We start from the raw sequence: 56,307 nt of genomic DNA, 5'->3' as shown, positions 1-56,307 counted from the left end.
CGACGAATGGCATGGCGGGCCTCCGGGTCGTAGCAGGGGTCGTGGCCGAAGGGGCCCGGCCGGTGCTCCGGCCGGGCCCCCTCGGGGTCAGCGTGCGGCGCGGCGGCGCAGCAGCTGCATCAGGGCGGCGGACGTCAGGCAGAAGGCCACCAGCGGGATCAGGGCCATGTCGAAGGCGTGCGGGTAGTCGCCGGGCAGGGCCGCGCCGAGCGCGGGGAAGAAGACGGTGCCCGCGATCGAGACGCCGATGGCCGCGCCGCCCTCCTGCGCCGTGTTGAGCGCTCCGGAGGCCGAGGCCGCGTGCTCGGGGTCGATGCCCGAGAGCACGGTGTTGGTGAGCGGACCGGTGGTCATTCCCATGCCGGCGCCGGCGATGATCAGCGAGGGGACGAGCCAGAGCACGGAGGTGCTCTCACCCGACTCCGCGACCGTCACCCCCACCAGCACATAGCCGACGGCCAGCGTCAGTGTGCCCACGGCCGGCAGCTGCTGCCCGACCCGGGCGCCGATCTTGGGCGACATCAGCGAGGAGCCGAAGAAGCCCGCGCCGAGCGCGAAGAACAGCAGGCCCGACTCCAGCGGCGTGAGCCCCCGGCCCTGTTGCAGGTAGAGCGCGAGCAGGTAGAAGAACGAGCCCATGGCCAGGAAGTACGACAACGTGGCGGACAGGCCGACCGAGAAGCTGCGCACCCGGAACAGCGTGAGGTCGATCAGCGGGCTGCGGCCCTGGGCGCCCCGCCGGCGGAAGTGGGCCACGGCCGCGGCGAACAGCACCACGCCGCCGCCCAGGCACGCCCAGCTCCAGGCCGGCCAGTCCTCCTCGCGGCCCTGCACCAGCGCGTACACCACGAGCACGAGCGCCGCCGTCGTCAGCAGCGCGCCGAGGCCGTCCAGGCGCGCCCCGTCCGCGCCCCGGGACTCGGGGATGACCCGGGTGGCGCAGGCCAGGGCCACCACGCCGATCGGCACGTTGATCAGGAAGATGGACCGCCAGTCCAGGCCCGCCACGTCGGCGGTGATCAGCACGCCGCCGATCACCTGGCCGAACACGGCCGCCTGGCCGACCACCAGGCCGTAGACGGTGAACGCCTTGCCGCGGCTGGGCCCGTCGTAGACCGAGCCGATGATGCCCAGCACCTGCGGGACCATCAGCGCGGCGGCGGCGCCCTGGGCGACCCGCAGGCCGATGAGGACCTCGGCGGACGGGGCGAGCCCGCAGCCGGCCGAGGCCAGGGTGAACAGCGCCAGGCCCAGTACGAACATCCGGCGGCGGCCGTAGAGGTCGCCGATCTTGCCGCCGGTGATCATCCCGGCGGTGAAGGCCACGCCGTAGCCGACGATCATCATCTGGCCCTGTGCCGAGCTGGCCCCCAGGTCCTTCTGGATGGAGGGCACGGCGACGTTGGAGATGAAGTAGTCGAGGACGGTGATGAAGGTTCCCACCATCACCACCGCGAGCGCCCCCCAGGAGGGGCTCTTGGCCGCCGTCGTGGATTCCTCCACGACCGTCTCGGCGGGGTGTGTGTACGTGTCAGCGCTCATCCGCTGTTACTCCTGCTGGGTTCGACCGGGGGTTTCGTCGGTCCCGTGGCGCGCCGTAAGGGCCCGGGCCGCGGGGAGGTCTGGAAGGCGCCGGGGGTCACCAGGTGACGGGCAGGCGGCTGACTCCGTGGAAGACCGTGCCGATGCGGAACAGGCTGTTGGGGTCGTCGGTGGCCAGGCGCAGGTCGGGGAAGCGCCCGAAGAGGCCGCGCAGGGCGAGCTCCATCTCCAGGCGTGCCAGCGGGGCGCCCTGGCAGAAGTGCGGCCCGTTGCCCCACTGCATGTGCTTGCTGGTGTCGCGGTCGACGTCGAGAAGACCGGGGTCGGGGAAGACCGAAGGGTCGTGGTTGGCCGCCGGGATCGAGATGACCACCGCGTCGCCCGCGCGCATGGTGACGCCGCCGAGCTCGAACTCCTCGACGGCCAGCCGGACGATGGCGTCCTGGGAGATCGACCAGTAGCGCATCGACTCCTCGATGAAGCGAGGGATGCGCGCGCCGTCGTCGGCCAGGACCTTCGCCCGCAGCTCGTCGTCCCGCAGCAGGCTGAGGATGTTCAGGGCGATCTGGTTGGTGGTGGTCTCGTGGCCGGCGACCAGGACGAGTCGGGCGATGCCCACGAGCTCGTCGAGGTCGATGGCGCCCGTCGCCAGGTGCCGGGTGGCCAGCCGGCTCATCAGGTCGTCCTGCGGCTCGGTCAGCTTCCGGGTGGCCAGCTCGCCCAGGTAGCGTGTCATGTCCTGGTAGGCGGCGTACGAACGCTCCGGGTCGCCCTGAGAGATGGTGACCTGGGTCTTCTCGATGAAGTAGGGGGAGTCCTCGTCCGGCACCCCCAGCAGGCGGGCGATGACCAGCGTCGGCAGCTTCCGGGAGAAGGCGTCGTGCAGGTCGGTCGGCTGCGGCCGGCCGGCCAGGTCGTCCAGGAGGTCGTCGATCAGCCGCTGCACCGCGGGGGCCAGCCCCTTCACCCGGCGGGCGGTGAACTCGGTGGCGATCATCCCTCTGAGTCTGGAGTGCTCGGGATCGTCCATCCGCAGGAAGGAACTCGGCCGCTGTCCCGGGGGCACCTGGATGCGCACCGGGGCGTCGGGCAGCAGCTCGTCGGCGCTCAGCCGTGGATCCTTGAGCGCCTGCTGGACGTCGGCGTGCTTGGTGACGAGCCAGGCGCGTCGTGATTCCGCCGTGCCGGCCGGGAGTCGTACCGCGCACGGCGGACCCTCACGCAGCTCGGCGAGCACCGAAGCCGGGCAGCCCGAGGCCGTCCGGGGGAACGGCCAGTCCAGCACGGTCTGTTCGGCTGCGAGCATCACATGTCTCCCTCATGAGAAAAACGTTGTGACGCCGACTATGGGCAAGTGTGCTGACATGCTGCTGACGACCGGCTTACAAGGGGCCGGACGGCCCTGGCGGGTGGCCGACGGGTCAGCGGGGCAGTCCGACGAACTCGCCCATCGACGCGGCCGCGTGCTCGAAGAAGGCGGCGGGAGCCGCCGCGACGCCCGCGATGTGGCCGTACACCTCGAATCCGACCATACCGTGAAGCTGGGTCCAAATGACAAGCATGCGGGCGATGGTGGAGTGGGGCAACCCTTCCAGCAGCCCGGCGGCGAGGTTCTCCGTGGTGCGGAGCATGCCCTCGGACAGCGGCGGGCCGTCCGCGTGCTCCACCAGCCGGTCCTCCTTCCGCGCGTCCCGGAGGATCGCGACGAGGGCCAGCACCGTGCGCGCGCCGGCGGCCATCGTCTCCGGGGGAGCGCTGTAGCCGGGCACCGGCTGCCCCCAGATCAGGGCGTACTCGTCGGGGTGGGCGAGCGCCCAGCTCCGTACGCCCGCGCAGACCGCGACCCACCGCTCCAGCAGGCCGGCGCCCGCGGCCCCGGCCCGGGCCGCCCCGGCCTCGGCGCTGTCGCTCATCGCGTTGTAGGCGTCGAGGATCAGCGCGGTCAGCAGCGCCTCCTCGTCGGGGAAGTACTCGCGCAGCCGGACGGGTTCGACGCCCAAGGCGTCGGCCACGGCCCCGAGGTCGAGATCGACGTTCCGTCGCCCGGCCAGCCGCAGGACCGCCTCTTCCTTCGCGCGGCGGACGAGGGCATCCTGACCACCGGCACCGTCGGCGCGTACATTCCGCTGTGTCATACAAGCACTCTCTCAGGCCGGATGCGATTCGTCGATCATCTTCAGGAACAAAGGTGGCGGCGGGCGTCGTTGACGGCGTAGCGAACGGCCCGGCAGGGCGACGTCAGGAGGACACGTGACCAGCGGACACGTCAGCGCGGTCGAGCACCGCTTCGTCGAGGTGAACGGCGTCAGACTGCACATCGCCGAACAGGGGCGCGGGCCGCTGGTCCTGCTCCTGCACGGCTTCCCCGAATGCTGGTACTCCTGGCGGCACCAGTTCGGCCCGCTGGCCGAGGCGGGCTACCGCGTCGTCGCCCCCGACCAGCGCGGCTACGCCCGCAGTGAGCAGCCGGAGGACGTCGACGCCTACAGCCTGCTGCACCTGACGGGCGATGTGATCGGCCTGATCCACGCGCTGGGCGAGGAGAGCGCCGTCGTCGTCGGCCACGACTGGGGCGCACCCGTCGCCTGGACGACGGCCCTGCTGCGCCCCGACGTCGTACGCGGCGTCGCCGGGCTGAGCGTCCCGCACGTCCCGCGCGGCCCGGTGCCGCCGCTGGTGGCGCTGCGCAAGGTGCTGGGCGACGGGTTCTACCAGAACTACTTCCAGGAACCGGGACTGGCCGACGGCGAGTTGGCGCAGGACCCGACGGGGACGTTCCGCCGCATCCTGTTCAGCGCCTCGGGCGACAGCCCGGCGACCGCCCCGCCCCGCCCGTGGGTGATCCCCGAGGGCGCCAGCGTGCTGGACACCATGGCGGAGCCGGACCGGCTGCCCTCCTGGCTGGCCGAGGACGACATCCACGCCTTCGTCCGCGAGTTCGACGAGCACGGCGAGCGCGCCTTCACCGGCGGCCTGAACTGGTACCGCAACATCGACCGGAACTGGGAGCTCCTCGCCCCCTTCGACGGCCGCGTCATCGACGTCCCCGCGCTGTTCGTGGCGGGCGACCGCGACCTGGTGCGGGCCTTCCCCGGCATCGCGGAGCTGCTGGACTCGCTGAAGGTCACGACCCCCAAGCTGCACCGCAGCATCACCCTTCCCGGCTGCGGCCACTGGACCCAGCAGGAGCGTCCCGAGGAGGTCAACGCCGCGCTGCTGGACTTCCTGGCCCACCTGCCCGCGCAGGTCTGATCTCCCCGCCCGGGGACGGACGGTGAGACGGTCCGCGCGGACGGGGTCCGGTCAGGAGTCCCGTCCGCGCGCGGCCGCGAGCAGCCCGTCCCAGTCGGGGATCTTCACCGTCCCCCGGCCCAGCCGCTCGCCGAGCGCCGCCTCGGCCGCCTCGATGCCCAGCCAGCCCGGCCACTCCACCGGCTCCACGCCCGCCGCCCGCAGCGCCCGCGCCGGGTCGTCCGCCGGCCGGCGGGCCATGAGCGCCTCGGCGTCCGTGAGCAGCGAGGCCACCGTCTCCTTGGCGCACGGGCGGTTGGTGCCGATCACACCCGTCGGCCCGCGCTTGATCCAGCCCGCGACGTACTCGCCCGGCGACGGCGTTCCTTCCCGGAGCACCCGGCCCCGGTCGTGCGGGACCGTCCCGCGCTCGGCGTCGAAGGGCAGCCCGGGGATCGGTACGCCGCGGTAGCCCACTGACCGCAGCACCAACTGCGCCTCGATCTCCTCGAACCGGCCCGTCCCCACCAGCGCGCCCCGCTCGTCGACGGCCGTCCGCTCGAAGCGCACCGCGCGCACGGCGTCGTCGCCCAGCAACGCCACCGGCCGCAGGAAGAACCGCATCCGGATCCGCCGCCCGCTGCCCGCGGGCGGGGCCGTGGACCACTCCCGCAGCACCTCCACGTTGCGCCGCACGGCCGCCGGCAGCGCCGAGGGATCGGCCCACGCCGGGTCGAGGGCCGCCTCGCCGGGCGTCACGAGTGTCCGGGCGCCCGGCAGCGTGCCCAGCTCACGCAGCTCCTTGGTGGTGAACTTCGCCTGCGCCGGGCCGCGCCGGCCCACCATGTGGACGTCCGTCACCCGGCTGTCGGCGAGCGCCGCCAGCGCCGCGTCCGGCACGTCCGTGTGCCGCAGCTCGTCCGCGCCGCGGGCCAGCACCCGCGCCACGTCGACGGCCACGTTGCCGACCCCGATGACCACGGCCGAGCGGGCGGCGAGCACGAACCCGCCCGGCGCGGCGTCCGGATGGGCGCTGTACCAGGAGACGAACTCGGTGGCCGAGAAGCTCCCGGGAAGGTCCTCGCCGGGAATGCCCAGCCGCCGGTCGCTCGCCGCGCCCACGCAGTAGACCACCGCGTGGTAGAGCTCCGGCAGCAGCCTCGGGGACAGCGCACCCGGCCCGTCCCCGACCGGGACGTTGCCCAGGAAGCGCACGCCCGGCCGCTCCAGGGCCGTGCGCAGGTTGCGCTGCAACGACTTGATCTTCTCGTGGTCGGGGGCGACGCCGTAGCGCACCAGCCCGTACGGGCACGGCAGCCGGTCCAGCACGTCCACCGTCACCGCGGGGACGGTCCGCTGCTCCAGCAGGGCCTGGGCGGTGTAGACGCCGCTCGGTCCCGATCCGACGACTGCGACACGAAGCACGGAGGGCTCCTTCCCGCGCGGTCCCGCGAGTGACTCCAGCATCGCACGGGGAACGGGGGAACGGCAGGTGGGCCGCGGCCACCGGGGGACCGGACGCGGCCGGTCTCAGAAGCCTTCCGCCGGCGGCTCGGCCGAGGGGGGTACGCCGAGCCCCCACGCGAGCCCGTAGCGCTGGAACAGCTCGGCCCGCAGCCGCTCGGCGGGCATCGGCGCCCCCGGCAGCAGGATCGCGACGACCGCGCCCATCAACAGGGCACGCAGCATGCGGTAGTCGGTGTCCGGGTCGGCGGAGCCGTAGCGCGCGACGGTGTCGCGCAGCAGGAACGCCAGGCGCTGCTGCTCCGGGCACTGGATGAAGCCCTCCGCGGTCAGCATCCCCGCCATATGGGTGCGCATCAGGCGGGGCCGGTCCCGCGCGAGCCCGAGGACCGCGTCGATGGCCCGCGCGAGGCGCTCGCGCCCGTCCGCGGCGCACGGCTCCCGCTCCAGACCCGCGGCGAGTTCCCGGTGCATCAGCCGGTGCACGGCCGACTGCAGCAACTGCCGCTTGCCGGGGAAGTAGTAGGAGATCAGTCCGCGTGCCGCTCCGGCCCGGTCGGCGATGTCCGCCAGCGTCGTCGCCTCGTACCCGCGCTCGTCCACCAGCTCGACGGTGGCCTGCAACAGCCGCTCTCGGGACCGGCGGCGCAACTCCTCGTTGACCGCCGCGCTGCGGGGAGACATGCGCTTACTCCTGCGTTGACTGGCTCCGAGCCAATATACTCAGGGGACAGTCGGTTGTCCCGCCCGCTGAGCAGGGCGGACGCCGCTGTGCCGCTGATTCGGGGCGACGCGGGGGATCGTCCCGAATCAGCCTTCCAGGCCGCTTCCGTCGCTTCCGTCGGCGGGGCCGCGTCCGGCCCGGCCACGGCCCCGCCTGCACCAGGCCACCACGACCGCCGCGATGCCGGTGACGGCGATGAAGGCCATGGCCCCCAGGAACGGCACCGAGGTCGGCGACGTGGCGTGACTGCCCGCGATCACATAGGCGGCCGTGGTGGGGACGACGCCCACCCCCGTCGCCAGCAGGAAGGGGAGCCAGCCCATCCGGGAGACGGCGGCACAGTAGTTCGCCGCGGCGAACGGCACTCCGGGGAAGAGCCGGATGGCCAGCATGGACCGGAAGCCGTGCCGGCTCAGCTGCCGGTCGGCGGCCTTCAGCCAGCGCCCCCGCAGCAGCGGCCGCAGCGCCTCCTGCCCCAGCAGCCGCCCCAGGCCGAACGAGACGGCCGAGCCCAGCACCGTCCCCACGACGGCCGCCGCCGTGCCCAGCGGGGCCCCGAACAGCGCGCCCGCCGCGATGCTGAGCACCGGCCGCGGCACGAACGCCGCCGTGCACAGCCCGTAGGCCGCCGCGAACAGCACCAGGGCGGTCCCGCCGGACAGGTGCGTCGGCCAGCCGCCGGTCAGCAGCCGCTCCGGCCGCAGGACCAGCACGCCCGCCACCGCGCCGCCGAGCAGCGCGAGCAGCAGCCCCAGCCGGAACCACGGCGAGCGCAGCGCCCGTACGCAGCGCGCGGCGAGGCCCGGGGAGGGAACGGCGGTGTCGAGCATCGAAGGAGCGTAACCGACACCGGCCGTCGCGCGGGCCGAAACTCACGTGCCCTGGCGCGGGGCCCGGCCTAGGGTTGCTGCCATGGAAGAGCGGAGGGAAGGGGCGTTCGAAAGGGCTGATCAGATGGCGTTGTTCGTGGCGGGCGAACGCCGGGCGCGGCTCGCGCTCAGGCAAGGGCATCTGGAGAAGGTACTGACCGCCCAGCAGCTGAAGATGGTCATCCGCCATATGACCCAGACATGGATGGACGGCTTCCGGCTCGGCCTGGCGCAGCACGCCGCCGACGGAGAGCCCCCCTAGCGGGACGAGGAACGCCCGCGATCCCCGACAATGAACGGGTGGACGCATCGATACCCGTGAGCCGTGACGTGGACTGGGGCACCGCCAAGCTGATGCCCGACGTGGACCGGCAGCGGGCCTGGCTGCTGACCGTGAACGGCGCGCCCCAGTCGTACGTCGACCTCGACGACCCCACCCACCTCGAGTTCGAGTACGCCCGCAGGCTCGCGCACGTCCTCGACACGACCGGCGAGCCGGGCGCCCCGCTGGACCTGCTGCACCTGGGCGGCGGGGCGCTCACCCTGCCCCGCTACGTCGCCGCCACCCGGCCCGGCTCCCGCCAGCGCGTGGTCGAGGCCGACCGCGGCCTGATCGCCCTGGTCGCCGAGCACCTCCCGCTCCCCGCTGGATCGGGCGTCGAGGTGACGGCGGGGGACGCCCGGGCCTCGCTGGAGGCCGCTCCCGACGACTCCGCCGACGTGATCGTCGCGGACGTCTTCGGAGGCTCGCGCGTGCCCGCGCACCTCACCTCGCTCGAGTACGCCCGCACCGCCGCGCGCGTGCTGCGTCCCGGCGGCCGTTATGTGGCCAACCTCGCCGACGGCGCGCCGTTCGACTTCCTGCGGGGCCAGGTGGCCACGTACGCGGCCGTCTTCCCCCACCTGTGCCTGATCGCGGAGGCCCCGATGCTGCGGGGCCGCCGCTTCGGCAACGCCGTGCTCGTGGCGGCGGACACCGAGCTGCCCCTCGCCGTGCTCGCCCGCCGCGCCGCCGCCGACGCCTTCCCGGCCCGCGTCGAGGACGGGCCGGGCCTGGCGCGGTTCGCCGCGGGGGCCGCGCCGGTGGGCGACGCGGACGCGGTCGCCTCGCCGGAGCCGCCGGGCGGCTCGTTCGGCATCGGCTGACGGCGAGGGGCGGCTCGGAAGGACCGCGGCCCTCGGAAGGACCGCGGCCCTCAGAAGGACTGCGGTCCTCAGGAGGACTTCAGCGGCCGCAGTGTGCTCATGATCTTCTTGATGGTCTCCTCGGGTACCTCGTCCTTCTCGGACTTGATGCCCGCGAAGATCCAGGTGTTGAGGTCGCCGGTGTCGTCCTTGTAGGCCACCGCGTACGCCTTGCCGTCGCTGGAGCACTTGTGGCTCTTGGGGACGTCGGTGGCCGTGGTCATCGCGGTGAAGCCGGTGATGCCGTGATCGCTCTTGAAGGCGGAGGGCTTGCCGATGTTGAGGTGGCCCTGCTTCTTCTGGTCGAACATCGCCCAGGCCCAGCTCGCGGCGGCGTTCTCCGCGGCCTCCTCAAGGTTCTTGGCGCCCTGGGCGCCCTTGGCCCCGGTGATGCCGGCCTCGTGGTTCAGCTGGATGCCCTTGTCGTTCGTCCTGACGCACCGGGTCTCCTGGAAGTAGGCGGGGGAGGACATGGCCTCGGCCATGCCGTCCTTGTCCTTGCCGGTGTCGTCCGGAACGATCACGCCGGTCCCTGTGGACGCCACGCTCCACTCGGCGGGCACGTCGAAGACCACGTGCCGCTTGGGGTTCTGGACCGCCTTCCAGCCGCTGATGACCGGCTTGACGTCGCCGCCCGCCCGCGGGTTGTCCTCGCCGCCTCCGCCCGGCGAGGACGAGGCGGGCACGGACGCCGACGGCTTGGCGCTCTCCTTGGCCTCGGTCGTCTTCTTGTCGTCCTTCTCGCCGCCGGTGAGGACGACCGCGCCGGTCACCCCGGCCGCGATCACCACCGCCACGGCCGCCGAGATCGCGATCACCGTGGTGCGCTTGTTGCGGCCGTCGCCCGGCGGCCGCGGCCCGCCGGGCGCGCCCGGCCCGGCCCACTGCCCGGGTGGCGTCACCGGCCCCGCCGGCCCGGGCAGCTGTCCGCCCTGCTGGTAGGGGTTCGGCTGCTGGTGTCCCGGCTGCTGGTAGGGGTTCGGTTGCTGCGGGTAACCGGGCTGCGCGTACGGGTTCCGGTTGGGGTCCTGCGGGTTCTGCTCGCCCCCGGGCGACTGCTGTCCTGGCCACATGGCGGATAACCCTAGAGGGTGCGGCGCCGCTTGTGATCCGTACCCCTTCCCGGGTGTGCTACCGGCTGGTAACTTACCGGCATGTCCGAAACCCTGCCCTCGATCGGCGAGGCCCTCGCGGCCACCGTGCCCATGGTCCGCACGCTCAACCTGACCTTCGGTGAGATCACCGCGGAGCGCGCCGTCATCCACCTGCCCGACCAGCCCGAGTACCACAACCACGTCGGCGGCCCGCACGCCGGAGCGATGTTCACCCTCGCCGAGTCCGCCAGCGGCGCGATCGTCCTGGCCGCCTTCGGCTCCGAGCTCTCCCGCGCCGTCCCGCTGGCCGTGCGCGCCGAGATCGGCTACAAGAAGCTCGCCATGGGCCCGGTCACCGCCACCGCCGTGCTCGGCCGCCCGGCCGGCGAGGTGATCGCCGAGCTGGACGCCGGCGAGCGCCCGGAGTTCCCGGTGCACATCTCCATCACGCGCGAGGACGGCGCCGTGACCGGCGAGATGACCGTCGTGTGGACCCTGCGGCCGAACAACAAGTAGCTGCCGGCCCGGGAAGGCGCTGATCTGCCGCTTCCACGGGGCACAGTGAGGTCACACTGCCGTACGGGGCCGTGGGTCTGTGTTTCACAGACCCACGGCCCCGTTCCCGTTCGTCCTGCCATCCCAACTGCCCTGGCCGTCTTGCCCGGCGAGGGCGCGGGCGGCGCGCAGCAGGCGTTGCCCGCACTGTTCGAGGTGTGAGGCGAGTTCGGGGGTGCCCTCGATGGTGTCGGTGGAGCCGAGGTCGATGCCGAGGAGCTGTTCGGCGATATGGAGGGGGTTGTCGGCGGCGAGGGCGATGGTGCTGGTGTGGTCGTCGACCGGGTGGACGCGGCCGGGAAGGGACCAGGTGCGCGCCCGTACGGTCGTTGCGTCGGCCGGGACCACGGCGTGGAAGGTGTAGCGGGCGGGGGCGGCGGCCAGGCGCGCGGCGACGTAGGCGGCCGCGTCCGCGGCGGGCAGCGCGCGAGGGGCGACGCGGTGGCCGGTGGGGGCGGGGTCGGTGAGGCGGTCGACGCGGAAGAGGCGCCATTCGTCGAGGTCGGTGTCGTAGGCGACGAGGTACCAGACGGGAGTGGCGGCGACCAGGGAGTGCGGCTCGGCCCGGCGTGCTCCGGTCTCGCCGGAGCCGGTGCGGTAGGTGAAGGTGACGGTCTCGTGGTCGCGGCAGGCGGCGGCCAGGGTGGCCAGGACGGTGGGGTCGGCCGTCGGGCCGGTGCTCCAGGGGACGGGGAGCGGGGCGGTGGTGGCCTGGATCGCGGTCACCTGGTGCCGCAGGCGGACGGGCAGGACCTGTTCGAGCTTGGCCAGGGCGCGCACGGCGGTCTCCTCGATGCCGGCGACGCCGCTGGTGGCGGTGCGCAGGGCGACGGCGATGGCCACGGCCTCCTCGTCGTCCAGGAGGAGCGGGGGGAGGGCGGCCCCGGCGGCCAGGCGGTAGCCGCCGGCGGTGCCGGTGGTGCCCTCGACGGGGTAGCCGAGACCGCGGAGCCGGTCGATGTCGCGGCGGATGGTGCGGAGGGTGACGCCGAGCCGTTCGGCGAGCTCGGTGCCGGACCAGGTGCGGCGTGTCTGAAGCAGGGAGAGCAGGCGCAACATGCGGGCGGGCAGGTCCTGGGTCATGTTTTCCAGGCTGCCAGGCATTGGTGACGCGAGGTGTCCTAAAGGGCCTCTAGCGTGGGAAACGTCCGGATGTTCCGCGCAGATGGGAAAGATCATGATTACTGGGGTGAACACGGCCACCGTCTGGGTGCTCGACCAGGACTCGGCCAAGGCGTTCTTCACCGACAAGCTCGGCCTGGAGGCGCGCATGGACGTGCCGTTCGGGGAGAGCATGCGCTGGGTCACCGCGGGTGCCAAGGGCCAGCCCGAGGTCCAGATCACCCTGATGGTCCCGGGTCCGCCGATGATGGACCCCGAGTCCGCCCAGCAGCTCACTTCGCTGCTCGAAAAGGGTGTCCTGATCGGCTGCACCTTCACCGTCGAGGACTGCCACGCGGCCTTCACCGACCTGTCCGCACGGGGCGTGACCTTCCTCCAGGAGCCGCAGCCCAGGCCGTGGGGCATCTCCGCGACCCTGCGCGACGACTCCGGAACCGTGCACGAGATCCTCCAGCCCCACCACCAGGGCGAGGAAGCGGCCGGTCAGAGCTCCTGACCGCGGCCGGCACGGCAGCGTACGGCTCCGGCTGCCGGGAGGGCGATCCCGTCCTTCCGGCACCCGGCGGGTGGCCGCACCGGCGGCCGGCGGAAACGATGACCACAGCGGGCCCTCCCGGGCTGCCCGACGACAGGGTGGAGTCATGGCTTACGACGAAGTACTCGCGGAACGCGTGAGGGAACGGCTGGAGCCGGAGGGGGTGGTCGCGAAGAAGATGTTCAGCGGTCTGACCTTCCTTCTCCAGGGAAACGCGCTGGCCAACCTCTACGACGAGGGCCTGATGGTGCGCGTCGGCAAGGAACGGACCGACGAGGCCCTGGAGCATCCCGGGGCCAGGCCGCTGGTGATGCGGGGCAAGGAACAGCGGGGGTGGGTCGTGCTGGCGGAGGAGACCCTCGACGACGACGTTCTGGACGGCTGGCTGCAATGGGCCATGGACGTCACCGCAGAGCTCCCGCCCAAGTGATCGCGTAGCTCGGAACAGCCGCCGCCGGTGCCTGCCGGGAGGCGCCGTTGTCGCGTCAGAGGCGGCTGTCGTGCTGGGGGGCGGGGGGCAAGGGGGTGAGGAGACGGCGCAGGCAGGTCTCGATGTCGGTGCGGGTGGGGGTCTGAGTGCCGGCGAGGCCGCGCAGGGTGAGGCCGGTGATGGCGACGGCGGCCGTGGTGGCGGTGACGGGGTCCGTGTAGTGGGCGAGGGCGTCGATGGTGAGCTGGATGTACTGATCGGCGATGGGGCGCAGGGCCGGCCGGCGCAGGGCGGCGAGGTAGAGCTCGAATTCCAGGACCTGCTGGTCGCGCTGGGGGCCGAAGCAGTCCAGGAGGACATCGGTGAGCAGGACGGTCAGCTGGTCGGCGGTGAGGCCGGGGCGGCGGGCGGCCCAGTCGGTGAGATAGGCGGCGTAGCGGTCGACGGCGCGCTGGAGGGCCGCGGTGATCAGGTCGTCCTTGGTGGCGAAGTGGTAGGTGGTCGCTCCCAAGGGGACGCCGGCCTGCTCGGCGACGGCGCGGTGGGTGAGGCCCTCGATGCCGCGCTCGGCGATGACTTGCTCGGTGGCCGCCGTGATCTCCTCGATCCGCTTCTGAGGGTCACGTCGGCGGCGGGCGGGCTGATCGGCGGGCATGTCCGGTCCTCTCCATTTGAGACGCTTCAACATTACAGTACATGTGTACTTCTTCGCCCGCCGCGCCCCTCCCCACCACAGGCCTCCACGTAGGGGTGCCGCGACGCCTCGGAGCGTTGTGGCCGGGGCGCCCATGCGGCACAAAAAAGGCGAGATGTCCGTATTGCGCAACCTCTCGTCACTCCTGTACGGTACTAATGTACTGAACGGCGGAGGCGAGTGCCCCGCGATGTTCCGCAAGACGGGCGGCCGCTTCTGAAGGCCTCCGCAATTCCCCCCCAAGCTCAAGGAGTGCCCCTCGTGAAGGCTCCCGCTATCGCCCCCTGCCTCGGCGTGAAGGACACCAGCGCGTCCGTCGGCTTCTACGAGAAGCTCGGCTTCACGGCCCTGCCGGCCGGTGACGACCCGAACGACGACATCCGCTCGCTGCTCTTCGGCGACGAGTTCGCGCTCATGGTCTACCGCGACGCGCACCTGCGGGACTGGCTGCCGGTCCTGAAGGACTCCGCGCCCGGCGCGTTCGGCATGTTCTACCTGGCCGTCGACGACTTCGACGCCTACGTCGCCAAGATCCGCCCCCTGGTGAACGCGGTCAAGGAGATCGACCACGACGGCCAGCGGCTGTTCTACTTCGCCGACCTCGACGGCTACATCATCGGCGTCGTGCAGAAGCAGGAGTGGTGAGCATCATGACCACGACCGCAAACCCCGCAGCCCAGGCCAAGGTCGCCTCGTACGCGTTCTGGGCCCGCGACGGCAAGGAACTCGCCACCTTCTACGCCGCCGCCCTCGGCTTCCAACTCGTGCAGGAATACCCGAACGAGGAAGGCGTGCCGACCGCGTTCCTGGTCAGCGACGCCGACGGTAGCGTCCTCTACACCTTCTACACCGCCCGTGACCACCAGGCGCCGAACTGGCCGCAGGACGAGCTGCCCTTCCACCTCGACCTGTCCTTCGACGACGTCGAGGCCGGCGAGAAGCGGCTGCTCGAGCTGGGCGCGACCAAGCCGGACCACCAGCCCGGGGGCGGACAGTGGACGGTCCTGCTCGACCCGTCGGGCCAGCCGTTCTGCATCAGCCCCGCCGCCAACTGGCAGTACTGACATCCCCTTTGGGCTCCGGGGTCGGGCCCTGCCCTGCCTGTGGCCCGGCACCGGCCCCCGCGCCTCCCGCCCCTGGTGGCTGCCGGCCACGAGCACTTCAACCTCAGCCTCGTCCGCTGACCGCGCCGCCCCCCCCGCAAGCCCGAAAGACCCGCACGATGACCACCCTGCGCCGTATCACTCCCGCCGAACGCCGCCTGCGCCTGGCCGCACGGCACCTGCTAGCCCCGGCCCGCCGGGCCTCGGGCCCGCAGGAGGTGACGGAGGCCCTCATAGGTCTGCACGCCACCGACCCCGCCACCGTCTTCCTCTCCGCTGCCGCGCGCATGCAGGCCCCCACGGCCGCGGTCATCGACCACGCCCTCTACGACGCGACGCCCCCGCTCGCCCGTATCCGGTGCATGCGCCGCACCATGTTCGTCACGCCCCACCACCTGGCACCCGTCCTCCACGCCGCCACCGTCAAGGACGCCGGTCGCAGCCGCGATGCCGCTGTGGAGCACCTGCGCGCCACGCTGGGCTGGTCACCGGCCCGCTACGCGGCCGTGGAGAAGGCCGCGCTCGCCGCCCTGACCTCCCGCGGCCGGGCCACCGCCGCCGAACTCGCCACGGACATCCCCGACTTGCGCGAGGACTACGCCGTCAACGCCGGTAAGTCGTACGAGACCCGCCAGCGCGTGAGTGCCCCGATCCTGGGCACCCTCGCCGCCGAAGGGCGCATTCGCCGGACCCGCCCGGCCGGTTCGTGGACCTCCGCGCAGTTCCGCTGGGAGCAGGCCGAACCGTTCCCCGCCATGCCCGCGGCCGAGGCGAAGACCGTGCTGGCCCGGCACTACCTGGCCGCGTTCGGGCCCGTCACCGCGGCGGATGTGAAGTGGTGGACGGGCTGGACGCTGACCGACACCCGCAAGGTCATCGCCGCCACCGGCGCCGAAGCCGTCGAACTCGACGAGGGCACCGGCTACCTCCTCCCCGAGGACAACCAGCCCCCGGCCGGCAGCGAGCCGGAGCCGTGGGTGGCCCTGCTGCCCGGCCTGGACCCCACGCCCATGGGCTGGCGTCACCGCGACTTCTACCTCGACCCCGACCACACCCCGGCCCTCTTCGACCGCAACGGCAACATCGGCCCCACCATCTGGGCCGACGGCCGCATCATCGGCGCCTGGGCCCAGCACCCCGACGGCCACATCAACCACCGCCTCCTGACCGACCCCGGCCGCCACACCCGCGCCCTCATCAACAACGCCGTCCAGCGCCTGGCCATCTTCCTCGACGCAACCCGCGTCACCCCCTGCTACCGCACGCCCGTCGAACGCGAACTCGCGGCCGCACGCCCCGCTCGCCACGGCTGAAGCAGCGGCATCGCCGACCACCACGGGCCACAACACCTCGCCGAGTCCCGGCCCATGGCCCTCCCCTCCGTCGCCGCCCTGCCGACGCTGCCCGGGCGTCTCGGCACGCCCGCACCCCTCGCGCGGGCGGCATCACCGGAAAGAAAGCACCGCCATGTCCCGCTCCCCCCACCCCGCCATATCCGGCGCGCCTGCCGGCTCCTTTCTCGGAGGGTCCCCGCTCCGGGAACAGGCGGCCGTAGGGGCACCGGCGATCGTCGGGCTCGGCCTCGGGCTGTGGGGGATCACGGGCCCCTCCGCGTGGACCGACGAAATCGTCACCATGGACGTGGCGCACCGCTCCGGACCGCGACTGATCGAGCTGCTGGGACACGTGGACGTGGTTCATGGCCTGCACTACGTACTGGTGTATCTGCTCGGGCAGGCCGCCGGGGTCAACGAGCTGACGGTGCGGCTGCCCTCCGCGATGGCGGTGGCCGTCGCGGCCGGCGGCCTCGGGTGGCTGGGACGGCTGCTCGGCGGCCGACGCCTCGGGCTGTACGCGGGGTTGCTGCTCGCCGTCATGCCCACCGCGTCACGGTACGCACAGGAAGCCCGTTCCTTCCCCTTCGTCATGGCCGTCGCGGTACTGGCCACGGGCGCCCTGGTGAAGACCCTGTCCGGTTCCGGCAATGCCCGGTGGCCGGCCGGCTACGCCGTACTGATAGCCCTGCTGGGCTGGTTCAACGTGATGGGGCTGCTGCTCGTGGCCGCCCACGCGGTCACCGTGGCCCTGCGACGTCCCGGCCGCCGCAGGGCCGTACGCCTGCTGATGGCCCAGGCCGTGGGCATCACCGCCGCCGTCCCGTTGCTGCTTCTCGGATTCCGGCAGCGTTCCGCCGTGGGCGAAGCCGCACCGGTCACCGCCGGAACCCCGTTCAGCTATCTCACCTGGCTGCTCACCCCGGGGCAGGACACCCTTCCCAGCGTCCTGAAACTCCTGCTCGCCCTCACGGCCCTCGCCGCCGTAGCCCTCCTCGTGGCCCGTCGACATCAGGCTCCGCCCCTGCTCCTCGCCGTCGGTGGGCCCTGGCTGGCCGTACCCCCGCTGCTCCTGCTGGCCGTCTCCCTCGGCCGGCCGCTCTTCGCCTACCGCTACCTGCTGTTCTGCATGCCCGCCCTGGCCCTGCTGCTCGCGGCGGCCGCGACCGTCCTCCTGCCGCGCGAGCGGCTGCTGTTCGCGCTCCTGCTGGCCGCCCCGATCGCCGTGTCCCACCTCGCGATACGCCAGCAGGACAGCCGCCCCTGGGACACCACCGCCATACTCACCACCCTGCGCAGCCACGCCGCCCCCGAGGACGGCGTCCTCTTCAGCGGCGGCCGCTGCGAACTGATCGCTTCCGCCTACCCGGAGGTCTTCGCCCACCTCCCCGACCTGGGCACGGCCAAGACGGCCGCCGAGCGCGGCACTCTGGACAACCTGCCCGCCGACCCGGCCCTCCTGCACCGCCGCCTCGCCCACGCGCCCCGCGTCTGGCACATCACGTGCCGCCACCTCTCCGCCGGTGCCTGCCAAGCCGCCACCCGCTCCGCAGCGGCCCAGCAACAGGCCCTCGCCGGCGCCGGCCTGGCTCCGGCCCACCACCGCAGTGCCCGCGGCCTGGAGATCACCCTCTACCAACGCTGACCCGTCGCCGGAAGACTGTCGGGCCGTCGAGGCGGGTTCCAAGGGGCCAGAGGACCGTCGTGTGGACCCTGCGGCCCAACGCGTAGTCCCGTGGCGTGACCGCCGGTACAGGTGAAGGCCCCACCCGAGGGATCGGGTGGGGCCTTTTGTGTGTGCGGGGGGCGCCGGCCTGTGTGGGGGAGTGCCGGCGCTTCCGGGTCAGGAGCTCGCGATGTCCGCGATGACCAGGGCGGTGACCACCCCGCGGAACCCCCACGGCGGGTTGTTCCTCGCGTCATTGGGGTGGTTGCGCCGGAGCAGGGTCAGCCTGACCGCGCCGTCGTCGTCCTCGTTGGTGCTCGGCACTAACTCCAGCTTGACCTGGTCGAGGGCCATCGAGCAGTGGGAGGGGTTGCCGTCGACCAGCACCTCCATTTCGAACGACTGAAGAGCCACCTGAAGGACCGGCTTGCCCTTCTCGTTGCGGCGGACCGTCCCCGGGACCGCGAACCCCTGGGGCTTGATGTACGCGCCGGCCATGGGTGCCCTGTTCACCTCGAAGGTGACGGTCTTGAACGCGATTGGCATTGCTTTCCCTTTCGCCGGGTCGGCCCTTCGCCGACTGCCCTTCATTCGTACCGGCTTCCGGAGACGCTTGTCATATCGGCGCTCGGTCCCCTGCTCGGATTTAGCCGCTTCCACACTGTTCGGTTTCCCCTGCTGAACGCGCTCTTGACAACCGAGAGAAACCCGGTATCCCGCAAAGGTTTCCCTGTGATCGCCCCGTGAAAAACTCGCCGAAAAGCATGGCTTGATGCGTGCGAAGCATGCCGTAATGGTTAATTCCGGTTTGCGTTCACGGGTGCCCGTCCGGTTAGAGTCCGATTCTGTCCGGACCAGACGACAGGAAGGCGGAAGAATGACTCTCGCAATCAGGCAGGGCTTTGTGCCCACTGTGCGACCGGGGGGCTCGGCATCCTTCACCGTCGATGTGACATCGGATGTCCGAATCAGCGGTCAGAAGGAATGGATCGCGGTGACATTCCCCGACGGCGTGACATTTCCCGATGGTGGCGAGGTCCACTACATCGTCGGCCCTGCGAAGATCAACATACCGCTGGACCCCAGGTGGGACCCGCAGTCCCGGCAGCTGCGGTTCGAGAGCGAGCTACACCTGAACGACGGCACGCCGGAGCAGAACGGGTTCTATTCGATCGATGTGCGGGCGCTGCCGGATGCGGCGCCCGGGCTGCGAAAACTGGATGACGCGCTGGAGATCGCGGGCGTGAAATCCAGTGTGGAGTTCGAGGTCGCCGATGCGCGCCCGACGGAAAACCTCATCAAGAACGGTGGGTTCACCGAAATCCAGTTCGCGGCGGACGGGAAATGGGAGCCCAATCAGGGTGTTCTTTACGCGCGGAGGACTCGTGTTCTCGATTCCTGGAGTGTGGGCGCCTATCAGGGCTACGGCAAGTGGGTTCCCTCCCGGACGGGCACGCCCGGCGCGCTGATCGACCTGATCGGCGGGGAAAAGGACGGGCACTTCCCGCAGGACCGCGAACACCCCTTTGTCGCCGGCGAGAACATCGTCGACATCGACGGGGACAACGCGTGTGGGTACATCGAGCAGTCCGTCACGGTGACTCCCGGTTCCTGGTACGAGCTGTCGTTCTGGACGGGGTATCACCTTCTGAAGGTTCCCGGGGAGCCCGCATTTCTGCGGGCCGACGTGCGGTACGGCGCTCCGGGCTCCGGGACCGTATTGATCTGGGAGGACTACGTCCAGTACTACGGCGGAAAGGGTGCCGTCTCCTCCCAGGACCTCCGGAAGAAAATCAATGACCCGCTCTGGCGCAAGCGCCGGCTGCGGTTCCGGGCCCCGCAAGGTGTCGGCGAAGTGACCGTTCGATTCGCCAACCCGGGCCCCTCGGGCTTCGACAAGGAACTGCCCGCCAACCCGGGCGGTCAGAACGGCATGCTTCTCGCCCACGTCTGGCTCGGCCCCTCCGTGCCGGACCCGGATGTCGCGCGGTAGGCGACCCGCTCCGGACTCCGGTTGCCCAGTCGATATCCGGCTGGGCAGCCCCTCCCGGTCCGGATCACAGGCGGCCCCTCATCGTGAGGTGGCGTCACGGCACGGTCAAATCCACTTCCGTGAGTATTCAACGGGTCCGGTCCGGATTCGTTCGCACACCCTTCGCCAAGCGCCTGCCACCTGCGGGTTCGTGGAGCCGCGGCTCCTTCGAGTCGTCCGGTTACCGTCCCATGGAAGCGTCAACTCCCGTGGGTTGTGGCCCGGGACACATTCCCCCAGACGTATCCGCTCCGACCAGCCCGAATAAACAAGCACCCGTCGGCCTCGCGGGCTCGTCAATGAGTCGTTCAGTAATTCCTTGCGCGGCCCCTGTTGGCTATTGGCTGCCCCCTCCTGCGAATGTCCCCGCACCACCCGCCCTCGCACGATGCGAAAAGGAGAGACCGCAGTGGAACACCCCCGCAGCGCAGCACCCCCGGCCGCCGCTTCCTATGACCTCGAACTCGTCATTCCCGCCTACAACGAGGAACACCGCCTCGCCCCCACCGTGCTCGCCCTCGCCGAGCACTTACGCGGCATGCCCCTGACCACCGCGCTGCGCGTCGTCGACAACGGCAGCAGCGACCGCACGGCCGAGTGCGTGGACCGGCTCGCCGCCTCCGGGATTCCGATCACCGTCACCGGCTGCTCGCGGCGCGGCAAGGGAGCGGCTGTGGCCAGGGGAATGGTCACCACACGGGCCAGATGGGTCGGGTTCTGCGACGCCGACCTCGCCACTCCCGCCACGGCCATCGACGACGCGGTCGAGCGCTTGTGGGACGGCTGGCAGGTGGTCATCGGGTCGCGTCGCTGCACCGGGGCGCGGATGCCGGTTCGTCAGCCGGCCCTGCGGCGGCTGGGCGGGGCCGGGTTCCGGCTGGCGACGCGGCGGTTCTCGGGGCCGGTCAAGGACACCCAGTGCGGGTTCAAGTTCTTCCAGGCGGAGGCCGCGCGGCGGATCTTCGCCGACGTCACCACCACCGGCTTCGCCTTCGACCTCGAGGTGATCGCCCGGGCCCGTGACCTTGAGCTGAGCCTGACCGAGTTCCCGGTCGTCTGGAGCGATCAGGGGGGCTCCAGCTTCCGGCCGTTCGCCGACGGCCGACGGGTGGCCGGCGAACTGTGGCGGCTGCACCGGACCATGCACGACCTCCCGCCCCGGGCCGTCCACCACTCTCTCTCTGCCGCCCGTACCCTCGGGGAGGCGGGATGAACCCGGCGGACTTACGCGCCGTCCTCCCTGCCACCGGGGACTGGCAGGATCGTCACGTCGTCGTGTGCAACTGGCGCGACGGCCGTCACCCGCAGGCGGGCGGCGCGGAGTTGTACTGCGAGGAAGTAGCCCGTCAGCTCCATGACGCGGGCGTCCGCGTCACCTACCTGACCTCCCGCCCCCGGGGTGCCGCCCGGCGCGAGGACACCGGTCACGGCACAGTCGTACGCGGCGGCGGCCGGTTCACGGTCTACCTGTTCGTTCTGCTGTGGCTGCTGCGTCACCGCCGGACCGTGGCCGGCGTGATCGACTCGCAGAACGGCATCCCCTTCTTCACCCCGCTCGTGCTGCGCCGCCGCACCCCCGTCGTACTGCTCATCCACCATGTCCATCAGGGCCAGTTCGCCTTGTGGTTCCCGCGTCCGGTCGCCGGTATCGGCCGTTGGCTGGAGGGGCGGGGGAGCGGCCTGGTCTACGGGCGGCGGGCGGTGTGCGCCGTCTCGCCCTCCACCCGGGCCGAGATCCGCCGGCGGCTCGCCGTGCGCGGGCCGGTCCACTTCGCGCCCGCCGGGCTCGAACCCGCCCCGCCACCGGTGCCCCGGCCACGGCGCCGGGCCGGGGCACCGCGCATCGTCTGCGTCGGCCGGCTCGTCACACAGAAGCGCGTCGACCGGCTCGTCCGCGCCATGCCCGCCCTCCGTCTCGAACTCCCGGGCGTCGAACTGCACATCGTCGGGGACGGCGAGGCACGCGAACCACTGCGCGCGCTCGTCGACGAGCTCGGCGTCGGCGACAGCGTCGTCCTGCACGGCCGCGTGCCGGCGGAGGATCGCGACGCCCTTGTCGAGTCCGCGTGGATCACCGCGACCACTTCGCTCGCCGAGGGCTGGGGGCTGTCGGTGATGGAGGCGGCGGCGGCCGGGGTACCCGCCCTCGCCTACGACGTCCCCGGCCTGCGCGACACCGTCCGCCACGACGTCACCGGCTGGCTCCTGAGCCCCGACGACGACCTCGCCTCCGGCCTCGCCAAGGCCCTGCGCACCGTCGAATCACCGCAGGACGCCGCCCGCTGGGAGAACGAGTGCCGAGAATGGGCGGCCAGGTTCGGCTGGACGGCCACCGCCTCCCACCTCCTGGCGGCGCTCACCGCCGAGGACGGCCGACTGCGCAGGACCGGCCCGGGGAAGGCCGCCGAACGGCGCACCCTCACCGACGCCTGCACGCTCGTCAGCGCCCCGGCCGAGATCCTCGAACGCGCCGATCTCGCCGCCCTGCGCACCACGGACCTGATCGACCTCACCGGGCCCCGCCCCGGAATCCTGCTGCTCGGCGCCGACGAACGCGACGCCGAAGCCGTCCTGGCCCGCATAGGCGTCGACACCGGCGACGAACGAGTGTCCATCCGCCTCGCCCGCCACCACGACATCCTTGGCTGGCAGGCCCACCCCCCTGCCCGGGCGCGGCGGCATGAACCGGGCCGCCGCCGCGCCATCACCTGGGCCGCCCTCCTCAGCGCTCTCCTCGCCCTCGCACTCGCGGTGCGGCTGGCCGGCATAGGCCGCTCGTACGACGTGTTCGTCGACGAGCTCTACTACACCGCCATCAGCCGCCACCTCGCCGACGGTCAAGGTCCCGTTTTCGACGGCCGGTTCTTCGCCCTCCACCCGCCCGCCCTCTTCGCCGTGCTGGCCGCGTTCATGCGTCTCACCGGCCAGGCCTCCGGCGACCTGCTCCACCAAGTGCTGGACCTGCGGCCCGTCGTGGCCGTCACCGGTGCGCTGACCGTCGTCGCCGTCACCGTGCTGCTGCGCCGCGCGGTGCGCGCCCCGCTGGCACTGGCCGCCGGGCTGTTCCTCGCGCTCGATCCCTTCCTCAACCGCTTCGACAGCCGGGTCATGCTCGAGGCCCAGGCCACGGCCGCCTCCGCGTTCGGCATGCTGGTGCTCGCCCGTACCCCGGCCGACCCACGCGGTCGAGTCGCGGCCGGGGCGGGCGCGGGGTTGCTGTTCGCGCTCGCGGTGACCACCAAGGAACCGTACGCGCTGGGTACGTTCGTGCCCGTCACCGTGCTGGGCCTCGCCGCGCGCGGCGAGGTGCGGCGGATGCGGCTGACCGCGGCCGCCGTCACCGCCGCCGGGTACGCGGTGTACGTCGTGACGACGGCCGCCACCGGCAACTGGGCGGCCTGGTGGGCGCAGAAGACCGACGGGATCGCCCGCGCCCTGGGCGTCAAGCAGATCAGCGGCTTCAACAGCGCTGACGGATCCGTGGCGTTCACCGACCGGCTGCTGGTCCAGCTCGGTCAGTTCGCCGTTCCTTACGCGCTGATCGCGTTCGGCACCGCCGCGACCGCGTGGCTGCTGTGGTGCCGAGTCCGGCGGCCGCAGATGTTCGCCGGCAGCCCGGGGCGGATCCTGATCGCGGCGTGGGCGGCGTGCACGCTGCTGCACCTGATGTACGCGGTGGCGGTGGGCACCCTCGAGGAGCAGATGTTCTACCCGCTGGTCGTCACCAGCACCGCCGCTCTCGCGCTCGCGGCCGACGTCCTTCTCCGGGACCGGGCCATGGCGATCAGGACGGTCGCCGTGCTCGCTGCTCTCGCCCTGACCGTGAACGCCGTCGTCTGGGCGCGCGTCCACACCCGTCACGACGACGCTCTTCGGCGGACCCTGACCTGGTCCCGTACGCACCTGCCCGAGGGCAGCGTCCTCGCGGCCACCGACGAGGGCACGTCCTTCGTCCTGCCCGGCGCCCGGCTCGCCGACTGGCGGACCACGGCCGACCTGCGCCGGGACCGCGTCGACTACCTCGTGCTGTCCACCGAACTGGCGAAGCAGGGGTACGCGCGGATCGGCCCCGGGCTGCCCCCAGTGCTCGAGCGCGAGGCCCGGCTCGTCCACAGCGAGCCCGGCAGGACCGTCGGCGCGCTGCGCGTGTACGACGTCCGGGCCCTGGTCGCCCGCTCTGGAAGGGCGGGGTGACGATGGTGACGACCACTGCTCCCGCCGTACTCCCGAAGAAGACGGGGACGGTCCGTGGGGCTCTGCCTCTCGCCCTCTCCGCCGTGCTGGTCGGCGCGGGAAACTACGGCCTCTCCCTGTTCCTCGTCCACCGCCTGGCCGCGCCCGACTTCACCGTCTACGCCGCCGTCTCCTCGGTACTGCTCAGCGTGGGCACGCTCGCCGGTGCCACCGTTCCCTGGGTGCTGGCCCGCGAGGTCGCCGACAGCGCCCCGGGCAGCGCACGACGGTGGATGGCGGTGCGTACGTGCCTGTGGCTGGCGCTCGGCCTGGGCTTCCTGACGGCAGCCGCGGCGTGCGGGGCTGTGGCCTCGTATGCCGGGCCGGGCCCGCTCGCCGGGCTGGCGGCGGCATGCGTGATGCTCTGGCTCAACTCGGTGGGAGCCGGTTATCTGCAGGGTCTCGAGCGCTTCGCCGGCCTGGCGGCGCTGCGGGTCGCCGAGGTGGCCGTCCGTATCGCCGCCACCGTCGGGGCCGTCGCGGCGGGGTGGGGGAGTGCCGGGGCCATCGGCGCCTTCGCCGCCGGCGCGGGGGTCACGGCCGCCGCCGGGCTCCTCGCCCTGCGAGGGGAGCCGGCAGCGTGTGGGCCGGCCGAGCCGGCCCCCGGCCACCACGGGTTGTGGCGGCACGCCGCCGCCATCGGCGGCATCCAGGTCCTCACCTGCGTGCTGTTCACCCTGGACGTGGTGGTCGCGGTGGCGGTGCGGGGCGGCTCGGCCGAGCTGGCGCCGTACCAGGCGCTGCTCGTTCTCGCCCGGGTGCCGCTCTTCCTGTCGACCGCTCTGGCCACCGCCGTCTTCCCCCGGCTCGCGGCCGGGCCTTCCCACGAGGCACGTGATCGCTTCCGCACGGCGCTGCGACTGCACTGGATCACCGGAACCGCTGTCACCGTCACCATCGCCACCTGCCCCGACGCGGTGGTGGGGCTTGTGCTGCCCCGGCACTACACGGCTTCGGCCGTGCTGATGCCACCGCTGGCCCTGGCCGGGTTCGCGGGCGCCACGATCGTCCTGGCGACCGTGGTGTTCCAGGCCTGGGGCCCGGCCCGGCCGGTCGTCGTCACGCTGGCCCTCGCCTGCCTGATCGGAGGTGCCGGCTACGGGCTCACCGCAGCTCGCCCACTGGCCCTGGCCTGGTGTTCGGCCGCCGTGACCTGTGCTGTCGCGGTGGTGGCGGTTCGGCGGGCGCGGCGCCGGGTCGGCGGACTCGGACCGGTCGCAGGGGCTGCCGGGCCGCTCCTGGCGGGCGGCGTCGCCGCCTGTGCGCTGCTCACCCTGCGGCCGTACCCCCTGCCGTGGGCCCTCGCGGCACTCGCCGTGCTGGGCGGCGCGGGCCTGGCCGCCCGCACCCGACCCCGCCGCCCCGGCCCGTACCGCGTGCTCCACCTCGGCTTCGAGGACCCGCGGCGGCCCGGCGCGGGCGGCGGATCGGTCCGTACGCACGAGGTCAACCGACGGCTGGCCGCGCGCGGCGTCGAGGTGACCGTCGTCGTCGCCCCCTGGCCCGGCGCCACCGAAACCGTCCGTGACGGTGTTCGCTACGTACCTCTGCCCGCACACCCCGGGCCGCTCGCCCGCAGCCGTTTCACCTCCCAGATCGCCTACTTCGCGGCGATCGTCACGCGCCTGCCATGGCTGACGCGCCGCTACGACCCGGACGTCGTGGTGGAGGACTTCGCAGCCCCCTTCTCGTCCGTCTGCGTCCCCTACCTGACCCGCAGGCCGGTCGTCGGGCTCGTGCAGTGGCTGTTCGCGGCGGACAAGGCCCGCGAGTTCCACCTGCCCTTCGGCGCCGTCGAACGACGCGGCCTCGCCTCCCACACCACACTCCTCGCCGTCAGCGACGACCTCGGCGCCGAGCTGCGCGGACGCAACCCGGCCGCCCACGTCGAGGTGATCCCCAACGGCGTCGACCGGGCCGCGTTCACCCGCCCCCGCGTCGAACGGGGCGATCACGTGCTCTACCTGGGCCGCCTCGAGACGACCTCCAAGGGCCTGGACCTGCTGCTGCGCGCCTACGCGCTCGCCGCCCCCCGCACCACCGCTGCCCTGCACATCGCCGGCGACGGCCCCCACGCCGCCACCGCCCGCGCCCTGGCCGACGGGCTCGGCATCGCCGACCGCGTCCGCTGGCTGGGCCGTGTCGACGGCCCGGCCCGCTTCGACCTGCTGGCCTCGGCCCGCCTGGCCTGCGTGCCCAGCCGCCAGGAGACCTTCGGCATGGTCGCCGCCGAGGCCCTGGCCACCGGCACCCCCGTGCTGGCCTTCGACATCCCCCGCCTGCGCGACCTGGTCACCGACGACGTGGGCGTGCGCGTCCCGCCCGGCGACCTCGACGCCTACGCCACCGCCCTCACCACCCTCACCCGTGACCCGGCCCGCTGCGCGGCGCTGGGCGCGAAGGGGCCACCCACAGTGGCCCACCTGGACTGGGACCGGATCGCCGCCGCGCAGCTCGCGGCCTACCACCGGGTCACCCCGGGCATCCGGCCCCCGCACGAGGCACCCGTCACCGACGGGTGACCACTCACCCACAGAAGAAGGAAGCAGAGACATGGCATTCCACATCGCTCAGGGCAACCCGAACCCGCAGGTCCTGCAGCCCGGGGCCAACGCCTCGTTCGCGATCGAGGTGTACGTCGACGGCGACCCGGTCGGCCCCGGCGAGATCATCCAGGTCAAGCTCCCCGATGGCCTGGTCTTCCCCCCGACCGGCGAGATCCGCTACATGAACCTGGACTCCGGCATCAACCGGCCGCTGCCGATCGAGAGCCGCGACCCCAACGGCCGACTCGTGCGCTTCAAGGCCGAGGCGATCGGCAACAAGCCGGAGGGGTTCTACTCCGTCAACGTCCAGGCCCTGCCGAACGCCACTCCAGGTGACCGCACTGTCACGGACGGCCTCATCATAGGCGCCACCACCTCGAAGCTCAGCTTCCGCGTCAGCGCTCCGCAGCCGGTGGAGCGTCGGGTGTACGGAACCATCGGGGCCAACGCGAACATCATCTCGGGCTCCGGGTTCACCGCGGTCTGGGGAGGGACCTCGACCTTCACGATCACGTTCACCAAGGCCTTCACCTCGCCGCCCGTCGTCGTGGCCACCTCGGCGCAGGGCAGTGCGACGGCGATCGTCACCGTCGCGGGCGTGTCCACGACCACAGCCACGATCTACACCGCGAGCACGAGCGGGACGTGGGGACGCCTGCCGTTCCACTTCATCGCCATGGGCCTCGCGGCGCCCACGGCATGACCGCACCCGTGGCGCTCGCGGTCGAACGTGTAACCGGATCGATGCCATCCGACCTCAACCGTCGAGCGCCTCGGTGAGTCTTCACCTCCAGTAGGCTTCCTGGCGTGCGCCGATGCGGCGCACGCCGGGAAGCAGATCGTTCAACGGGAGGAACCGGCGTTGCACATCCAGGAGTGGCTCGAGACAGTTCCGGCGATCGTCGTCTACCTCCTGGTGGGCGGGGTCATCGGGCTGGAGAGCCTGGGCATCCCGCTTCCCGGTGAGATCGTCCTCGTCAGCGCCACGCTGCTCGCCGCCACGCAGGACCACATCAATCCGTACATCCTGGGCGCGTGCGCCGTCGCGGGCGCGATCATCGGCGACTCGATCGGCTATCTCATCGGCCGCAAGGGCGGCAAGCCGCTGCTGGAGTGGCTCGGCCGCAAGTTCCCCAAGCACTTCGGTCCGCACCACGTGGCCACCGCCGAGCGGTCGTTCCAGAAGTGGGGCATGTGGGCCGTCTTCGTCGGCCGTTTCATCGCTCTGCTGCGGATCTTCGCCGGCCCGCTCGCGGGCGTGCTGAAGATGCCGTACTGGAAGTTCCTGATCGCCAACGTCCTCGGCGGCATCGTCTGGGCCGGCGGTACGGTCGCGGTGATCTACTCCGTGGGCAAGGTCGCCGAGGAGTGGCTGAAGAAGTTCTCCTGGCTCGGGCTGGTCGCCGCCGTGCTCTTCGGCCTGGGCTCGTTCGTCGTGATGCGGATCAAGGCCAAGAAGGCCGGGGACGCACAGGCCGCCGCGGAGCCGGCCGGACGCCCCGCCGAGACCGAGGCGGTCGCGGCGGACTAGGCGGCACTGCTCCTCGAACCACGGCAGGGCACGCGAACGGCCCCCGGCTCCGGCCGGGGGCCGTTCGCGTGTGATCTTGGCCCCACGCGGGCGTGGCGCCGGTGTCCACCCACTACCGTGCCCTGCAGCAGGCCGGTACGGGGTGAGGAGAGGGTCATGGGGGAGCGGGCGCTGATCGCCGGAGTGGGCGGCAAGGAACCGGACGTCGACCCGGAGGCCTTCACCGCGCCGACCTCCGTCGTGCTCGGGGACGTCACCCTGGCGGCCGGCTCGAGCGTCTGGTACCACGCCGTGCTGCGCGCCGACTGCGGCCCCATCGTCCTCGGCGCCGACAGCAACATCCAGGACAACTGCACCGTCCACGTCGACCCGGGCTTCCCCGTGACCGTCGGCGAGCGGGTGACGGTCGGGCACAACGCCGTGCTGCACGGCTGCACGGTCGGGGACGACGTCCTGATCGGCATGGGCGCCACCGTCCTCAACGGCGCCACGATCGGGGCCGGCTCGCTCGTCGCCGCCCAGGCGCTCGTCCCGCAGGGCATGGACGTGCCGCCCGGCTCGCTGGTCGCCGGAGTTCCCGCCAAGGTGCGGCGGCAGCTCACCGACGAGGAGCGCGAGCACATCAGGATCAACGCCGCGATGTACCTGGGCCTGGCCCGCGACCACCGCGCGGCGCTCGGCGGCTGACCGCCGGGCCGGATCCCCCCGGCACTCCGGACGGCCGGGGGAGCGCCCCGCCGTACCCGCTGTTACCTCGGCACACCCTGGCGCGCCGCCCGCCGGCCCGCCATGAGCATCTCGTTTCCCGTCCGACCTGCGGTCGACACCCCTTGCGACTCCTCGCGCCTGACGTGCCGTCAGGACGTCCCGCAGCTCTCGGAAGGGATGATTCCATATCTCTCACGGTCATGACCCCGTCACCTAAACAGGCCATCGTTCTGGCCGTTTTTCCAGCCAACGGAGAGGTTTGGGCGCTGTAGCGTCCATGATCCGCCGTCCGACATGGCAACCGGACGTATCTCCATCCATCGGTGTTCACCTGATGTTCAGGTGACATTTGCGGTTTGTTCATCCATTCGTTGACATCACGCCGGTGGCGGGTTCATGATCCAACGCGCCGAACCGTACTTGTGCTGTCAAATGACCTCTCTTGAACGAAAGTTGTGGCAATGGACGCGAAAGCCCTCCTGTTGCTGGTCCGTGTGGGCTGCCTGCGCGAGCAGGCGCTGTCCTCGTGGGCCGCCCGGACGGATTTCGGACTGGCGGTCGCGGAGAGCGCCACCGCCGCCTACCTCAGGCTGGCGGACCAGCAGATTCCGCTCTCGCCGGAACGCCCTGCCGAGGAGGTGTACGAGGCCTGCCGCGCCGCGCTGGCCGCGGCTCCGGGCGAGAAGGGCGTCATCGGCTTCCTCGACTCGACCCTGCCCCTCGTGGCGCGGCTCGCCGAGGAGTTCGGCCTGCCGGGCTGCTCGCCGAGCACCCTGAGCAACCTCACCGACAAGACCTGGGCCCGTGAGCGCTTCGCCGCGTCCGGAGTGCCCGGGCCGCGCTTCCGCGTGCTCGACGCGGCCGTCACCGCCACGGCGGACCGGCAGGCGGCGATCGCCGGCCTCGCCTTCCCCCTCATCGTCAAGCCCGCCGACTCCTCGGCGGGGCGCGGTGTGGTGCGGGCCGGCGACGCGAGCGAGCTCGACGCGGCCTGGGACGCGGCGGCGCCGTTCACCAAGACCGGCAGCCTCCTCGCCGAAGAGGAGCTGATCGGTGAGGAGATCAGCGTCGAGACGGTCACCGTCGACGGCCGCACGGTGGTCGTGGCCTGCACCGAGAAGCTCAGCACCCGTGGTGAGGCGTTCGTCGAGCTCGGTCAGGCCATGCCGGCCCGTCTCGGCGGCGGCCTGGACCAGGAGGTGCGCGACATCGCGGCCGCCGCGCTGAAGGCCGTCGGCTACGACCACGGCATCGCGCACACCGAGATGATCCTCACGGCCGACGGCCCCCGGATCATCGAGGTCAACCCCCGGCCCGCCGGCGACTGCATCCTGGACCTCATCCGGCTCGCCGGCGGGGTGGACGTCTACGGCATCGCGGCGGATCTCGCGCTCGGCCGGCCGGTCGACCTCGACGCCCTCGAGCGGACCGCGTTCACCTCGGGCGCGGCGATCCGCTTCCTCACGGGCGAGCCCGGCGTCGTCCGCCGCATCGACGGCGTCGCCGAGGCGTCGGCCCGGCTCGACCCCGCCCGCGAGCGGCTCGTCCTGCTGACCCGGCCCGGCGACGTCGTCGAACCGGTCACCACCAATCTGCACCGCCTCGGCTACGTCATCACCGTCGGGGACGACACGGCGTCCGCCGTCGAGCGGGCCGAGCGCATCGCCGCGACGGTCTCCGTCGTCACCTCCCCGGCGGCCCCCGGCGAGCCGCCCGCCCGCCGCCTGCCCAGTTCCGAGTGCTGGACCTGATGACCACCGGCATCCCGACAAGGACTCCCATGCAATCTCCTGACTCCTACTGGCTGGCCACCGGCCCGGAATGGACCACCGGCGGCGCGGCCTTGCCGCGACGCACCGGCGTCTGCGTGCTCGGTGCCGGCGTGATGGGCTCCACGCTCGCGTACTGGCTGGCCAGGGCCGGGCAGCGGCCCCTGGTGCTGGACCGCAACCCCGCCCCGGCCATGGGCTCCTCGGGCCGCAACGCCGGACGGCTCATCCAGGGCGGCAACGCCCAGCACGCCCTCGCGATCGAGAAGTTCGGGCACGACGAGGCGCTGGCCATCTACCGGGCCACCCTCGTCAACCGGGACCTGGTGCGCGAAGTCGCCGCACGCGAGGGACTGGAGGCGACCCGCTTCCCCACCACGAAGCTCGACCTCGCCGTCACCGAGGACGAGGCCGCCGAACTCGAGCGGACCGCCGGGGCGCTGCGCGCGGACGGCATCGCCGCCGACTGGCTGGACCTCCCGGCGGCGCGCGAGGTGTTCGGCACCGACCTCCCGGACACCGTCCTGGGCGGGCTCCACCGGCCGGACCAGGACGCGGTCCACTCGGTGGCGTACGTCCGGGGCATGGCGGACGCGGCCGCGCGCCACGGCGCGGAGTTCGCGTGCGGCATCACGGTGACGTCCGTGGAGCCGGCCGCCGGCGGCGGATGGCTCGTGACCACCGACGCCGGCCAGGTGATCGCGGACCAGGTGGTCGTCGCGCTCAACGCCTGGACGCCCCGGCTGCTGCCCGAGCTCGCCCCGGTCATCACCCCGGTGCGCGGACAGCTGGTGCAGACCGCACCCGTGTCCTTCCGCATTCCGCAGTGGGGGCTCGACCGCGGCCTGCTGTACGGCGGTCAGACCCCGGACGGCTCGCTGCTCATCGGCGGTCTGCGCAACACCGTCCCGGGCCGTGACGAGGGCATCGACCTGCCGGAGGACGGCAACACCCCGGCCTTCTCCCCGGAGCTGGCCGATCGGCTGGCCGAGGCGCTTCCCTCCCTGCTGCCCGAGGCCACCGGCGTGCCGGTGGTGCGCGCGTGGAGCGGCGTCATGGCGTTCACCCCGGACCGCTGCCCGCTGGTCGGTGCCTGGCCGGGCGCGGACGGTCTGTGGGTGATGGCCGCGTTCAACGGCCACGGCATGCCGTACTCGCAGGTCATGCCGGAACAACTCGCGGAGCGGATCCTCGGCGGCCGGGGGGACGGCATACCCGCCGCGTTCGACCCCGCCCGCTTCCTCTGAGCAGGAGCCACCATGTCACAGTCATCAACGCTTTTCCCGGCCTCCGTCGCCGGAACCCGGAGCACGAGCCGGCACGGCGGCGCTCCTCTCCTGGTGATCGGCGCGGGTCCCAAGGCCGTCGCCCTCGCGGTGAAGTCGAGCGTGCTGCGCGCCGTCGGCTTCGACGTCCCCGAGATCGTCGCCCTCGAGCGCGACCGCACCGCCGCGAACTGGCTGGCGGGACGGGGCTGGACCAATGGCAGGCAGCGGCTCGGCACCCTGCCCGAGAAGGACCTCGGCTTCCCGTACGACTGCACCACCTGGGGAGAGTCCCACGATCCGGTCACGGGTGAGATCGCCCAGCGGATGGCAGGCTTCAGCTGGGCCAGCCACCTGCAGGACCGGGGGCTGTACGCGCGCTGGATCGACCGCAGCCGGCCGCAGCCGAGCCACCGGGAATGGGCCGACTACCTGGAGTGGGCGGCCGACCGGTCGGGCCTGCGCACGGTCACCGGGGAGGTCCGCGCCGCCGAACTGCGGGGCGGGGACTGGGCGCTGACCGTCGACGACGGGGCGGACCGCTTCGCGGTGCACGGCTGCGGCCTCCTGGTCTCCGGACCGGGCCCGGCCGCGGGCGTCCTGCCGGCCGACGGCGCCCGGGTGCTGGACACCGCGGGCTTCTGGAAGATGGCCGTCGAGGGCTTCCCGGACTGGGCCGAGACCGTGGTCGTGGTGGGGGCGGGCGAGACCGCCGGCACCATCGTGCGCGAACTCGCCCTCGGCCAGGACCGCAAGGTCACCGTCGTCGCTCCCCGGGCCACGCTCTACAGCCGGGGCGAGAGCCCCTTCGAGAACCGCTATTACAGCGACCCCACCGGCTGGGCCGGCCTGTCCGAGACGGACCGGCAGGAGTTCATCCGGCGCACCGACCGCGCGGTCTTCTCCCAGGAGGTGCAGAGCGACCTCGCCCTGACCACCAACGTCTCCTGGGAACCGGGCCGTGTCGTCGGTACCCGCCCCGCCGACGGCCAGGTCGCGGTGGAGATCGCCTACGGCGAGCAGCAGCGGCTCCACCGCGCCGACCTGGTCGTCGACGCCACCGGTGGCGACCCGCTGTGGTTCACCGGGCTGCTCGGTCCCCTGGCCGAGGAAGCCCTGCGGGCCGCGCTCGGCGGGGCCGTGACCCGTGAGCGGATCGAGCGGTCCATCGACTCCTCCCTCGCGGTGCCCGGCCTGCCCGCCCCCCTGCACCTGCCGAACCTGGCCGCCCTGGCGCAGGGCCCGGGCTTCCCCAACCTGAGTTCCCTCGGCCTGCTCTCCGACCGGGTGCTCGCCCGGTACGTGCCGGACGTGCACGCCGACGACACCGCGGTGGCCGAGGCCCGCTCCGGCAGCCGCACGACCGCACGGGCCGGCGCACCCGGCTCGCACCACCTGGACACCTCGGGAGCAGCACAGCGATGACCGCATCTTCACCGGCCGCCCGCCTCGTCGAGGACGCCGACTTCGTCCAGCTGCTCTTCACCGACATCGCCGGACGCCTCAAGACCCTGGAGATCCCCGCCGCCCGCTGGGCCGAGGTGCGCGACGGGGGCTGGACCCTCGACGGGTCCGTGGTCCTGGGCTACGGCGACCCCGAGCACAGCGACCTGCGGCTGGTCCCGGACCCGTCGACGTATGTGCAGCGGCCCTGGACCACTCCCTCCGGGCGCACCGTCGGCATGGTCTTCTGCGACATCCAGGACACCGCCGGCCGGCCGTTCGCCGCGGACCCCCGCGCGGTGCTGCGGCAGGCGGTCCGGGCGTCGGAGGCCCGCGGGCAGCGTCCCGTCTTCGGAGTCGAGGCCGAGTTCTACCTTCTGCGGCCCGGAGCCCCCGGCACCGCGGGCGAACCGGCCGACGGCGCCGGCTACTGGGACCTGAGCGTGGACGAGGAGGCCGACGAGGTCTGCCGGGACATCGCCGAGGCCCTGGCACGGATGGGCCTGACCGTCGACGGGCACCACCACGAGGTGTGCGCGGGCCAGCGCGAGCTCGTCTTCCGCCACGGCGACGCGCTGTCGACCGCGGACCGGCTGCTGCTGCTCAAGCACACGGCACGGGTCATGGCCCGCCGCCGCGGCCTGACCGCCGTCTTCATGCCCAAGCCCCTCGCCCATCTCTACGGGAACGCCCTGCACGTGCACGTCTCCCTGGAGGGCACCGAGGCGTCCGCCGAGGCGCTGTTCCACGACGGCACCGACCCGGACGGCATGTCCGCGCTCTTCCGCGGCTCGCTCGCCGGCGTCCTGGAGCACGCGCCGGCGCTGACGGCGCTCGGCAACCCGACCGTCAACTCCTACAAGCGCCTCGTTCCCGCCTCCGGCACTCCGGTGCACCGCAGCTGGGCCCGGCACAACCGGTCCACGGCCTTCAAGGTCGTGGGGAACAACGCGGTACCGCGCTCCGTCCGCCTGGAGATGCGCAGCCCCGACCCGTCCGCCCACCCCCACCTGCTCTTCGCGGGTATCCTCGCCGCGTTCGCCGACGGCCAGGACCGCGACCTGAAGCTGCCCGAGGCGTGCGAGGAGCCGGCCGACCAGCTGACCCCGCGGGACCTCGCCGCGCGCGGCATCCTCGCGCTGCCCACCGACCTGCCGTCCGCGCTGCGGGCCCTGGAGGAGGACGGCACCGTGCGCGGGGCCCTGGGCGACCTCGCCGCCGACGCCCTCGTCCGCAACTCCCGTGCCGACTGGGCGTCGTGGCACCGCCTCGTCACCCCCTGGGAGATCGAGCGGTACGCCGACTCCGTCTGACCGCCACCAGCACCCGTACACCCCCACACCGAGGACTCTGCATGCACATCACCGTCGAGACGACCGAAGGCCCCGCCGCCGTTCCCTCCCCCGAGCACCGGTGGACCGCGCTGTTCTTCATCACCGAGCCGGGGATCGGCGAGGTCCTTCCCGAGCTGGCCGGCTGCACGACCGGCCTGTGCACGGTGCGCGACAACGCCGCCCGGTTCGCGCGGGCCGACGTCCGGGTGCTGGGCGTCAGTGCGCACGCCCCCGGCCATCTCGCCGAGTTCGCGCAGACCCGCGACCTGGGCTACCCGCTCGTGGGCGACGGCGAGCTGACGCTCGGCCGGGCGCTCGGCGTCGCCGAGGTGACGGCCGGCGACCGCACGCTGTTCGCCCGCGCCGCGGTGATCCTCGACCGGGCCGGCACCGTACGGGCCCTGCTGCACCCGGTGCCCGACCCCGAGCGCCACGCGGAACTCGTCCTGGACAAGCTCGCCGAGCTCGAGGCCGACGAGAGCGACCGTGCCTGACCCGACCGCCGCGCGGGGCGGCCGGATCCGGGCACTGCTGCCGGCTCCCGGCGCGCCCCGCGCGCTGGCCCTGTCCACCCTCGTGGGCCAGACCGGCAGCGGCCTGTTCCTGCCGGTCAGCGCGCTGTTCTTCACCCGCTCCGTAGGGCTCGCGCCCGCCAAGGTCGGCCTGGGGCTCGCGGTCTCCGGACTGATCGGGCTGGCCGCCGCCGTCCCGATCGGGCGGATCGCGGACCGCTTCGGGGCGCGGGGCACCTACGCGGTCACCCTGCTCGGCCAGGCCGTGGCCACCGCAGCGTTCTCCCTGGTGCACTCCCTGTGGGCGTTCGCCCTGGTCAGTACGGTCGCCGCCCTCGCGCAACGCGGAGGCAACGCCGCCCGGGGCGCCGTCATCGGGAACGTGGGCCAGGGCGAGGAGCGGGTGAGGCTGCGCGCCATGCTCAAGTCGGTGACCAACACCGGCCTGAGCCTGGGCACCGCGCTCGCCGCCCTCGCCCTGGCCGCCGACTCGCGTGCCGCCTACCTCACGGTGATCTTCGTCAACGCCGCGGCCTACGTGGGCGCCGCGCTGCCCCTGCTGCGCGTCCCGCCCGCCGAACCCGCCGGACCCACCGGCGGGGGACCGTCCAAGCCGCCGCGCCGCGCGGTGCTGCGCGACCGCCCGTACACCCTGGTCACCATCCTGTGCGGGATCACCAGCATCCATTACGACGTGCTGTCCCTCGCCCTGCCGCTGTGGATCGCCGGGCACAGCAGCGCCCCGCAGTGGAGCATCTCCGCCGTCATCATGGCCAACACCGTCCTGGTGGTCCTCCTCCAGGTCCCCTTCTCCCGGGGCACGGGCGAGGTGCCCGCCGCGGCCGCCGCGGTACGCCGCTCCGGCTGGGTGCTGTGGGCCGGCTGGGCGGTGATCGCCTGCACCGCCTTCGCCGGCTCCGCGCCCCTGGCCTTCACCCTGCTGGTCGTCGGCATGGTGCTGCACACCGCCGGTGAACTGTGGCAGTCGGCGGGCAGCTACGGCCTCAGCTACGAGCTCGCACCGGCGGGTTCGCACGGCGAGTACCAGGGCTTCTTCTCCCTCGGCCGCGGCACCACCGCGGCGCTGGCCCCCCTTGTGGTCACCACCGTGTGCCTGGCCGACGGGCCCGACTGGCGGCCCGTCTCCGGATGGCTCCTGCTCGGCCTCGTCGTCGCGGCGGCCTCCGCCGCCGTACCGGCGGCCGCCCGCCGCGCCGAACGCGCCGCCGCCTCCCGGTCCGACGCCCCGGACCCCACCCTCGCCCCTCTACCCGTACGGGAGTCAGCATGACCGCCTTCGCGTCCGCATCCGCGGCGCCCGGGCCGACCGGAGCACGACAGCGGGGCCCCTCGGTCCTGGTCCTCGGCGGCGGCACCCGGCTGCCGAAGGCCCTGCGGGACCACGGCATGTACGTCGTCTACGGCGGTACGCCCGACGAGTTCACCCCCGCGCACCACGACGCCTGCGACGAGGCGTGGCTGCTCACCGACGGATCCGAGGACGAGTGGGTCCGCAGGGCCGTGGCGATGCACCAGGTCCTCCCGCTGCGTCGCGTGGTCACCGTGCGGGAGCGGTTCCTGACGGCCGCCGCCCGGATCGGTGACACCCTCGGCCTCGGCGGGAACCCGCTGGAGACCGTACGGATCCTCAAGGACAAGTCGCTGATGCGGCAGCGCGCGGAGTCCCTCGCGGACGCGGGCGCCGTGCGGGCGCGGGTGATGCGCACGCCCGAGGACGTGGACGCGTTCGTGGCCCGGGTCGGCCTGCCCGTCGTCCTCAAGCCGCGGGACGGCTCCGGCAGCGCGGACATCTCGATCGTCCGGGACGAGGACGCCGTCGCCCACGCGCGGGCGCGCGTCGGCGACCTGCCGGGGGTGATGCTCGCCGAGGAGTTCCTGGACGGACCGGAGTTCAGCGTCGAGACGTTCACGGATCGGGGGCGGCACCGCGTCCTCGCCCTGACCGAGAAGTTCACCGGGGCGGGCGCCGTCGAGATCGGCCACGTCGTCCCCGCCCGGGTCGGCGCGGAGGAGCGTGCCGCCCTCGAGGAGGCGACCCGCCGGTTCCTCGACGCCATGGGCTTCGTCGAGGGGCCCGCCCACACCGAGATCATCCTCACGGCGAACGGACCCCGTGTCGTCGAGTCGCACAACCGCCCCGGTGGCGACGGCATCGTCGACCTCGTCCGCCACGTCCTCGGCGTGGACATCCGGGACCTCCTGGCGGCCCAGATCGCGGGCGTCGAACCCCCCGCCCCGGCCGAGGACCCGGCAGGCGCCGCCGCCACCTGGTTCCTGACCGCCGCCCCCGGCGTCGCCACCGAGGTCTCCGGCTGGGAAACGGCCGCCCAGGGGCCGGGCGTCGTGGCCGTCGCCCCCGGCACCCGGGTCGGGGACACCGTGTCCCCCCTGCGCGGGTCCGGCGACCGGTGCGGCTCCGTGACCGCGGTGGCCGCCACGGCCGACGAGGCGCTCGACCGTGCCCGTGGCGCGCTCGCGCACGTCACCCTCCGCACCACCCCCTCGTCCCCGCACAGCACCGAGAGCCGAGAAGGCCGATGACCGCCGCCCCGCCCACGCTCCTCGCCCGCAACGCGCTGACCGAGCGCTATCTCGGATCGCCCGCCGGCACGGCCGCCGTGTGGCCCGATTCCCCGGACCCGGCGCGGCTCGAGGCCGTGCACGGAGCGCTCGAGGACCGCTTCCTGACCCGCCCGGCCTTTCTGGAGGCGGTGGAGGTGGAGCGGCTGGAGAGCGATCTCAACGGCGTGCTCGACCTGCTCTTCTCCCTGCCCGACCGGCTCTTCGACGGCGACGCGCACGCCTTCGCCGCCGCCGTGGGACTGCGTCCCGAGCAGGCGCGGATCGCCCTGCGGCCGCCCGTACCCGAGCCCGCCCGGATCGGCCGCGCGGACCTCTACCACGACGCGACGGGCTTCCGGCTGCTGGAGTTCAACATCAGCAGCGCGCTCGGCGGGTTCGACACGCCCGAGCTCAACCGGCTGCTGCTGGAGGACGAGAGGCTGGCCGGCTTCGCGGCGAGGGAGGACCTGAGGTTCCCCGACGCCGTCGGCGCGCTCGCCGATCTCCTCCGCGCGACGGCGAGGAACGCCGGATGCGACGGGGACACTCCCACCGTCGCGCTCATGGACTGGTGGCCCGGGTACCGCAAGACGGAACCCAAGATCCGCGCGCTGGCCGCGCTGCTGGAGCGGTACGGCGTCGAGGCCGTCCCCTGCCACACGGGCCAGGTGCGGGAGAGCGGCGGCCGGATCACCGTCGACGGCCGCGCCGTCGACGTCGTCCACCGCTATTTCACGCTCGGCGAGCTGACCGCCGACGCCGCCTCCCTCGCCCGGGCCGAGGAGCTCCTCGACGCCTTCGCGCGCTGCGGCACGCCGGTGGTGTCCCCGCTGCGCACCTCCATGCACGGGAACAAGCGGGCGCTGGCCATGCTGTGGGAGGAGCGCTGCCGCAGCACCTACGAGCCGGCCGAGAAGGCCCTGGTGGAACGGTTCCTGCCCTGGACCCACGAGCTCGGGGACGGTCCCGCCGAGGTGCGCGGCGAGGAGGTGGACCTGCTCGCGTACTGCGCCCGGCACCGTGAGGACCTCGTCATCAAGCCCTCGCACGGCCTCGGCGGCGTCGGCACCGTGCTCGGCCGCAGCGTGGGCGAGCAGGAGTGGGCCGACGCCCTGGACCAGGCGGCGCGGGGCCGGTACATCGTGCAGGAGCTCGTCACCCCGTACCCCGAGGCGTTCCCCGGCCGGAGCGCGGACGGGCCCTCCTCCTGGGCGCTCAACTGGGGCGCCTTCCTGATCGGCCGGCGGTACGCCGGAGCCTTTCTGCGGGGCCTGCCCACCGACCGGGCCGACGTGATCTCGTACGACAACAAGGCCTACGCCGGCTGCGTCTTCCAGGCCGGCCGCCCCTGACCGCGGCTGAGCCGGCCCCCGGGCCGGCTCAGCCCGTCGCCAGCAGGACCGTGCCGACGAGCGCCAGGCCCGCGCCCGCCGCCTGGACCGTGCGCAGCCGTTCGCGCAGGACGCCGCGGGCGGCGAGGGCGGTGACCACGGGGTAGAGCGAGGCGAGGACCGCGGCCACCGTGACGGGGCCGTGGTTCGCGGCGATGGAGTACGTACCGTTGGCGGCCACGTCCGCGAGGCCGACGAAGGCGAGGGCGGGCAGCGCCGAGCGGATCGCGCTCCAGCCCTCCTCGGGCAGGGCGGGGTTGCCGCGGCGCACCGAGGCCCAGAGCGCGCCGCCGCCCACCACGACGTTGCACACGCGCTGGACGAACAGGGCGAGGAACAGCCCGGTCAGGTTGTGCGAGGCCTCGGCTATCAGCGCCATCACGGAACCGAAGCCGAAGGCGGCGACGAGCGTGAGCACCAGGGTCTGCCGCTGTACGGGCGCGCCGCCCATCCCGGGGCCGCTGGCGAGGACGACGCCGGCCACGGCCACCGCGATGCCGGCGAACTGCAGGATTCCGGGCCGCTCGCCGAGGACGAGGCCGACGCCCAGCGGCACGGCGACGCCGCCGAGCGCGCCCAGCGGCGAGACGACTCCCATCGGGCCGAGGGCCAGCGCCCGGTAGAAGGCGAGCATGGCCGCGGGGCCCACGACGCCGGCCGCCACCGCGTACCAGAGCTGGGGCCCGGCCTCCGACCAGCCGCCCGTGGCGACCACGATCGCGCCCAGGGCGCCCACGGCCAGCAGCTGCGAGACGAGGACCACGGTCAGGGCGGGCATGCGCCGCGTGAGCAGCCCACCGCCGAAGTCGGCCAGCCCCCAGAGGAGGCTGGTGGCCAGGGCGAAGACCGGTGTCATGGGGAGAACCTCGCAGTACAGTGTGGTGGCCGGTGGGGTCCACGCCACCGTAGTACACCCTGCTCGACTATCACCAATAATATTTTGGACTGGACGGATCGATTCACGTGACGGACCTCGACCAGCTCACGCAGTCGCTCGCCCGCAACCTCAAGCGCTGGCGCGGTGAGCGCCACTTCACCCTCGACGCCCTCGCGGCCCGCTCGGGGGTCAGCCGCGGCATGATCATCCAGATCGAGCAGGCCCGTACGAACCCCAGCGTCGGCACCACGGTCAAGCTCGCCGACGCCTTGGGCGTCAGCATCACCACCCTCCTCGACTACGAGCAGGGCTCGCACGTCCGGCTCGTACCCCAGGAACAGGTGGTGCGCATGTGGTCCACCGAGGCCGGCAGCCACACGTCGCTGCTCGTCGGCACCGATGTGCGCGGACCGCTCGAGCTGTGGGACTGGCGCATCATGCCCGGCGACGACAGCACCTCCGACCCCCACCCGGCGGGCACCGTCGAGATGCTGACCGTACGGTCCGGGCGGCTGACGCTCGTCGTCGACGGCGAGGAGCACGAGGTCCCGGCGGGCACCTCCGCGACGTTCGAGGCCAACACCCCGCACGCCTACCGCAACGACGGCACCGAGCCCGTCGAGATGACGATGGTCGTGGCCGTCCCGCCCGCCCGCTGACCGCTCAGGCGGGCCGGGCCCGCCCGGACACGTCGAGGGAGAGCGCCATCGAGTGCTCGGCGAACCCCAGGCTCCGGTAGAGGCGTTCGGCGTCCGGCGTGGCGTGGAGGTCGACGCGGGTGACCCCCTGCTCGGCGAACCAGTCCAGCAGGGCCTCGGTCGTCGCGCGGGCCAGTCCGCGCCCGCGGTAGCGCGCGTCGGTGCACACCGTGAAGACGAACCCGAACCGCCCGGTGGGGTGCCCCGGAGCGGGCAGCCGCTCCTCGACGCGCCCCACCGCACAGGCGGCCAGATGGTGCCCGCCCGCCTCCGCCGCCCCGTCCACGACGAAACCGCCGAGGCCCGGCCCGTCCGCCGCGAGCTGCCGCCGGGCGATCTCCACGGCGTCGCGCTCCCATGCGCCGGGGGAGTCCCGGCCGTCCATGTCGGCGAACATCAGCCTGCGCAGCCGCACGATCTCGGCGGCGTCCTCGGGCCGGGCCCGGCGTGTCGTGATCATGAACCGACGCTAACGCACGGCCCGCCGGGCCCACTTCGCCCCCCGGTGCTCGACGCCCCCCGGTGCTCGGCGCCCCCCGGGTGCTCAGCGCAGGCGGGGGATCTCGATCGCCGGGCAGCGGTCCATGACCATCAGCAGGCCCGCGTCGCGGGTGCGTGCGTACGCCTCCTCGTCGATCACGCCCAGCTGGAACCAGACCGCCTTCGCGCCGATGCCGGCCGCCTCGTCGGCGACCGCGCCGGCGAGCTCGGAGCGTACGAAGACGTCCACGACGTCGACGGGGAAGGGAATCTCGGCGAGCGAGGCGTACCCCCGCTCGCCGTGCACCGTCTCGGCCTTGGGATGCACCGGCACGACGCGCTTGCCGTACCGCTGCAGGACCGCGGCCACGCCGTGGGCCGGGCGGCGCTCGTTGGACGACAGACCGACCACGGCCCAGGTGTCGCCGGTCCCCTCGATGATCTTCCGGATGATCCCCGGTTCTGCGTACATGCCCGCTCAACGACCCGCCCGGCCCGACCATTCCCAAGATCCGGAGAGGATTTAGGCTGGCGGGATGCAGGAGTACCGGACGGTCGCGCGCGAGGGCGTGCACGAGATCGAGATCAACAAGTCGCGCTTCATCTGCGCGCTCGCACCGGCCGCGACCGAGGAGGAGGCGCAGGCCTTCATCGCGCGCATCCGCAAGGAGCACCCGACCGCCCGGCACCACTGCTGGGCCTACGTCATCGGCGCCGAGGGCTCCGTGCAGAAGGCGAGCGACGACGGCGAGCCGGGCGGCACGGCGGGCGTCCCCATGCTGCAGATGCTGCTCCGGCGCGACATGCGCTACGTCGTCGCCGTCGTCACCCGCTACTTCGGCGGCGTCAAGCTCGGCGCGGGCGGCCTCATCCGGGCGTACGGAGGAGCGGTCGGCGAGGCCCTCGACACCGTGGAGACGGTGACCCGCCGGCGCTTCCGGCTGGTGACCGTCACCGTCGACCACCAGCGGGCGGGAAAGCTGGAGAACGACCTGCGGGCCACCGGGCGGGCGGTGCGCGAGGTGAGCTACGGCGAGGGCGTACGCATCGAGGTCGGCCTGCCCGAGGCGGACCTGGCGGCGTTCCGCTCCTGGCTGGCCGACGCCACGGCCGGCACGGCGGTCCTCGAGCTCGGCGGCGAGGCCTACGGGGACGCCTGACCGGACCCCTCCGGGCGGGGGAGCCCGCGGGGCGGCCTCACTCGTGCCCAGCCGGCCAGTCTGCCTACGCTACCCCCTCCTTCGGCAGGGGGAGCGCGTCGTCCGCGGGCCGACGGTGCGGGCCCGTGCGGCCCCTAAGTTTCATGGTCATGGATCTCAAGCAAGCCAACTCCATGCCCCCGCAGCCGACTTCGGCGCCATGGCCGGCTTTCCTGCGCGAGGCGGCCCGCACCTTCCGCACCACCGGCGCCGTCGCGCCGAGCAGCAGGCGGCTCGCCGAGCGGCTGGCCGTGCCGCTCGCCGCCACAGGCGGACCGCGCAGGCCCCTCGCGGTGCTGGAGGCCGGCGCCGGGACCGGACCGGTGACGCGGGTGCTGGCCGGGGCCGTCGGCCCCGCCGACCGGCTCGACGTCGTCGAGATCAACCCCCGCTTCGTCGAGATCCTGCACGGCGCGCTGCGTACCGACCCGGCCCTGTCGGCCGCCGCCGACCGGATCCGGATCATCCCTGAGTCGATCACCGAGATGCGCGTCGACCACGGCTACGACGTCATCGTCTCCTGCCTGCCCTTCACCAACTTCGAGCCCGAGGAGGTCCGCGCGATCCTGGACCGCTACCTGACCGTCCTCGTCCCCGGCGGGCACCTGACCTTCTTCGCCTACCTGGGCACCCACGCCACCCGCTCGCTGGTCGGCGGCCGCGGGGAGGCCGCCCGGCACCGCGAGGTGACGGACCTGCTGGAGGACTTCACCCGCCGCCACGCCGGGCGCGCCAGCGTCGTGTGGCGCAACCTGCCGCCCGCCCGGGTCTGGCACCTGCGCGTCCCCCGGCACGCCGCCCGGGCGGCGGACGCCGCCTGACGCCCGGCCCGGTCGCGGATCGGCGGATCAGCGGATCGGCGGATTGGCGGATTCGCGGAAAAGAGTGAGATCGAGACGGTCGGCGGGTGCCTCGATCAGGTGGCCGTCCGAGTCCGGCCGCTCGCGGCCCGGCCGCCCGCCGTGAGGGAGAACCCACGACCCCGCCCCGGCGGCGGATGCGAAACTAGGGGCGACGGGTCATCGCTGAACAGGGTGCGGAGGAACGAAACCATGCGGGTCGGAGTCGCCCTGTGAGGCTGCTGCACACCTCGGACTGGCACCTGGGGCGGTCCTTCCACCGAGTGAGCCTCCTGCGGGCCCAGCGCGACTTCCTCGACCACCTCGTGCGGACCGTGCGCGAGCACGCCGTCGACGCCGTGCTCGTCGCCGGGGACGTCTACGACCGCGCCGTGCCGCCGCTCGCCGCCGTCGAGCTCTTCGACCAGGCGCTGCACCGCCTCGCGGAGCTCGGCGTGCCCACCGTCATGATCTCCGGCAACCACGACTCGGCCCGCCGCCTCGGCGTCGGCGCCGGGCTCATCGAGCGGGCCGGCATCCACCTGCGCACCGACCCGGCCGCCTGCGGCACCCCCGTGATCCTCGCCGACGACCACGGCGACGTCGCCCTCTACGGCCTGCCCTACCTGGAACCCGCCCTGGTCCGCGACGAGCTCGCGGCCGAGCGGGCCGGCCACACCGCCGTCCTGGAGGCCGCCATGGAGCGGGTACGGGCCGACCTCGCCGCCCGGCCCGCCGGGACGCGGTCCGTCGTCCTCGCCCACGCCTTCGTCGCCGGCGGCGCCGCCAGCGACAGCGAGCGCGACATCACCGTCGGCGGCGTCGCCGCCGTCCCCGCCGACGTCTTCCGAGGGGTGGACTACACAGCCCTCGGCCACCTCCACGGCAGCCAGACCATCACCGACCGGATCCGCTACTCCGGCTCCCCCCTCGCGTACTCCTTCTCCGAGGCCGACCACCGCAAGACCATGTGGCTCGTCGACCTCGGCGGCGACGGCACGGTGAGCGCCGAGCGGATCGACTGCCCCGTCCCGCGCCCCCTCGCCCGTATCCGCGGCCGCCTCGACGACCTGCTCTCCGACCCCGGCCTCGAGCGCCACGAGGACGCCTGGGTGGAGGCCACCCTCACCGACGCCGTGCGCCCCGACGAGCCGATGGCCCGCCTCGCCCGCCGCTTCCCGCACACCCTCAGCCTCGTCCTCGAACCCGACCGCGCCCCCGAGGACCCCCTCGCCTCCTACGCCCAGCGGCTCAGCGGCCGCACCGACCGGCAGATCGCCGAGGACTTCGTGGCCCACGTCCGCGGCGGCCTGGGCCCCGACGAGGGCGAGCGCACCGTGCTGACCGCCGCGCTGGACTCCGTACGCCTGGCCGACGTCACCGGCGAGGTGGCCCGGTGAGGCTCCACCGGCTCGAGATCACCGCCTTCGGCCCCTTCGGCGGCACCCAGCGCATCGACTTCGACGACCTGTCCGCCGCCGGGCTCTTCCTGCTGCACGGCCCCACCGGCGCCGGCAAGACCTCCGTCCTCGACGCGGTCTGCTACGCCCTCTACGGCGGGGTCCCCGGCTCCCGCCAGGGCGCCGGCCTGACCCTGCGCAGCGACCACGCCGACGCCGGCACGCCCACCGAGGTCGTCCTGGAACTCACCGTCGGCGGCCGCCGCCTGGAGATCACCCGGCGGCCCGAGCAGCTGCGCCCCAAGAAGCGCGGCACCGGCACCACCCGCGAGAAGGCCTACGGCGCCCTGCGCGAGCGGGCCGCCGGCGAGGAGTGGAAGGCCCTCAGCCGCTCGCTCCAGGAGATCGGCGAGGAGATCACCCAGCTGCTCGGCATGAGCCGCGAGCAGTTCTGCCAGGTCGTCCTGCTGCCCCAGGGCGAGTTCGCCCGATTCCTGCGCGCCGAGGACGCCGCCCGCGCGGGGCTGCTGGGCCGCCTCTTCGACACCGGCCGCTTCGCCGCCGTAGAGGACCGCCTCGCCGAGCTGCGCCGCGCGGCCGAGGCACGGGTCCGCGCGGGCGACGAGCGCCTGCTGGCCCTCGGCCACCGGATGCGGCAGGCCGCGGGCGACGCCTCCCTGCCCGAGATGGGCACCCCCGCCCCCGCCACCGCGTCGGCCGGCACCGGCCGCGCCACGACCCCGGCGCCGCGCGGGACCGGACGGACGCGCCGGTCCTCCGTGCCCGCCCCCCGCGCCGGCGAGCCGCCGCTCGCGCCCGGCGACCCGGGGCTGGCCGAGGCCGTGCTGGAGTGGGCGGCCCTGGCCCGGACGAACGCCCGCGAGCGGCGGGACGTCGCCGGGGTCGCCCTGCGCGCCGCCGAGCGCGAACACCGCGCCGCACAGGCACGGGCCGACGAGGCCCGGGAGCTGGACCGGCTGCAGCGGCGGCACGCCGAGGCCCTGCGGCGTGCCGAGGCGCTCGAGGAACGGCGTGCCGAACGCGACGCCCTGCGCGAGCGGCTGGAGCGGGCCCACGCCGCCGAGGACGTCGCGCCCGCGCTCGCGCTGCGCGCCCGGGCCGAGGAGGAGCACGCGGCCGCCGCCGCGGCCGAACGGCAGGCCCGCGCCCTGCTGCCCGCCGGCCACCACGAAGCCGGCGCCGAACAGCTCGCCGCCCTCGAGCGCGCGCTGCGCGAGGAGCTCGGCTCGCTGGCCGCCGCCCGGCGTGCCGAGGAGCGGGCCGAGGAGATCGTCGCCGAGACCGCGCGCCTGGAGCGGGCGGCCGCCGCCGACGAGGACGTCCTGGCCGACGCCGCCGAATGGCTCGCGTCCTGGGAGACCGCCCGCCGCGCCCACCAGCGGCGCGTCGACGAGGCGCAGGAGGCCCTCGGCCGGGCCGAGCAGCTCGGCGGACGGCTCGAGACCGAGCGCAGGCGGCTCGACGCCGCCCGCCGCCGCGACCGCCTCGTCCACGAGGCCGACGCCGCCGAGGCCCGGCTGCGCGACGCCCGCGACGAGGCCGCCGCCGCCCGTGAACACTGGCTGGACCTCAAGGACCGCAGGCTGCGCGGCATCGCCGCCGAACTGGCCGCCGGCCTCGCCGCCGGCGCCCCGTGCGCCGTGTGCGGCGCCACCGAGCACCCCGCCCCGGCCCGCGCGGGTGCCGGCCAGGTGGACCGCGGGGCCGAGGAGACCGCCCTGGCGGCGAGCCGGCGTGCCGAGGAGGCGCGCGAGGAGGCCGCCGGTGTGCTGCGGCCGCTGGGCGAGGCCCTCGCCGTGGCCACCGCCGACGCCGGCGAGGCCACCGCCGCCGAACTCGCCGCCCTCGTCGAGGACCTGGAGCGCGCCCACGCCGAGGCCCGCCGTGCCGGCGCGGCCCTGCACGCCGCCCGCCAGGCGCTCCACAGCGCCGAGGGGGAGTACGAGCGCCGGCGCTCCGGGCAGGAGGAGGCCCGGCTGCGCATCGCCGCCCACGCGACCCGCAGGGAGGGGCTCGAGCGGGAGCTTGCCGCCCTGGAACGGGAGGTGACGCAGGCGCGCGGCGGTTCGGAGTCCGTCGCCCGGCGCGCCGCTCTGCTGCAGGAGCGGCTCGGCCGTCTCGCCGCCGCCGCGGCCGCCGCGCGGGAGGCCGACCGTACGGCCGACCGCCGCAAGGAGGCCGACGCCCATCTCGCCGACGCCGCCTACCGCGCCGGCTTCGACACCCCGCGCCTGGCCGCGGAGGCCTTGCTGAACGCCGCCGCGCGGCACGAGCTGCGGCAGCGGCTCGAGCGGTGGGAGCGCGAGGAACTGGCCGTCGCGGCGGAGCTGGCCGACGAGAGCGCGCTGGTGGCCGCCGGGCGCCCGCCGGCCGACCCGGACGGTGCGCTCGCGGACGTCTCCGAGGCGACGCGGGCGCTGCGGCAGGCGTCCGCCGAGGACGCCGCCGCCCGTACCCGCTGCGACGAGCTGGACCGGCTCTCCGCCGAGGCCGTCTCCGACGCCCGCGCGCTCGCCCCGCTGCGCGCGGAACACCACCGGGTGGCCGAGCTGGCCGCGCTCGCCGCGGGCACCTCCGCGCGCAACGAACGCAAGATGCGCCTGGAGTCCTACGTCCTGGCCGCCCGGCTCGAGCAGGTGGCGGCGGCCGCGACCGCGCGCCTGCGGCGGATGTCCTCCGGGCGCTACACCCTCGTCCACTCCGACGCCAGGGCCGGCGGCCGCGGCCGCTCCGGCCTGGGGCTGCACGTCGTCGACGCCTGGACGGGCAGCGAACGCGACACCGCGACGCTTTCCGGCGGCGAGACGTTCTTCGCGTCGCTGGCGCTCGCGCTCGGCCTCGCCGACGTGGTCACCGAGGAGGCGGGAGGCGTCCGGCTGGACACGCTCTTCATCGACGAGGGCTTCGGCAGCCTCGACGAGCAGACTCTGGACGAGGTGCTGGACGTGCTGGACTCGCTGCGCGAGCGCGACCGCACGGTCGGCATCGTCAGCCACGTCGCCGATCTCCGGCAGCGCGTCCCGGCTCAGCTGCAGGTGGTCAAGGAGCGGTCGGGTTCGGCCGTGCGGCATCGGACGGCGGCCGGGAGCTGAGCGCACGGCGGGGGAGCGGCGAGGAGTAGACGACGCTCGTGGTCACCGAGCCCAGCCCGCCGATGCGCCCCGCCACCTCCTCGAGATGGCGCATCGACCGGGCCGCGACCTTGATCACGAAGCAGTCGTCGCCGGTGACGTGGTGCGCCTCGAGGATCTCGGGCGTGGTGTCCAGGAGATCGTGGAAGGGCTTGTAGTTTCCGTTCGGGTAGCGCAGACGGACGAACGCGAGCACCGGCATGCCGAGCCGGTCGGCGTCCACCACGGCGGTGTACCCGCTGATGACGCCGGCCTCCTCCAGGCGCCGGACGCGCTCGGTGACGGCGCTGGAGGACATGTTCACGGTGCGCGCCAACTCGGCGTAGCCCGCGCGGCCGTTGCTCTGGAGGGCGTCGAGGATGCGCCAGTCGGTGGCGTCGGGGGAATAGCCGGTCATGTGCGATGTCTAGCAGTGGAATCCCCGGATCATCAAGAGTTTTGCCGGGGATTGACCGTTCCGTTGGATGATCATGCACCGTAGTTTTTCCGCCATGACATCGCGCACGGCCCCCCACGCCGCCCCCAGCCCCGTCCTCGCCGTCCCGCCCGCCGCCCCCGCGGACGCCGCGTCCTACTTCGCCGCCCGCCTCGCCTTCCACACCGACGTCGCCGACGTCCACGCCGCGCTGACCGCGGGCGCCGCGGACTTCGCGGTCGTCGACTCGCGCTCCACACAGGCCTGGGACCAGGGCCACGTCCCCGGCGCCGTCCACCTCCCGACCGCGCAGATCCCGCGGCTGGCCGCCGAGGTCCTCGACCCGGCGGTCCCGGTCGTCGTGTACTGCTGGGGCCCCGGCTGCGACGGTGCCACCCGCGCCGCCCTCGCCCTGGCCCGGCTCGGCTACCGCGTCAAGGAGATGCTCGGCGGCATCGAGTACTGGATCCGCGAGGGGTACGAGGTCGAGACCTGGGAGGGCAGCCGCCGGCTCGCACCGGACCCCTTGACGGCGCCGGTCGACGGCGGCGACTGCGGCTGCTGACTAGGGCGTGTCCGATGGGTGGGTGCGGGTCCTGCGGTGTCTGGTGCGGTGGATCGCAAGGCGGAGCGTCGCCCTCGGACTGGGCGTCCTTGGGTGATGCGACAACGCGGCGAGGTGCCGTGCCAGGCGCCGCAGGGCCCGTGCCGACCCATCGGACACGCCCTAGGGCCGCCACCGGCCGGCCTCCCCTACCGGACCCCGGCCAGGGCGGACAGCAGCGGCTCCGGACCGGTCCCGCGCGGCAGGTCGCTGACCTGGCCGTCCCCCACCTCCACCACCCGCCACACCCCGTCCTCGCGCGGGGCGAGATCGGTGGTGACGAAGCGGCAGCCCAGGGCCGCGACGAGGGGCGCCACGGCGTCGAGCACGGGCTCGGGCCGCAGGCCGGGACGGTCCGGGTGGGCCGTGGTGAGGACGGGGCGCCCGTCCACCCACCACACGCGGGCCTCGCCCGCCTCCGTGAAGCGCTCGAAGGCCCGCACCACGACACCGCCCGCGAGGAAGGTGTCCTGCAGTGCGACGAACCGGGCCACCACCGAGGCCAGCCGGTCCGTGTCGGCGAGGTCCGGGACGTAACACGCCTCGTGCCACTCGTGCTTGCGGGACTTCACGAAGTCCTTCACGATCGCGGGGCCGCCCCCGAGCGGGGCCGTGAGGGCCGCGAGCTCCCGGGGGCCCGGGGCCTCGCCCGGCGCGGCCGGAAGCCAGACGCTCGCCGGAGTGACGGGGGTGAACGTGGCGTACCAGCCGGGCAGTTCGTGCGCGCGGCGGTAGTCGTCCGGCGAGGTCAGCAGGGTGACCCCGCGGGCGGCGAGCGCGCCGGCCAGCTCGGCGTACCGTCCGGAGGGCACCATCCAGCCCCGGTACCACGCGGTGCCCGCCTCGCGCGGCACACCGGCGACGGCGGCGGTCGCGTCGCCGGCGAGCAGCGCGTCGTGGTCGATCAGCGCGGTGCGCAGCCCCTGCGCGCGGGCGGCGAGCACCTCGTCGGCGACGTGCGGATCCGCCCGCCGGGGCCGGAGCGGATCGGCGCAGAAGATGATCACTGGTGCCATGCCCGGCACCCTAACCGGCTCCCTCACCGTCGCCCTTACAGGGCCGACAACTCGATGACCAGGTCGTCCAGGCCCAAAGAGCCCTGGGAGAGGGCCGCCATGTGCCAGGCCTTGGCGTCGAAGGCGTCGCCGTGGGCCGCGCGGGCCGCCTCGCGGCCGGTCAGCCAGGCGCGTTCGCCGAGCTTGTAGCCGATGGCCTGGGCCGGCATGCCGAGGTAGCGGACCAGCTCGCTGTCGACGAAGTCCGCCGGACGGCCGCTGTGCATCCCGAAGAACTCCCGCGCCAGCTCCGGCGTCCAGCGCTCGCCCGGGTGGAAGGGGGAGTGGCCGGGGATCTCCAGCTCCAGGTGCATGCCGAGGTCGACGATCACGCGCGTCGCGCGCATGATCTGGGCGTCGAGGTAGCCCAGGCGCCGCTCGGGGTCGGTGAGGAAGCCCAGTTCGTCCATGAGGCGCTCCGCGTACAGCGCCCACCCCTCGCAGTTGGCAGCGACCATGCCGAGCGTGGCCTGGTAGCGGGAGAGGCGGTCGGCGACGTGCGTCCACTGGGCGAGCTGGAGGTGATGTCCGGGCACGCCCTCGTGGTACCAGGTGGACACCAGGTCGTACACGGGGAAGCGGGTCCGGCCCATCGTGGGCAGCCAGGTGCGGCCCGGGCGGGAGAAGTCCTCCGAGGGCTGGCTGTAGTAGGGGGCCGCGGCGCCTCCGGGAGGGGCGATGCGGGACTCGACGCGGCGGACCCGCTCGGCGAGTTCGAAGTGGGTGCCGTCCAGGGCCTCGATCGCCTCGTCCATCAGCTCCTGCAGCCAGACGCGAACCTCCTCGACGCCCTCGACGTGGGTGCCGTGCACATCGAGATGGGCCAGCGCCTCCCACGGCGTCCGGGCGCCCGGCAGGATCCTCTCCGCCTCCACCCGCATCTCGCCCAGGATCCGGTGGAACTCCGACCAGCCGTAGGCGTAGGCCTCGTCGAGGTCGAGGTCGGTGCCGTTCCAGTAGCGCGACCAGCGGGCGTAGCGCTCGCGGCCCACCACGTCGGGCGCGCCCTCGACGGCGGGCGCGTAGACGGCGCGCAGCCAGTCGCGCAGCGCGGCCAGGCCGCCTGTGGCGACGCCGGCCGCCTTGTCCAGCTCCGTGCGCAGCTCCTCGGGCCCGGGGGCGGTGAAGTCGCCGAACCAGCCGGTGCCGGTGCCGATCCACTCGTTCAGCTGCCCGAGGACCGTGGTGACCTGGAGCGGACCGCCCTTCAGGCCGCGGGAGAGCCCCTCGGCGAGCGCGGCGCGGTAGCTCTCGAGCGCGGCCGGCACCGCGTGCAGTCGTTCGGCGATCGCCGACCAGTCCTCGGCGGTGTCCGCGGGCATGAGCGTGAAGACCTCGCGCACCGCGTGCAGCGGCGAGTGGAGGTTGCTGACCGTGCGCAGGTGCTCGCCCGCCTCGTGCACGGCGAGTTGGGCCGTCAGCCGCTCGCGCAGCAGGCGGGCGCAGCGGCGCTCGGCGTCCGTGTCGGCGCCCGGCCGGCCCTCGGCCTCGGTGAGCCGCCGCAGCGTCGTGCGGGCCAGTTCGGCGACGGCGTCCATGCCGGCCGGCGAGAAGTCCGGCAGGCGGCGCGCGGACTCCGGCACCCCCAGGTAGGTGCCGGTGATCGGGTCGAGTTCGGTGTACGCGCTCACATGGGCGTCGGCGACCTGGCGGGGCAGAGGGGCGCTCGTGGTGTCGGGCATGCGCACATCCTCGTACGGACGAGCGGCGGCGTCATCACCTTTGCCGCGTCCCCGCGCTGGGCCGGTCGGCCGCCGGGCGCACCGGGGCGAGCCGGGCGGTGATGACGAGGGTTCCCTCCTCGATCTGGTAGTCCAGCGGCAGGCCGAGGGCGCGCATGGCCGCGACCATGGGGGTGTTGGAGGCGGTGGTGACGGCGTAGACGCTCTCGCAGCCCGCCTCGCGGGCCATGGCCACCAGGCGGCCGAGCAGTTCCCGGCCGACGCCCCGCCGCTGCCAGTCGTCCTCGACGAGCAGCGCGACCTCGGTCTCGTCGCCGTCCCACAGCAGATGGCCCAGCGCCACCAGCCGGCCGGAGGCGGTGTGGGCGGTGAGCGTACGGCCGAAGCGCGGGCTCAGCAGGTGGCGCAGATAGCGGTCGGCGTCGGCGACGGGGCCGTGGTAGCGGCGCGAGAGGGTGGCCGGGGAGCAGCGTTCGTGCATCGCGATCGCGGCGCCGAGGTCGGCGGCGTCGGCGCGGCGGACGGTGATCTCGTTGCCCTCCGGAAGCGTCAGGACGTCGCTGCGCGGCGGTACGCGCGGACCGAGGCGGGCGTCGAGCTCGACCAGGGCGCGGGCGCGCGCGAACTCGGTGGGGGTGAACGGCAGATACGGGCGCTCGATGGTGACCGTCCCGCCCGAGGGGTCGCGTAGCCGCATCACCGTCCCCTCCCACGCGCCGTCCTCGGGTACGGGCTCGGCGCCCGGGCCGCCGCCCCGCACCGGCCGCTTCGGTATCGAGCGGATCGTGCAGCGGCCGAGCAACTGGCGCAGGGCGAGGGGGAGTTCGGCGGCATCCAGCGCGGTGCGGGTGGCCAGGCCCAGCACCCGGGTCGGGGCGTCGACGAGGTCGTGGGCGTCGGCGCGCTCCAGCCAGGTCTCGCGGCCGCCCCCGCCGGCGGCTGCCCCGGCCAGGTCGGTCGCGGCCAGTGCCGCCGGGGCGCGCAGCAGGAGCTCGTCGACGGTGCCGTCGGCCAGCGGGTGGGTCTGCAGGGACAGTATGTCGACGCGCAGGCCGGCCAGCGCCAGGCACAGGGCGGCCAGGCTGCCCGGCTCGTCGCGGACGGTCGTGCGCATCCGCCACAGCGCCGTGCCGCCCTCCCCGGGCCCCGGGGAGCCGGCCGGCGGCGCCGTGGCGCCCGTATCGGACGGCGCCCCGGGCGCGCCGGCGGGCGGTGGCGCGTGGCCCCGGCGCCGCGACCACCAGACGTGGAAGCCGGCCGCGGCCAACAGCGCGGCCGCCGAGGCGACCAGCAGGAAGGGGCCGTGGGGACCGTGCACGACCGTGCCGGCCACCGAGTGCGCGGCCGCGACCGCCGTGAACACAGCGGCCAGTTCCGCCAGGTCCCGGCGCCAGTGGTGGCGGTTCCGGGGGGAGCTCTTCGCGAGGGTCTCGTCGGTCATGACACCACCCTGGCCGAGCGGTGTTGCGTGATCACGAACTCCCTGTGTCCCGCAAGTAAAGGACCATTGCGCCCGGTGCCGGATGATTCAGGACAACCCGATCGGCTCAGTCGCGGCGCAGATCGCGTAGCGCTTCCTCCACGCCCCGGTGGAACGTCGGGTAGGCGTAGATCATGTGCCGCAGTTCCTCGACGGGCACCCGCGCCTGGATCGCGACCGCCAGCCCGTACATCACCTCGCCGCCCGTCGGGCCGGCCGTGGTGGCGCCGACGAGCACGCCCTGGTCGGCGTCCTCGACCAGCTTGACCAGGCCCTCGTTGCCGGCCTTGTGGATCCAGCCGCGCGTCGAGGACGGCACGGGGGACAGGCCCGTGCGCACCGTGAGGCCCTTCTCGCGGGCCTGTTTCTCGGTCAGGCCCACCGCGCCGACCTCCGGGTCGGTGAAGGTCACGCGCGGCAGGGCGCGGTAGTCGGCGTCCGGGCCCCCCTCGCCGAGGATTGCCCGGATGGCGATGTCCGCCTCGTACATCGCCACGTGCGTGAAGGCGCCGTGCCCGGTCACATCGCCCACGCCCCACAGCCCGGGCGCCGCCAGCAGCTGCCCGTCGGTCCTCAGCCAGCGTGCCGTGGGGTCCAGGCCGACCGTGTCTAGGCCCAGCGTGGACAGGTCGGCCCGGCGGCCCGTGGCGACGAGCAGCCGGTCGCCGGTCAGCTCCTCGCCGTCCTCGAGCACCAGCGTGAACGCGTCGCCGCCGTGCCGCACCCGGGAGGCCCGCGCGCCCGTGCGCAGCGTCAGCCCCTCGGCGCGCAGAACCTCGGCCACCAGCGCGCCCGCCTCGGGCTCCTCCGCCGGGATCAGGCCGTCCATCGCCTCCACCACGGTCACCCGGGTGCCGAAGCGGGCGTAGACCTGAGCCAGTTCCAGGCCGATCGAGCCCCCGCCGAGCACCAGCAGCGAGCGCGGATTCTCCTTCGCGGCGATCGCGTCCCGGTTGGTCCAGTACGGCACCTCGTCCAGCCCCGGCACCGGAGGGATCTGCGGCCGGGTGCCGGTGGCGATCACGATCCCGCGCCGGGCCGCGAAGACCCGGCCGTCCACCTCGACCCGGCCCGGGCCGGCCAGCCGGCCGCGCCCGCGCACCAGCCGGCCGCCCTTGCCGGTGAAGCGGTCGGCGGCGACGCGGTCGTCCCAGTCGTCGGTGGCCTCGTCGCGGACGCGGGCGGCCACCGGCGTCCAGTCGGGGGAGACGCTCGCGGAGCCCGCCATGCCGGGCACGCGCCGGGCCTCGGCCAGCAGGTTCCCGGCGCGGATCATCATCTTGCTCGGCACGCAGCCCCAGTACGGGCACTCGCCGCCGACCAGTTCGGCCTCCACGCCCACCACGTCCAGGCCGGTGCCGGCCAGCTCGCCGGCCACGTGCTCGCCGCCCGGACCCATTCCGATGACGACGACGTCCACCTGCTCGGTCACGGCACGCACCCTCTCCCGCGTCGGCTCCGGGTGCCCACCATCCCACCGCGCCGGGGGAGCGTCACCGTCCGACGCGCCCCGCCGTCCCGGCTTCAGCCGCTCGGCGTGAGGCGCCGGGGCGCGAGGTGTCGAGGATGACGCGGGCGACCAGCGCCGGGTCGTCGTTCATGGGCACGTGCCCGCAGCCGGGCAGCCGCACCAGCCGGGCGCCGGGAATGACGCGCTTGGCCCGGACGCCCTGGCGGTGCAGGAGGATCCGGTCCTTGGTGCCCCAGGCGACGGTGACCGGCAGGTCCGGCAGGTCGTGGGTGAACAGGCCGGCGGTTCTTCCGGCGGCAAGGGTGGCCTCGAAGCCGGTGGCCTCGCGCAGCGCCCGGGTCTCGGCGACGACGGCGTCGGGGGAACGGCGGCCGGGGCGGGCGTAGATGGCGCCGGTCAGCGCCGCCCGGCCGGCGGCCGAGCGGGCCAGACGGGTCACGGCCCCGTCCGGCAGGCGCAGCGCACCATGCCGCATGCCCAGCAGCATGCCGATGGCGTAGCGGCGTTCGGCCTCGGTCCAGAATCCGGCGGGGGCGAGCGCGGTGACGGACCGTACGAGCTTCTCGTGCCCCAGCTGCAGTGCGATCAGCCCGCCCAGGGAGTTGCCGGCGACGTGCGGCCGCTCCAGGCCCAGGGTCTCGAAGAGGGCACGCAGGACCGGGACCACGCCGGCCAGGTCGTAGGTGACGCCGGCGGGCAGCCCGGGGGAGCGGCCGAAGCCGGGCAGGTCGACGGCGATCACGTCACGCTCGGCGGCGAGGATGCCCACCACCGGATCCCAGGCCTGGAGGTGGTGGCCGATGCCGTGCAGCAGCACCAGCGGCTCACCGCCGCCGACGCGTTCGTAGACCACCTCGGCCGTGTGCTGCCCGGCGGGGTCGATGGGAAAGGAGAGCGTCTCGGCCATGGGAGCTCCTCGTCATCCGTGGGGGCGACGTACCGAGACAGGATGTCAGCAACGGTTACCGCTGGGTAGACCTCGCGCGGCGCGGGCGGCCCCGTGGTGCCGCGACCGCCCCCGCGGCGCCGGCCGTCACAGGCCTCCGGCCACCCGCAGCACGGCACCGGTGGTGTACGACGCCTCCGGCGACAGCAGCCACGCCACCGCCCCGGCGACCTCCTCGGGCTCGCCCGGGCGGCCCATCGGCACCCGCTCGGCATTGCGCCACGGCCGCTGGGCGTCGCCCATCGCGGCGTGGATATCGGTCACGATCATCCCAGGCTGTACCGAATTGACCCGGACGCCCTCCAGGGCGAGCTCCTTGGACAGCCCCATGGTCATCGCGTCCACGGCGGCCTTGCTCGCCGCGTAGTGCACGTACTCGCCGGGGCTGCCCAGCGTCGCGGCGCCGGACGAGATGTTCACGATGGCGCCGCCGCGTCCGCCGTGCCGCGTGGACATCTCCAGGGCCGCGCGCCGGGCGCAGATCAGCGCGCCCGTCACATTGACGTCGACGACGCGGCGCATCCGCTCCACCGGGGTCTCGGTGAACCGGCCCAACAGCCCGGTGATCCCGGCGTTGTTGACCAGCCCGGTCACCGGCCCCAGCCGCTCCTTGACGGTGTCGAAGAAGGCGTCGACCAGGCTCTCGTCGCTGGTGTCCACCTGGGCCACCACGCACGCCACACCCTCCGCCCGCACCGCGGCCGCCGTCTTCTCGGCGGCCTCGCGGGCGTGTTCGTAGCCGATGCCCACGCTGTGCCCGTCGCGGGCCAGCCGCAGCGCGACCGCCGCACCGATGCCCCTGCCGCCCCCGGTGACCACCGTGACCGGGCCCTCCGTACGCTCCACCGCCGCGCTCCCCACCGCTCTCGACCGTTCTCACCGGTGATCCGCCGATGATCCGTCACCGTACCCGAGGTCACAGGAGGTGGCGGCGGCGGAGGCCATTGGTCTTGACCAAGTCGGCAGGCCGTCCTATGGTCGCAGGCATACTGCAACAACCTTTAATAAAGAAGCGCGCGAAAAGCTTTGCGGAGGATCAGGGTGGGGACCACGCGGCTGGAATCGGTACCGGAACCGAAGTACTGGCACCTGAAGACCGTCCTGAGCGATGCGC

General features: G+C 73.5%; 53 protein-coding genes (2 of these 53 running past the window's edge). 32 read left to right on the top strand and 21 right to left on the bottom strand.

Features of this window, described 5'->3' with window-relative positions; translation table 11 throughout:
* The 4 genes from AB4K12_RS29540 to AB4K12_RS29525 all read right to left on the bottom strand — a co-directional run.
* Positions 1–13 carry the 5' portion of an alpha/beta fold hydrolase gene (locus tag AB4K12_RS29540; protein ID WP_368437711.1) on the bottom strand. The gene continues 821 nt to the left of window position 1, outside the view, so only the first 13 of its 834 coding nucleotides appear in the window; the start codon lies at positions 11–13; its stop codon lies beyond the left edge, outside the window.
* Positions 14–87: 74 nt separating this feature from the next.
* Positions 88–1,542, bottom strand: coding sequence for an MFS transporter (locus tag AB4K12_RS29535; RefSeq protein ID WP_368437709.1), 1,455 nt, complete (start codon positions 1,540–1,542; stop codon positions 88–90).
* 97 nt (positions 1,543–1,639) lie between these two features.
* Entirely contained in the window at positions 1,640–2,848 is a 1,209-nt protein-coding gene (locus AB4K12_RS29530) for a cytochrome P450 (RefSeq protein ID WP_368437708.1), read from the bottom strand.
* Positions 2,849–2,963: 115 nt separating this feature from the next.
* Positions 2,964–3,677, bottom strand: a complete 714-nt coding sequence (locus AB4K12_RS29525; RefSeq protein ID WP_368437706.1) for a TetR-like C-terminal domain-containing protein — start codon at positions 3,675–3,677, stop codon at positions 2,964–2,966.
* Between the two features lie 115 nt (positions 3,678–3,792).
* Here AB4K12_RS29525 and AB4K12_RS29520 point away from each other — a divergent pair, with 115 nt between their 5' ends.
* Positions 3,793–4,794 (top strand): alpha/beta fold hydrolase, encoded by a 1,002-nt coding sequence (locus tag AB4K12_RS29520; protein ID WP_368437704.1) that lies wholly within the window; start codon positions 3,793–3,795, stop codon positions 4,792–4,794.
* A 51-nt stretch (positions 4,795–4,845) separates the two neighbouring features.
* On the opposite strand, the gene AB4K12_RS29515 is transcribed toward AB4K12_RS29520, so the two are convergent.
* From AB4K12_RS29515 to AB4K12_RS29505, 3 genes are all read right to left on the bottom strand, one after another.
* Positions 4,846–6,198, bottom strand: a complete 1,353-nt coding sequence (locus AB4K12_RS29515; protein WP_368437702.1) for an FAD-dependent oxidoreductase — start codon at positions 6,196–6,198, stop codon at positions 4,846–4,848.
* A gap of 105 nt (positions 6,199–6,303) precedes the next feature.
* Positions 6,304–6,921 carry a TetR/AcrR family transcriptional regulator gene (locus AB4K12_RS29510; protein ID WP_368437701.1) on the bottom strand — a complete coding sequence of 206 codons (618 nt, stop codon included), beginning with the start codon at positions 6,919–6,921 and terminating at the stop codon, positions 6,304–6,306.
* Between the two features lie 126 nt (positions 6,922–7,047).
* The gene (locus AB4K12_RS29505; protein ID WP_368437699.1) at positions 7,048–7,791 is read right to left on the bottom strand and encodes a TVP38/TMEM64 family protein; all 744 of its coding nucleotides are present in this window, start codon (positions 7,789–7,791) and stop codon (positions 7,048–7,050) included.
* An 82-nt stretch (positions 7,792–7,873) separates the two neighbouring features.
* On the opposite strand from AB4K12_RS29505, the gene AB4K12_RS29500 reads away from it, so the two are divergent.
* Both AB4K12_RS29500 and AB4K12_RS29495 read left to right on the top strand, forming a co-directional pair.
* Entirely contained in the window at positions 7,874–8,092 is a 219-nt protein-coding gene (locus AB4K12_RS29500) for a hypothetical protein (RefSeq protein WP_368437697.1), read from the top strand.
* 38 nt (positions 8,093–8,130) lie between these two features.
* A complete protein-coding gene (locus tag AB4K12_RS29495; protein ID WP_368437695.1) occupies positions 8,131–8,976 on the top strand; it encodes a spermidine synthase in 846 nt (281 codons plus the stop codon).
* A 68-nt stretch (positions 8,977–9,044) separates the two neighbouring features.
* On the opposite strand, the gene AB4K12_RS29490 is transcribed toward AB4K12_RS29495, so the two are convergent.
* Positions 9,045–10,088 (bottom strand): hypothetical protein, encoded by a 1,044-nt coding sequence (locus tag AB4K12_RS29490; RefSeq protein WP_368437693.1) that lies wholly within the window; start codon positions 10,086–10,088, stop codon positions 9,045–9,047.
* An 81-nt stretch (positions 10,089–10,169) separates the two neighbouring features.
* Here AB4K12_RS29490 and AB4K12_RS29485 point away from each other — a divergent pair, with 81 nt between their 5' ends.
* A complete protein-coding gene (locus AB4K12_RS29485; RefSeq protein ID WP_368437691.1) occupies positions 10,170–10,625 on the top strand; it encodes a DUF4442 domain-containing protein in 456 nt (151 codons plus the stop codon).
* An 84-nt stretch (positions 10,626–10,709) separates the two neighbouring features.
* Here the strand turns inward: AB4K12_RS29485 and AB4K12_RS29480 are convergent, their stop codons facing one another.
* The gene (locus AB4K12_RS29480; protein WP_368437689.1) at positions 10,710–11,747 is read right to left on the bottom strand and encodes a helix-turn-helix transcriptional regulator; all 1,038 of its coding nucleotides are present in this window, start codon (positions 11,745–11,747) and stop codon (positions 10,710–10,712) included.
* 106 nt (positions 11,748–11,853) lie between these two features.
* Here AB4K12_RS29480 and AB4K12_RS29475 point away from each other — a divergent pair, with 106 nt between their 5' ends.
* Complete coding sequence (locus AB4K12_RS29475; RefSeq protein ID WP_368437686.1) at positions 11,854–12,282, top strand: VOC family protein; 429 nt, start codon at positions 11,854–11,856, stop codon at positions 12,280–12,282.
* A 145-nt stretch (positions 12,283–12,427) separates the two neighbouring features.
* The gene (locus tag AB4K12_RS29470; protein ID WP_368437684.1) at positions 12,428–12,751 is read left to right on the top strand and encodes a TfoX/Sxy family protein; all 324 of its coding nucleotides are present in this window, start codon (positions 12,428–12,430) and stop codon (positions 12,749–12,751) included.
* Positions 12,752–12,806: 55 nt separating this feature from the next.
* On the opposite strand, the gene AB4K12_RS29465 is transcribed toward AB4K12_RS29470, so the two are convergent.
* A complete protein-coding gene (locus AB4K12_RS29465) occupies positions 12,807–13,406 on the bottom strand; it encodes a TetR/AcrR family transcriptional regulator (protein WP_368437683.1) in 600 nt (199 codons plus the stop codon).
* A gap of 300 nt (positions 13,407–13,706) precedes the next feature.
* Here AB4K12_RS29465 and AB4K12_RS29460 point away from each other — a divergent pair, with 300 nt between their 5' ends.
* The 4 genes from AB4K12_RS29460 (at position 13,707) to AB4K12_RS29445 (ending at position 17,527) form a co-directional block, all read left to right on the top strand.
* Complete coding sequence (locus AB4K12_RS29460; protein WP_368437681.1) at positions 13,707–14,090, top strand: VOC family protein; 384 nt, start codon at positions 13,707–13,709, stop codon at positions 14,088–14,090.
* A 5-nt stretch (positions 14,091–14,095) separates the two neighbouring features.
* On the top strand, positions 14,096–14,509 hold the full coding sequence (locus AB4K12_RS29455) for a VOC family protein (protein WP_368437679.1): 414 nt from the start codon (positions 14,096–14,098) through the stop codon (positions 14,507–14,509).
* 158 nt (positions 14,510–14,667) lie between these two features.
* On the top strand, positions 14,668–15,861 hold the full coding sequence (locus AB4K12_RS29450) for a winged helix DNA-binding domain-containing protein (protein WP_368437678.1): 1,194 nt from the start codon (positions 14,668–14,670) through the stop codon (positions 15,859–15,861).
* 154 nt (positions 15,862–16,015) lie between these two features.
* Positions 16,016–17,527 (top strand): hypothetical protein, encoded by a 1,512-nt coding sequence (locus AB4K12_RS29445; protein ID WP_368437676.1) that lies wholly within the window; start codon positions 16,016–16,018, stop codon positions 17,525–17,527.
* Between the two features lie 198 nt (positions 17,528–17,725).
* Here the strand turns inward: AB4K12_RS29445 and AB4K12_RS29440 are convergent, their stop codons facing one another.
* Positions 17,726–18,094, bottom strand: coding sequence for a hypothetical protein (locus AB4K12_RS29440; protein ID WP_368437675.1), 369 nt, complete (start codon positions 18,092–18,094; stop codon positions 17,726–17,728).
* A 331-nt stretch (positions 18,095–18,425) separates the two neighbouring features.
* On the opposite strand from AB4K12_RS29440, the gene AB4K12_RS29435 reads away from it, so the two are divergent.
* The 15 genes from AB4K12_RS29435 (at position 18,426) to AB4K12_RS29365 (ending at position 38,856) form a co-directional block, all read left to right on the top strand.
* Complete coding sequence (locus AB4K12_RS29435; RefSeq protein ID WP_368437673.1) at positions 18,426–19,541, top strand: hypothetical protein; 1,116 nt, start codon at positions 18,426–18,428, stop codon at positions 19,539–19,541.
* Between the two features lie 448 nt (positions 19,542–19,989).
* A complete protein-coding gene (locus AB4K12_RS29430) occupies positions 19,990–20,793 on the top strand; it encodes a glycosyltransferase (RefSeq protein WP_368437670.1) in 804 nt (267 codons plus the stop codon).
* Entirely contained in the window at positions 20,790–23,774 is a 2,985-nt protein-coding gene (locus AB4K12_RS29425; RefSeq protein ID WP_368437668.1) for a glycosyltransferase, read from the top strand. Before AB4K12_RS29430 ends, AB4K12_RS29425 begins: the two co-directional genes overlap by 4 nt.
* A 5-nt stretch (positions 23,775–23,779) precedes the next feature.
* Positions 23,780–26,335 (top strand): glycosyltransferase, encoded by a 2,556-nt coding sequence (locus AB4K12_RS29420; protein WP_368437666.1) that lies wholly within the window; start codon positions 23,780–23,782, stop codon positions 26,333–26,335.
* A 31-nt stretch (positions 26,336–26,366) separates the two neighbouring features.
* Positions 26,367–27,062 carry a hypothetical protein gene (locus AB4K12_RS29415; RefSeq protein ID WP_368437664.1) on the top strand — a complete coding sequence of 232 codons (696 nt, stop codon included), beginning with the start codon at positions 26,367–26,369 and terminating at the stop codon, positions 27,060–27,062.
* 159 nt (positions 27,063–27,221) lie between these two features.
* Positions 27,222–27,890, top strand: a complete 669-nt coding sequence (locus AB4K12_RS29410; protein WP_368437662.1) for a DedA family protein — start codon at positions 27,222–27,224, stop codon at positions 27,888–27,890.
* A gap of 156 nt (positions 27,891–28,046) precedes the next feature.
* Positions 28,047–28,577 (top strand): gamma carbonic anhydrase family protein, encoded by a 531-nt coding sequence (locus AB4K12_RS29405; protein ID WP_362254859.1) that lies wholly within the window; start codon positions 28,047–28,049, stop codon positions 28,575–28,577.
* A gap of 482 nt (positions 28,578–29,059) precedes the next feature.
* Positions 29,060–30,349: an ATP-grasp domain-containing protein gene (locus AB4K12_RS29400; RefSeq protein ID WP_368437660.1), complete on the top strand. Its 1,290-nt coding sequence runs from the start codon at positions 29,060–29,062 to the stop codon at positions 30,347–30,349.
* 29 nt (positions 30,350–30,378) lie between these two features.
* Positions 30,379–31,614 carry an NAD(P)/FAD-dependent oxidoreductase gene (locus AB4K12_RS29395; protein WP_368437659.1) on the top strand — a complete coding sequence of 412 codons (1,236 nt, stop codon included), beginning with the start codon at positions 30,379–30,381 and terminating at the stop codon, positions 31,612–31,614.
* A 12-nt stretch (positions 31,615–31,626) separates the two neighbouring features.
* Positions 31,627–33,057: a SidA/IucD/PvdA family monooxygenase gene (locus AB4K12_RS29390; RefSeq protein ID WP_368437657.1), complete on the top strand. Its 1,431-nt coding sequence runs from the start codon at positions 31,627–31,629 to the stop codon at positions 33,055–33,057.
* Positions 33,054–34,388: a glutamine synthetase family protein gene (locus AB4K12_RS29385; protein ID WP_368437656.1), complete on the top strand. Its 1,335-nt coding sequence runs from the start codon at positions 33,054–33,056 to the stop codon at positions 34,386–34,388. The genes AB4K12_RS29390 and AB4K12_RS29385 overlap by 4 nt, the downstream gene beginning before the upstream one ends.
* Positions 34,389–34,429: 41 nt before the next feature.
* Positions 34,430–34,903 (top strand): redoxin domain-containing protein, encoded by a 474-nt coding sequence (locus AB4K12_RS29380; protein WP_368437654.1) that lies wholly within the window; start codon positions 34,430–34,432, stop codon positions 34,901–34,903.
* Positions 34,896–36,212, top strand: coding sequence for an MFS transporter (locus tag AB4K12_RS29375; protein WP_368437652.1), 1,317 nt, complete (start codon positions 34,896–34,898; stop codon positions 36,210–36,212). The genes AB4K12_RS29380 and AB4K12_RS29375 overlap by 8 nt, the downstream gene beginning before the upstream one ends.
* Positions 36,209–37,483, top strand: a complete 1,275-nt coding sequence (locus AB4K12_RS29370) for an ATP-grasp domain-containing protein (protein ID WP_368437651.1) — start codon at positions 36,209–36,211, stop codon at positions 37,481–37,483. Before AB4K12_RS29375 ends, AB4K12_RS29370 begins: the two co-directional genes overlap by 4 nt.
* Positions 37,480–38,856 carry a hypothetical protein gene (locus tag AB4K12_RS29365; protein WP_368437649.1) on the top strand — a complete coding sequence of 459 codons (1,377 nt, stop codon included), beginning with the start codon at positions 37,480–37,482 and terminating at the stop codon, positions 38,854–38,856. The genes AB4K12_RS29370 and AB4K12_RS29365 overlap by 4 nt, the downstream gene beginning before the upstream one ends.
* Positions 38,857–38,884: 28 nt before the next feature.
* Here AB4K12_RS29365 and AB4K12_RS29360 read toward each other — a convergent pair whose 3' ends face one another.
* Positions 38,885–39,751 carry an EamA family transporter gene (locus tag AB4K12_RS29360; protein ID WP_368437647.1) on the bottom strand — a complete coding sequence of 289 codons (867 nt, stop codon included), beginning with the start codon at positions 39,749–39,751 and terminating at the stop codon, positions 38,885–38,887.
* Positions 39,752–39,858: 107 nt separating this feature from the next.
* Here AB4K12_RS29360 and AB4K12_RS29355 point away from each other — a divergent pair, with 107 nt between their 5' ends.
* Positions 39,859–40,431, top strand: a complete 573-nt coding sequence (locus AB4K12_RS29355; RefSeq protein ID WP_368437646.1) for a helix-turn-helix domain-containing protein — start codon at positions 39,859–39,861, stop codon at positions 40,429–40,431.
* Between the two features lie 4 nt (positions 40,432–40,435).
* On the opposite strand, the gene AB4K12_RS29350 is transcribed toward AB4K12_RS29355, so the two are convergent.
* Together AB4K12_RS29350 and AB4K12_RS29345 are read right to left on the bottom strand one after the other, a co-directional pair.
* Entirely contained in the window at positions 40,436–40,930 is a 495-nt protein-coding gene (locus AB4K12_RS29350; protein ID WP_086571638.1) for a GNAT family N-acetyltransferase, read from the bottom strand.
* An 84-nt stretch (positions 40,931–41,014) separates the two neighbouring features.
* A complete protein-coding gene (locus AB4K12_RS29345) occupies positions 41,015–41,422 on the bottom strand; it encodes a CoA-binding protein (RefSeq protein WP_368437644.1) in 408 nt (135 codons plus the stop codon).
* 64 nt (positions 41,423–41,486) lie between these two features.
* On the opposite strand from AB4K12_RS29345, the gene AB4K12_RS29340 reads away from it, so the two are divergent.
* From AB4K12_RS29340 to AB4K12_RS29325, 4 genes are all read left to right on the top strand, one after another.
* Positions 41,487–42,110, top strand: a complete 624-nt coding sequence (locus tag AB4K12_RS29340; RefSeq protein WP_207248322.1) for a YigZ family protein — start codon at positions 41,487–41,489, stop codon at positions 42,108–42,110.
* A 149-nt stretch (positions 42,111–42,259) separates the two neighbouring features.
* Positions 42,260–42,970, top strand: a complete 711-nt coding sequence (locus tag AB4K12_RS29335) for a class I SAM-dependent methyltransferase (RefSeq protein ID WP_368437643.1) — start codon at positions 42,260–42,262, stop codon at positions 42,968–42,970.
* 251 nt (positions 42,971–43,221) lie between these two features.
* Positions 43,222–44,388, top strand: coding sequence for an exonuclease SbcCD subunit D (locus AB4K12_RS29330; RefSeq protein ID WP_368437642.1), 1,167 nt, complete (start codon positions 43,222–43,224; stop codon positions 44,386–44,388).
* Positions 44,385–47,501: an AAA family ATPase gene (locus AB4K12_RS29325; protein WP_368437641.1), complete on the top strand. Its 3,117-nt coding sequence runs from the start codon at positions 44,385–44,387 to the stop codon at positions 47,499–47,501. The genes AB4K12_RS29330 and AB4K12_RS29325 overlap by 4 nt, the downstream gene beginning before the upstream one ends.
* Here the strand turns inward: AB4K12_RS29325 and AB4K12_RS29320 are convergent.
* Entirely contained in the window at positions 47,449–47,937 is a 489-nt protein-coding gene (locus AB4K12_RS29320) for an Lrp/AsnC family transcriptional regulator (RefSeq protein WP_207248318.1), read from the bottom strand. The genes AB4K12_RS29325 and AB4K12_RS29320 overlap by 53 nt on opposite strands.
* A gap of 94 nt (positions 47,938–48,031) precedes the next feature.
* Between AB4K12_RS29320 and AB4K12_RS29315 the strand changes: the two genes are divergently transcribed.
* A complete protein-coding gene (locus AB4K12_RS29315) occupies positions 48,032–48,520 on the top strand; it encodes a rhodanese-like domain-containing protein (RefSeq protein ID WP_368437640.1) in 489 nt (162 codons plus the stop codon).
* 188 nt (positions 48,521–48,708) lie between these two features.
* Here the strand turns inward: AB4K12_RS29315 and AB4K12_RS29310 are convergent, their stop codons facing one another.
* The 6 genes from AB4K12_RS29310 to AB4K12_RS29285 form a co-directional block, all read right to left on the bottom strand.
* Positions 48,709–49,575 carry an ATP-grasp domain-containing protein gene (locus tag AB4K12_RS29310; RefSeq protein WP_368437638.1) on the bottom strand — a complete coding sequence of 289 codons (867 nt, stop codon included), beginning with the start codon at positions 49,573–49,575 and terminating at the stop codon, positions 48,709–48,711.
* A gap of 35 nt (positions 49,576–49,610) precedes the next feature.
* Positions 49,611–51,296, bottom strand: a complete 1,686-nt coding sequence (locus AB4K12_RS29305) for a DUF885 domain-containing protein (protein ID WP_368437636.1) — start codon at positions 51,294–51,296, stop codon at positions 49,611–49,613.
* Positions 51,297–51,330: 34 nt separating this feature from the next.
* Positions 51,331–52,737 (bottom strand): N-acetyltransferase family protein, encoded by a 1,407-nt coding sequence (locus AB4K12_RS29300; RefSeq protein WP_368437634.1) that lies wholly within the window; start codon positions 52,735–52,737, stop codon positions 51,331–51,333.
* A 106-nt stretch (positions 52,738–52,843) separates the two neighbouring features.
* Complete coding sequence (locus AB4K12_RS29295) at positions 52,844–54,208, bottom strand: NAD(P)/FAD-dependent oxidoreductase (protein WP_368437632.1); 1,365 nt, start codon at positions 54,206–54,208, stop codon at positions 52,844–52,846.
* A 61-nt stretch (positions 54,209–54,269) separates the two neighbouring features.
* Complete coding sequence (locus tag AB4K12_RS29290; protein WP_368437630.1) at positions 54,270–55,154, bottom strand: alpha/beta fold hydrolase; 885 nt, start codon at positions 55,152–55,154, stop codon at positions 54,270–54,272.
* A gap of 126 nt (positions 55,155–55,280) precedes the next feature.
* Entirely contained in the window at positions 55,281–56,039 is a 759-nt protein-coding gene (locus AB4K12_RS29285; RefSeq protein WP_368437628.1) for an SDR family oxidoreductase, read from the bottom strand.
* Between the two features lie 195 nt (positions 56,040–56,234).
* Here AB4K12_RS29285 and AB4K12_RS29280 point away from each other — a divergent pair, with 195 nt between their 5' ends.
* A protein-coding gene (locus tag AB4K12_RS29280) for a GntR family transcriptional regulator (RefSeq protein WP_368437626.1) crosses the window boundary here: on the top strand, positions 56,235–56,307 show its beginning. The gene runs 677 nt beyond the window's last position; only the first 73 of its 750 coding nucleotides appear in the window; it begins with the start codon at positions 56,235–56,237; the stop codon falls past the right edge of the window.

The sequence above is a fragment of the Streptomyces sp. C36 genome, assembly GCF_040932295.1.
GTDB lineage: Bacteria > Actinomycetota > Actinomycetes > Streptomycetales > Streptomycetaceae > Streptomyces > Streptomyces triculaminicus.
Note: the sequence above shows the minus strand (reverse complement) of the source record. Positions and strands in the feature narration are given on the sequence as shown.

Bases quoted from the DNA above. Each gene is read 5' to 3' on its own strand.
- AB4K12_RS29535 (WP_368437709.1), bottom strand. From the start codon at position 1,542: ATGAGCGCTGACACGTACACACACCCCGCCGAGACGGTCGTGGAGGAA.
- AB4K12_RS29530 (WP_368437708.1), bottom strand. From the start codon at position 2,848: ATGCTCGCAGCCGAACAGACCGTGCTGGACTGGCCGTTCCCCCGGACG.
- AB4K12_RS29525 (WP_368437706.1), bottom strand. From the start codon at position 3,677: ATGACACAGCGGAATGTACGCGCCGACGGTGCCGGTGGTCAGGATGCC.
- AB4K12_RS29510 (WP_368437701.1), bottom strand. From the start codon at position 6,921: ATGTCTCCCCGCAGCGCGGCGGTCAACGAGGAGTTGCGCCGCCGGTCC.
- AB4K12_RS29505 (WP_368437699.1), bottom strand. From the start codon at position 7,791: ATGCTCGACACCGCCGTTCCCTCCCCGGGCCTCGCCGCGCGCTGCGTA.
- AB4K12_RS29500 (WP_368437697.1), top strand. From the start codon at position 7,874: ATGGAAGAGCGGAGGGAAGGGGCGTTCGAAAGGGCTGATCAGATGGCG.
- AB4K12_RS29490 (WP_368437693.1), bottom strand. From the start codon at position 10,088: ATGTGGCCAGGACAGCAGTCGCCCGGGGGCGAGCAGAACCCGCAGGAC.
- AB4K12_RS29485 (WP_368437691.1), top strand. From the start codon at position 10,170: ATGTCCGAAACCCTGCCCTCGATCGGCGAGGCCCTCGCGGCCACCGTG.
- AB4K12_RS29480 (WP_368437689.1), bottom strand. From the start codon at position 11,747: ATGACCCAGGACCTGCCCGCCCGCATGTTGCGCCTGCTCTCCCTGCTT.
- AB4K12_RS29470 (WP_368437684.1), top strand. From the start codon at position 12,428: ATGGCTTACGACGAAGTACTCGCGGAACGCGTGAGGGAACGGCTGGAG.
- AB4K12_RS29465 (WP_368437683.1), bottom strand. From the start codon at position 13,406: ATGCCCGCCGATCAGCCCGCCCGCCGCCGACGTGACCCTCAGAAGCGG.
- AB4K12_RS29455 (WP_368437679.1), top strand. From the start codon at position 14,096: ATGACCACGACCGCAAACCCCGCAGCCCAGGCCAAGGTCGCCTCGTAC.
- AB4K12_RS29450 (WP_368437678.1), top strand. From the start codon at position 14,668: ATGACCACCCTGCGCCGTATCACTCCCGCCGAACGCCGCCTGCGCCTG.
- AB4K12_RS29445 (WP_368437676.1), top strand. From the start codon at position 16,016: ATGTCCCGCTCCCCCCACCCCGCCATATCCGGCGCGCCTGCCGGCTCC.
- AB4K12_RS29440 (WP_368437675.1), bottom strand. From the start codon at position 18,094: ATGCCAATCGCGTTCAAGACCGTCACCTTCGAGGTGAACAGGGCACCC.
- AB4K12_RS29435 (WP_368437673.1), top strand. From the start codon at position 18,426: ATGACTCTCGCAATCAGGCAGGGCTTTGTGCCCACTGTGCGACCGGGG.
- AB4K12_RS29425 (WP_368437668.1), top strand. From the start codon at position 20,790: ATGAACCCGGCGGACTTACGCGCCGTCCTCCCTGCCACCGGGGACTGG.
- AB4K12_RS29415 (WP_368437664.1), top strand. From the start codon at position 26,367: ATGGCATTCCACATCGCTCAGGGCAACCCGAACCCGCAGGTCCTGCAG.
- AB4K12_RS29405 (WP_362254859.1), top strand. From the start codon at position 28,047: ATGGGGGAGCGGGCGCTGATCGCCGGAGTGGGCGGCAAGGAACCGGAC.
- AB4K12_RS29400 (WP_368437660.1), top strand. From the start codon at position 29,060: ATGGACGCGAAAGCCCTCCTGTTGCTGGTCCGTGTGGGCTGCCTGCGC.
- AB4K12_RS29395 (WP_368437659.1), top strand. From the start codon at position 30,379: ATGCAATCTCCTGACTCCTACTGGCTGGCCACCGGCCCGGAATGGACC.
- AB4K12_RS29390 (WP_368437657.1), top strand. From the start codon at position 31,627: ATGTCACAGTCATCAACGCTTTTCCCGGCCTCCGTCGCCGGAACCCGG.
- AB4K12_RS29385 (WP_368437656.1), top strand. From the start codon at position 33,054: ATGACCGCATCTTCACCGGCCGCCCGCCTCGTCGAGGACGCCGACTTC.
- AB4K12_RS29380 (WP_368437654.1), top strand. From the start codon at position 34,430: ATGCACATCACCGTCGAGACGACCGAAGGCCCCGCCGCCGTTCCCTCC.
- AB4K12_RS29370 (WP_368437651.1), top strand. From the start codon at position 36,209: ATGACCGCCTTCGCGTCCGCATCCGCGGCGCCCGGGCCGACCGGAGCA.
- AB4K12_RS29365 (WP_368437649.1), top strand. From the start codon at position 37,480: ATGACCGCCGCCCCGCCCACGCTCCTCGCCCGCAACGCGCTGACCGAG.
- AB4K12_RS29360 (WP_368437647.1), bottom strand. From the start codon at position 39,751: ATGACACCGGTCTTCGCCCTGGCCACCAGCCTCCTCTGGGGGCTGGCC.
- AB4K12_RS29350 (WP_086571638.1), bottom strand. From the start codon at position 40,930: ATGATCACGACACGCCGGGCCCGGCCCGAGGACGCCGCCGAGATCGTG.
- AB4K12_RS29345 (WP_368437644.1), bottom strand. From the start codon at position 41,422: ATGTACGCAGAACCGGGGATCATCCGGAAGATCATCGAGGGGACCGGC.
- AB4K12_RS29340 (WP_207248322.1), top strand. From the start codon at position 41,487: ATGCAGGAGTACCGGACGGTCGCGCGCGAGGGCGTGCACGAGATCGAG.
- AB4K12_RS29335 (WP_368437643.1), top strand. From the start codon at position 42,260: ATGGATCTCAAGCAAGCCAACTCCATGCCCCCGCAGCCGACTTCGGCG.
- AB4K12_RS29320 (WP_207248318.1), bottom strand. From the start codon at position 47,937: ATGACCGGCTATTCCCCCGACGCCACCGACTGGCGCATCCTCGACGCC.
- AB4K12_RS29315 (WP_368437640.1), top strand. From the start codon at position 48,032: ATGACATCGCGCACGGCCCCCCACGCCGCCCCCAGCCCCGTCCTCGCC.
- AB4K12_RS29310 (WP_368437638.1), bottom strand. From the start codon at position 49,575: ATGGCACCAGTGATCATCTTCTGCGCCGATCCGCTCCGGCCCCGGCGG.
- AB4K12_RS29305 (WP_368437636.1), bottom strand. From the start codon at position 51,296: ATGCCCGACACCACGAGCGCCCCTCTGCCCCGCCAGGTCGCCGACGCC.
- AB4K12_RS29300 (WP_368437634.1), bottom strand. From the start codon at position 52,737: ATGACCGACGAGACCCTCGCGAAGAGCTCCCCCCGGAACCGCCACCAC.
- AB4K12_RS29290 (WP_368437630.1), bottom strand. From the start codon at position 55,154: ATGGCCGAGACGCTCTCCTTTCCCATCGACCCCGCCGGGCAGCACACG.